The 57,265-nt window shown below is 54.0% G+C and carries 56 protein-coding genes and 1 pseudogene (1 of these 57 cut by a window edge); 41 read left to right on the top strand and 16 right to left on the bottom strand.

Features of this window, described 5'->3' with window-relative positions:
* From dam to FHD02_RS00230, 12 genes are all read left to right on the top strand, one after another.
* On the top strand, positions 1-716 hold the 3' portion of the coding sequence (gene dam, locus FHD02_RS00285) for an adenine-specific DNA-methyltransferase (protein ID WP_137361508.1). It extends 121 nt beyond the left edge of the window; 716 of the gene's 837 nt are visible here — the last part of the coding sequence; its start codon lies off the left edge, out of view; its stop codon occupies positions 714-716.
* A 17-nt stretch (positions 717-733) separates the two neighbouring features.
* The gene (gene rpe / locus FHD02_RS00280) at positions 734-1,411 is read left to right on the top strand and encodes a ribulose-phosphate 3-epimerase (RefSeq protein ID WP_003023561.1); all 678 of its coding nucleotides are present in this window, start codon (positions 734-736) and stop codon (positions 1,409-1,411) included.
* Positions 1,404-2,162 (top strand): phosphoglycolate phosphatase, encoded by a 759-nt coding sequence (gene gph / locus FHD02_RS00275; RefSeq protein ID WP_079225883.1) that lies wholly within the window; start codon positions 1,404-1,406, stop codon positions 2,160-2,162. Before rpe ends, gph begins: the two co-directional genes overlap by 8 nt.
* On the top strand, positions 2,155-3,159 hold the full coding sequence (trpS, locus tag FHD02_RS00270; protein WP_042311949.1) for a tryptophan--tRNA ligase: 1,005 nt from the start codon (positions 2,155-2,157) through the stop codon (positions 3,157-3,159). The genes gph and trpS overlap by 8 nt, the downstream gene beginning before the upstream one ends.
* A gap of 165 nt (positions 3,160-3,324) precedes the next feature.
* Complete coding sequence (gene yhfZ, locus FHD02_RS00265) at positions 3,325-4,230, top strand: GntR family transcriptional regulator YhfZ (RefSeq protein WP_042311951.1); 906 nt, start codon at positions 3,325-3,327, stop codon at positions 4,228-4,230.
* A 15-nt stretch (positions 4,231-4,245) separates the two neighbouring features.
* Positions 4,246-4,608, top strand: a complete 363-nt coding sequence (locus FHD02_RS00260) for a PRD domain-containing protein (protein WP_220393431.1) — start codon at positions 4,246-4,248, stop codon at positions 4,606-4,608.
* 83 nt (positions 4,609-4,691) lie between these two features.
* A complete protein-coding gene (locus tag FHD02_RS00255; RefSeq protein ID WP_220393430.1) occupies positions 4,692-5,855 on the top strand; it encodes a YhfX family PLP-dependent enzyme in 1,164 nt (387 codons plus the stop codon).
* Entirely contained in the window at positions 5,855-7,081 is a 1,227-nt protein-coding gene (locus FHD02_RS00250) for a phosphopentomutase (protein WP_220393429.1), read from the top strand. The genes FHD02_RS00255 and FHD02_RS00250 overlap by 1 nt, the downstream gene beginning before the upstream one ends.
* A complete protein-coding gene (locus FHD02_RS00245; protein WP_042311962.1) occupies positions 7,078-7,956 on the top strand; it encodes a phosphotriesterase-related protein in 879 nt (292 codons plus the stop codon). The genes FHD02_RS00250 and FHD02_RS00245 overlap by 4 nt, the downstream gene beginning before the upstream one ends.
* Positions 7,957-7,966: 10 nt before the next feature.
* A complete protein-coding gene (locus FHD02_RS00240) occupies positions 7,967-8,320 on the top strand; it encodes a DUF2620 domain-containing protein (RefSeq protein WP_047408212.1) in 354 nt (117 codons plus the stop codon).
* A gap of 11 nt (positions 8,321-8,331) precedes the next feature.
* Positions 8,332-9,636 (top strand): YhfT family protein, encoded by a 1,305-nt coding sequence (locus tag FHD02_RS00235; protein WP_137370391.1) that lies wholly within the window; start codon positions 8,332-8,334, stop codon positions 9,634-9,636.
* Between the two features lie 13 nt (positions 9,637-9,649).
* Positions 9,650-10,744, top strand: coding sequence for an aminotransferase class I/II-fold pyridoxal phosphate-dependent enzyme (locus tag FHD02_RS00230; RefSeq protein ID WP_137361502.1), 1,095 nt, complete (start codon positions 9,650-9,652; stop codon positions 10,742-10,744).
* A 67-nt stretch (positions 10,745-10,811) separates the two neighbouring features.
* Here FHD02_RS00230 and FHD02_RS00225 read toward each other — a convergent pair whose 3' ends face one another.
* The 7 genes from FHD02_RS00225 to tsgA all read right to left on the bottom strand — a co-directional run bounded on the left by FHD02_RS00225 (position 10,812) and on the right by tsgA (position 23,929).
* Positions 10,812-10,982 carry a YhfL family protein gene (locus tag FHD02_RS00225; RefSeq protein ID WP_003827690.1) on the bottom strand — a complete coding sequence of 57 codons (171 nt, stop codon included), beginning with the start codon at positions 10,980-10,982 and terminating at the stop codon, positions 10,812-10,814.
* A 197-nt stretch (positions 10,983-11,179) separates the two neighbouring features.
* Entirely contained in the window at positions 11,180-16,948 is a 5,769-nt protein-coding gene (locus FHD02_RS00220) for an autotransporter outer membrane beta-barrel domain-containing protein (RefSeq protein WP_137361501.1), read from the bottom strand.
* 301 nt (positions 16,949-17,249) lie between these two features.
* A complete protein-coding gene (gene cysG, locus FHD02_RS00215) occupies positions 17,250-18,623 on the bottom strand; it encodes a siroheme synthase CysG (protein WP_137361500.1) in 1,374 nt (457 codons plus the stop codon).
* 11 nt (positions 18,624-18,634) lie between these two features.
* Positions 18,635-19,444 (bottom strand): nitrite transporter NirC, encoded by an 810-nt coding sequence (nirC, locus tag FHD02_RS00210; protein ID WP_069323809.1) that lies wholly within the window; start codon positions 19,442-19,444, stop codon positions 18,635-18,637.
* Between the two features lie 166 nt (positions 19,445-19,610).
* Complete coding sequence (gene nirD / locus FHD02_RS00205) at positions 19,611-19,937, bottom strand: nitrite reductase small subunit NirD (protein WP_042312029.1); 327 nt, start codon at positions 19,935-19,937, stop codon at positions 19,611-19,613.
* Complete coding sequence (gene nirB, locus FHD02_RS00200; RefSeq protein WP_220393428.1) at positions 19,934-22,477, bottom strand: NADPH-nitrite reductase large subunit; 2,544 nt, start codon at positions 22,475-22,477, stop codon at positions 19,934-19,936. The genes nirD and nirB overlap by 4 nt, the downstream gene beginning before the upstream one ends.
* A 270-nt stretch (positions 22,478-22,747) precedes the next feature.
* Positions 22,748-23,929, bottom strand: a complete 1,182-nt coding sequence (gene tsgA, locus FHD02_RS00195) for an MFS transporter TsgA (RefSeq protein ID WP_038634817.1) — start codon at positions 23,927-23,929, stop codon at positions 22,748-22,750.
* Positions 23,930-24,193: 264 nt separating this feature from the next.
* Here tsgA and ppiA point away from each other — a divergent pair, with 264 nt between their 5' ends.
* The 5 genes from ppiA (at position 24,194) to FHD02_RS00170 (ending at position 27,531) form a co-directional block, all read left to right on the top strand.
* Positions 24,194-24,766 (top strand): peptidylprolyl isomerase A, encoded by a 573-nt coding sequence (gene ppiA, locus FHD02_RS00190; RefSeq protein WP_220393427.1) that lies wholly within the window; start codon positions 24,194-24,196, stop codon positions 24,764-24,766.
* Between the two features lie 107 nt (positions 24,767-24,873).
* A complete protein-coding gene (locus FHD02_RS00185) occupies positions 24,874-25,041 on the top strand; it encodes a YhfG family protein (protein WP_064507016.1) in 168 nt (55 codons plus the stop codon).
* Positions 25,031-25,633, top strand: a complete 603-nt coding sequence (locus FHD02_RS00180; protein ID WP_079225890.1) for a putative adenosine monophosphate-protein transferase Fic — start codon at positions 25,031-25,033, stop codon at positions 25,631-25,633. The genes FHD02_RS00185 and FHD02_RS00180 overlap by 11 nt, the downstream gene beginning before the upstream one ends.
* Positions 25,634-25,664: 31 nt before the next feature.
* Positions 25,665-26,228 (top strand): aminodeoxychorismate synthase component 2, encoded by a 564-nt coding sequence (gene pabA, locus FHD02_RS00175; RefSeq protein ID WP_042312037.1) that lies wholly within the window; start codon positions 25,665-25,667, stop codon positions 26,226-26,228.
* Between the two features lie 85 nt (positions 26,229-26,313).
* On the top strand, positions 26,314-27,531 hold the full coding sequence (locus tag FHD02_RS00170; protein ID WP_137361497.1) for an aspartate aminotransferase family protein: 1,218 nt from the start codon (positions 26,314-26,316) through the stop codon (positions 27,529-27,531).
* A 91-nt stretch (positions 27,532-27,622) separates the two neighbouring features.
* Here the strand turns inward: FHD02_RS00170 and FHD02_RS00165 are convergent, their stop codons facing one another.
* Together FHD02_RS00165 and crp are read right to left on the bottom strand one after the other, a co-directional pair.
* Positions 27,623-29,710 (bottom strand): YccS/YhfK family putative transporter, encoded by a 2,088-nt coding sequence (locus tag FHD02_RS00165; RefSeq protein WP_137361496.1) that lies wholly within the window; start codon positions 29,708-29,710, stop codon positions 27,623-27,625.
* Positions 29,711-29,761: 51 nt separating this feature from the next.
* Positions 29,762-30,394, bottom strand: a complete 633-nt coding sequence (gene crp, locus FHD02_RS00160) for a cAMP-activated global transcriptional regulator CRP (protein WP_000242758.1) — start codon at positions 30,392-30,394, stop codon at positions 29,762-29,764.
* Positions 30,395-30,702: 308 nt separating this feature from the next.
* Between crp and FHD02_RS00155 the strand changes: the two genes are divergently transcribed.
* Positions 30,703-31,110, top strand: a complete 408-nt coding sequence (locus FHD02_RS00155) for an OsmC family protein (RefSeq protein ID WP_003827750.1) — start codon at positions 30,703-30,705, stop codon at positions 31,108-31,110.
* A gap of 93 nt (positions 31,111-31,203) precedes the next feature.
* Here the strand turns inward: FHD02_RS00155 and FHD02_RS00150 are convergent, their stop codons facing one another.
* The 4 genes and pseudogenes from FHD02_RS00150 to FHD02_RS00135 form a co-directional block, all read right to left on the bottom strand.
* Entirely contained in the window at positions 31,204-32,073 is an 870-nt protein-coding gene (locus FHD02_RS00150) for a phosphoribulokinase (RefSeq protein ID WP_042312044.1), read from the bottom strand.
* Between the two features lie 53 nt (positions 32,074-32,126).
* Positions 32,127-32,345, bottom strand: a complete 219-nt coding sequence (locus tag FHD02_RS00145; protein WP_003023615.1) for a YheU family protein — start codon at positions 32,343-32,345, stop codon at positions 32,127-32,129.
* Positions 32,342-33,401: pseudogene (locus FHD02_RS00140) on the bottom strand (hydrolase). The gene FHD02_RS00145 and the pseudogene FHD02_RS00140 overlap by 4 nt, the downstream one beginning before the upstream one ends.
* Positions 33,402-33,445: 44 nt before the next feature.
* Positions 33,446-34,165: an NUDIX domain-containing protein gene (locus tag FHD02_RS00135; RefSeq protein ID WP_220393501.1), complete on the bottom strand. Its 720-nt coding sequence runs from the start codon at positions 34,163-34,165 to the stop codon at positions 33,446-33,448.
* Positions 34,166-34,354: 189 nt separating this feature from the next.
* Here FHD02_RS00135 and prs point away from each other — a divergent pair, with 189 nt between their 5' ends.
* From prs to mdcH, 10 genes are all read left to right on the top strand, one after another.
* Positions 34,355-35,215, top strand: a complete 861-nt coding sequence (prs, locus tag FHD02_RS00130) for a ribose-phosphate diphosphokinase (protein ID WP_137361494.1) — start codon at positions 34,355-34,357, stop codon at positions 35,213-35,215.
* Positions 35,216-35,229: 14 nt separating this feature from the next.
* Positions 35,230-36,720, top strand: coding sequence for a nicotinate phosphoribosyltransferase (locus tag FHD02_RS00125; protein WP_220393425.1), 1,491 nt, complete (start codon positions 35,230-35,232; stop codon positions 36,718-36,720).
* Between the two features lie 197 nt (positions 36,721-36,917).
* Complete coding sequence (mdcA, locus tag FHD02_RS00120) at positions 36,918-38,573, top strand: malonate decarboxylase subunit alpha (protein ID WP_038634792.1); 1,656 nt, start codon at positions 36,918-36,920, stop codon at positions 38,571-38,573.
* On the top strand, positions 38,573-39,433 hold the full coding sequence (locus tag FHD02_RS00115) for a triphosphoribosyl-dephospho-CoA synthase (RefSeq protein WP_220393424.1): 861 nt from the start codon (positions 38,573-38,575) through the stop codon (positions 39,431-39,433). Before mdcA ends, FHD02_RS00115 begins: the two co-directional genes overlap by 1 nt.
* Positions 39,434-39,450: 17 nt before the next feature.
* The gene (gene mdcC / locus FHD02_RS00110) at positions 39,451-39,750 is read left to right on the top strand and encodes a malonate decarboxylase acyl carrier protein (RefSeq protein WP_137361491.1); all 300 of its coding nucleotides are present in this window, start codon (positions 39,451-39,453) and stop codon (positions 39,748-39,750) included.
* Positions 39,743-40,576: a biotin-independent malonate decarboxylase subunit beta gene (locus FHD02_RS00105; protein ID WP_137361490.1), complete on the top strand. Its 834-nt coding sequence runs from the start codon at positions 39,743-39,745 to the stop codon at positions 40,574-40,576. Before mdcC ends, FHD02_RS00105 begins: the two co-directional genes overlap by 8 nt.
* Positions 40,576-41,376 (top strand): biotin-independent malonate decarboxylase subunit gamma, encoded by an 801-nt coding sequence (mdcE, locus tag FHD02_RS00100; protein ID WP_220393500.1) that lies wholly within the window; start codon positions 40,576-40,578, stop codon positions 41,374-41,376. Before FHD02_RS00105 ends, mdcE begins: the two co-directional genes overlap by 1 nt.
* 123 nt (positions 41,377-41,499) lie before the next feature.
* A complete protein-coding gene (locus FHD02_RS00095) occupies positions 41,500-42,459 on the top strand; it encodes an AEC family transporter (RefSeq protein WP_079225899.1) in 960 nt (319 codons plus the stop codon).
* A gap of 3 nt (positions 42,460-42,462) precedes the next feature.
* A complete protein-coding gene (locus FHD02_RS00090; protein WP_137361489.1) occupies positions 42,463-43,083 on the top strand; it encodes a malonate decarboxylase holo-ACP synthase in 621 nt (206 codons plus the stop codon).
* Positions 43,080-43,976, top strand: a complete 897-nt coding sequence (gene mdcH / locus FHD02_RS00085) for a malonate decarboxylase subunit epsilon (protein ID WP_137361488.1) — start codon at positions 43,080-43,082, stop codon at positions 43,974-43,976. The genes FHD02_RS00090 and mdcH overlap by 4 nt, the downstream gene beginning before the upstream one ends.
* 89 nt (positions 43,977-44,065) lie before the next feature.
* On the opposite strand, the gene FHD02_RS00080 is transcribed toward mdcH, so the two are convergent.
* Both FHD02_RS00080 and FHD02_RS00075 read right to left on the bottom strand, forming a co-directional pair.
* Positions 44,066-44,998: a LysR family transcriptional regulator gene (locus FHD02_RS00080; protein ID WP_137361487.1), complete on the bottom strand. Its 933-nt coding sequence runs from the start codon at positions 44,996-44,998 to the stop codon at positions 44,066-44,068.
* A 16-nt stretch (positions 44,999-45,014) separates the two neighbouring features.
* Positions 45,015-46,919, bottom strand: a complete 1,905-nt coding sequence (locus tag FHD02_RS00075) for an ABC transporter ATP-binding protein (protein WP_220393423.1) — start codon at positions 46,917-46,919, stop codon at positions 45,015-45,017.
* A 132-nt stretch (positions 46,920-47,051) separates the two neighbouring features.
* Between FHD02_RS00075 and kefG the strand changes: the two genes are divergently transcribed.
* The 4 genes from kefG to slyD all read left to right on the top strand — a co-directional run bounded on the left by kefG (position 47,052) and on the right by slyD (position 50,317).
* Positions 47,052-47,603 carry a glutathione-regulated potassium-efflux system ancillary protein KefG gene (gene kefG / locus FHD02_RS00070; RefSeq protein WP_024136663.1) on the top strand — a complete coding sequence of 184 codons (552 nt, stop codon included), beginning with the start codon at positions 47,052-47,054 and terminating at the stop codon, positions 47,601-47,603.
* Positions 47,603-49,408, top strand: a complete 1,806-nt coding sequence (kefB, locus tag FHD02_RS00065) for a glutathione-regulated potassium-efflux system protein KefB (protein ID WP_038634774.1) — start codon at positions 47,603-47,605, stop codon at positions 49,406-49,408. Before kefG ends, kefB begins: the two co-directional genes overlap by 1 nt.
* Before the next feature lie 8 nt (positions 49,409-49,416).
* Complete coding sequence (locus FHD02_RS00060) at positions 49,417-49,617, top strand: YheV family putative zinc ribbon protein (RefSeq protein WP_005121675.1); 201 nt, start codon at positions 49,417-49,419, stop codon at positions 49,615-49,617.
* A 94-nt stretch (positions 49,618-49,711) separates the two neighbouring features.
* The gene (gene slyD / locus FHD02_RS00055) at positions 49,712-50,317 is read left to right on the top strand and encodes a peptidylprolyl isomerase (protein ID WP_003023634.1); all 606 of its coding nucleotides are present in this window, start codon (positions 49,712-49,714) and stop codon (positions 50,315-50,317) included.
* Between the two features lie 113 nt (positions 50,318-50,430).
* Here slyD and FHD02_RS00050 read toward each other — a convergent pair whose 3' ends face one another.
* Positions 50,431-50,649 carry a protein SlyX gene (locus FHD02_RS00050; protein WP_038634770.1) on the bottom strand — a complete coding sequence of 73 codons (219 nt, stop codon included), beginning with the start codon at positions 50,647-50,649 and terminating at the stop codon, positions 50,431-50,433.
* A 232-nt stretch (positions 50,650-50,881) separates the two neighbouring features.
* Between FHD02_RS00050 and fkpA the strand changes: the two genes are divergently transcribed.
* The 9 genes from fkpA to FHD02_RS00005 all read left to right on the top strand — a co-directional run.
* The gene (fkpA, locus tag FHD02_RS00045) at positions 50,882-51,700 is read left to right on the top strand and encodes an FKBP-type peptidyl-prolyl cis-trans isomerase (protein ID WP_042312080.1); all 819 of its coding nucleotides are present in this window, start codon (positions 50,882-50,884) and stop codon (positions 51,698-51,700) included.
* A gap of 167 nt (positions 51,701-51,867) precedes the next feature.
* Complete coding sequence (locus tag FHD02_RS00040; RefSeq protein WP_003023643.1) at positions 51,868-52,590, top strand: transcriptional regulator; 723 nt, start codon at positions 51,868-51,870, stop codon at positions 52,588-52,590.
* Positions 52,590-52,976 (top strand): sulfurtransferase complex subunit TusD, encoded by a 387-nt coding sequence (gene tusD, locus FHD02_RS00035; RefSeq protein WP_042312083.1) that lies wholly within the window; start codon positions 52,590-52,592, stop codon positions 52,974-52,976. Before FHD02_RS00040 ends, tusD begins: the two co-directional genes overlap by 1 nt.
* Positions 52,976-53,335, top strand: coding sequence for a sulfurtransferase complex subunit TusC (gene tusC, locus FHD02_RS00030; RefSeq protein ID WP_042312086.1), 360 nt, complete (start codon positions 52,976-52,978; stop codon positions 53,333-53,335). Before tusD ends, tusC begins: the two co-directional genes overlap by 1 nt.
* A gap of 7 nt (positions 53,336-53,342) precedes the next feature.
* The gene (gene tusB, locus FHD02_RS00025; protein WP_038634759.1) at positions 53,343-53,630 is read left to right on the top strand and encodes a sulfurtransferase complex subunit TusB; all 288 of its coding nucleotides are present in this window, start codon (positions 53,343-53,345) and stop codon (positions 53,628-53,630) included.
* Positions 53,631-53,755: 125 nt separating this feature from the next.
* Positions 53,756-54,130: a 30S ribosomal protein S12 gene (gene rpsL / locus FHD02_RS00020; protein WP_003023654.1), complete on the top strand. Its 375-nt coding sequence runs from the start codon at positions 53,756-53,758 to the stop codon at positions 54,128-54,130.
* A gap of 95 nt (positions 54,131-54,225) precedes the next feature.
* Positions 54,226-54,696 carry a 30S ribosomal protein S7 gene (gene rpsG, locus FHD02_RS00015; protein WP_003023657.1) on the top strand — a complete coding sequence of 157 codons (471 nt, stop codon included), beginning with the start codon at positions 54,226-54,228 and terminating at the stop codon, positions 54,694-54,696.
* Between the two features lie 96 nt (positions 54,697-54,792).
* Positions 54,793-56,907: an elongation factor G gene (gene fusA, locus FHD02_RS00010; RefSeq protein WP_038634754.1), complete on the top strand. Its 2,115-nt coding sequence runs from the start codon at positions 54,793-54,795 to the stop codon at positions 56,905-56,907.
* Positions 56,908-56,976: 69 nt separating this feature from the next.
* Positions 56,977-57,265 (top strand): GTP-binding protein (locus tag FHD02_RS00005; RefSeq protein ID WP_000031683.1); only part of this gene is annotated, 289 nt, incomplete at its 3' end.

Below are 57,265 nucleotides of genomic sequence, written 5' to 3'. Positions count from 1 at the left end.
TGTTTCTCAACACCGACTTTTCTCGTTATATTCTTGCCGATATCAACAGCGACCTCATCAGTCTCTATAACATCGTGAAGACCCGCACCGATGAGTACGTGCAGGCTTCGCGCGAGCTGTTTATGCCAGAAACTAATCAGGCTGAGGTGTACTACCAGTTTCGGGAAGAATTTAATGCCTGCCAGGATCCATTCCGCCGCGCAGTGCTATTCCTGTATCTGAACCGCTTTGGTTACAACGGGTTGTGCCGTTATAACCTGCGCGGTGAGTTTAACGTACCGTTTGGTCGTTATAAAAAACCTTACTTCCCGGAAGCCGAGTTGTACCATTTTGCTGAAAAAGCGCAGAATGCGGAGTTCCATTGCCTCTCCTATGAAGAGTGCATGGACCGTGCGGATACCAACTCCGTAGTCTATTGTGACCCGCCTTATGCACCGCTTTCGGCGACGGCAAATTTCACCGCGTATCATACCAACAGCTTTAGTCCGAAAGAGCAGGCGCATTTGGCCGAGATGGCAGAAAAGCTGGTCAGTAAGCAGATCCCGGTGTTAATTTCGAACCATGACACGCCCGATACCCGTGAGTGGTACCGGGCAGCGAAACATTTTCAGGTCAAAGTGCGGCGCAGCATCAGCAGCAATGGCGGCACGCGTAAAAAGGTGAACGAACTGCTGGCGCTGTATAAACCAGGAGTCGCAACGCCTGCGAAAAAATAATTCTCAAGGAGAAGCGGATGAAACAGTATTTGATCGCCCCCTCAATTCTGTCGGCTGATTTTGCCCGCCTGGGTGAAGACACCGCGAGAGCGCTGACTGCCGGTGCCGATGTAGTACACTTCGACGTTATGGACAATCACTACGTACCGAACCTGACCATCGGACCGATGGTGCTGAAATCGCTGCGTAAATATGGCATCACCGCCCCGATTGATGTTCACCTGATGGTGAAACCGGTCGATCGTATTGTCCCGGACTTCGCCGCCGCTGGCGCCAGCATCATTACTTTTCATCCGGAAGCCTCCGAGCACGTTGATCGTACCTTGCAACTGATCAAAGAGCATGGCTGTAAAGCGGGCCTGGTGTTTAACCCGGCAACACCTTTGAGTTACCTGGACTACGTCATGGATAAGCTGGATGTGATCCTGCTGATGTCCGTTAACCCAGGCTTTGGTGGACAGTCTTTCATCCCGCAAACGCTGGATAAGCTGCGTGAAGTGCGTCGTCGTATTGATGAATCTGGCTATGACATCCGCCTGGAAGTTGATGGTGGCGTCAAGGTGAACAATATTGGTGAAATCGCAGCGGCGGGTGCAGATATGTTTGTTGCAGGTTCCGCTATTTTCGACCAACCAGACTACAAAAAAGTCATTGATGAAATGCGCAATGAACTGGCGAAGGTAAGCCATGGATAAGTTTCAGGATATTCGGGGCGTAGCCTTTGACCTCGACGGTACGCTGGTCGACAGCGCGCCGGGATTAGCCGCAGCGGTGGATATGGCGCTGTATGCGCTGGAATTGCCGGTTGCTGGTGAAGAACGTGTTATCACCTGGATTGGTAATGGTGCAGATGTACTGATGGAGCGCGCGCTGGCGTGGTCTCGTCAGGAGCGCGCGACATTACGTAAAACGATGGGTAAGCCCCCCGTTGATGATGATATTCCCGCCGAGGAACAGGTACGTATTTTGCGTAAGCTGTTCGACAGGTACTACGGCGATGTCGCAGAAGAGGGGACATTCCTGTTCCCTGATGTTGCCGACACGCTGGGCGCGTTGCATGCTAAAGGTTTGCCGCTGGGTCTGGTGACCAACAAACCAACCCCGTTTGTCGCGCCATTGCTCGAGGCGTTAGATATCGCCAAATACTTCAGCGTGGTCATCGGTGGTGACGACGTGCAGAATAAAAAACCACACCCGGATCCACTACTGCTGGTGGCAAGCAAGCTTGGCATTAAGCCCGAGCAAATGCTCTTCGTTGGGGATTCTCGTAATGATATTCAGGCGGCTAAGGCTGCTGGTTGTCCGTCCGTTGGTCTGACGTATGGTTACAACTATGGTGAGTCTATCGCCTTGAGCGAGCCCGATGTCATGTCCGACCGCATTAATGAACTACTGCCCGCTCTCGGGCTTCCGCATAGCGAAAATCAGGAATCGAAAAATGACTAAGCCCATCGTTTTTAGTGGCGCACAGCCCTCAGGTGAATTGACCATTGGCAACTATATGGGTGCGCTGCGTCAGTGGGTGAACATGCAGGATGACTACCATTGCATCTACTGCATCGTTGACCAACATGCCATTACCGTTCGTCAGGATGCTCAGCAACTGCGTAAAGCAACGCTGGATACGCTGGCGCTGTACCTGGCATGCGGGATCGATCCTGAAAAAAGCACCATTTTTGTTCAGTCTCACGTACCGGAACACGCACAGTTAGGCTGGGCGCTGAACTGCTACACCTATTTCGGCGAGCTGAGCCGTATGACTCAGTTCAAAGATAAATCCGCGCGTTATGCAGAGAACATCAACGCCGGTCTGTTTGATTATCCGGTACTGATGGCGGCGGACATTCTGCTGTATCAGACCAACCAGGTACCGGTTGGCGAAGATCAGAAACAGCATCTGGAACTGAGCCGCGATATCGCCCAGCGCTTCAACGCGCTGTATGGCGACATCTTCAAAGTACCGGAACCGTTCATTCCTAAATCCGGCGCACGCGTGATGTCGCTGCTGGAGCCGACGAAGAAAATGTCCAAGTCGGATGACAACCGCAACAACGTGATCGGCCTGCTGGAAGATCCGAAATCTGTGGTTAAGAAAATCAAACGCGCGATGACCGACTCGGAAGAGCCGCCTGTTGTGCGTTACGACGTGAAAGAAAAAGCGGGCGTTTCTAACCTGCTGGATATCCTCTCTGCTGTCACTGGCCAGAGTATTCCGGAGCTGGAACAGCACTTCGAAGGCAAAATGTATGGTCATCTGAAAGGCGAAGTCGCAGAGGCCGTTTCCGGTATGCTGACCGAGCTTCAGGAACGTTATCACCGTTTCCGTAACGATGAAGCATTCCTGCAGAAAGTGATGAAAGAAGGTGCGGAAAAAGCCAGCGCACGCGCGTCTGTTACGCTGAAAGCCGTTTACGAAGCGATTGGTTTTGTCGCCAGGCCGTAATGTTCTCTGCGTTGTTGAAGAAACCGGGTTTCGCCCGGTTTTTTTTCGCCTGCTCGTTGGTAAATCTCAAAAAATGTGAACCGTCTCGCCGTTTGCATATTTCCCCATTGCGCTATATCTTCATTTTAATGAAGATATAAATATTCAATTTACTGAAAATATAAAATGCGTCGGACATTTATTAAGAAAGAGGGGGTTGTGCTGACAACCCTGGCCCGTTACCTGCTCGGTGAGAAGTGCGGTAACCGACTGAAAACGATAGATGAACTGGCCGCTGAGTGTCACTCATCGGTAGGATTAACCCAAGCTGCGTTGAAAACCCTGGAATCCTCGGGGGCGATCCGTATCGAGCGTCGTGGGCGGAACGGTAGCTATCTGGTGGAGATGGATAATCGTGCGCTGCTCAAGCATGTGGATATTAATAACGTCGTCTGCGCAATGCCGCTGCCCTATACCCGTTTATATGAAGGGCTGGCGAGTGGGCTAAAGGCGCAGTTCGAGGGGATCCCGTTTTATTACGCGCATATGCGCGGGGCTGATATTCGTGTGGAATGCCTGTTGAACGGCGTCTACGACATGGCGGTGGTTTCCCGGCTGGCTGCGGAAAGTTATCTCGCTCAGGATGGATTGCGCATCACGTTGGCGCTGGGACCGCATACCTACGTTGGCGAGCACCAACTGATTTGCCGCAAGGGTGAATCCGCAGCGGTAAAACGAGTCGGACTCGATAACCGCTCGGCGGATCAGAAAATCATGACCGAGGCCTGTTTTGGCGACCGCAACGTTGAATTGATCGATATGCCTTATCACGAGAGCTTGCAGCGCATTGCGAAAGGCGATGTCGATGCGGTTATCTGGAACGTGGTTGCGGAGGCTGAGCTGGCTGTACTGGGGTTAGAAGCCACGCCGCTCACCAACGATGCGCGGTTTCTTCGGGCCACAGAGGCCGTGATACTAACCCGGGCGGAGGATTATCCGATGCAGCAGCTTCTGCGAGCCGTTGTGAATAAAGAGGCACTGCTTGCCCACCAACAACGTGTGGCGAACGGTGAACAGGAACCCAGCTATTAAGTAAAGGCGAACGACATGGAAAACAGGCTTAACCTGCTGTGTGAAGCGGGCGTTATCGACAAGGATATTTGTAGCGGCATGCTGCAGGTGATCAGACGGCTGGATGAAGAGTGGCGTTTGCCGGTTCATAGCGAGCAAGGGATTATGGCGATGACCCATATGGCGAGCGCGTTGATGCGCAGCCGCCAGGGCGAAGTGATTGAAGCGCTGGACGGTGAGATTTTGGCGGAGATGGCGCAATCGCCTCTCTGGCCAACTATTTTGCTGGTTCATCAGGCGCTGCTGAAAGAGTTTACGGTGACGCCGCATGTTAATGAAGAAGGTTACATGCTGGCAAACCTGTATGGATTGTGGATGGCGGTGAACGAAGGCGTCTGAAATCAATGAAGAATTAGCTTAGCGCATCCTAAATATTCAAAAAAATGAATATTTAACTGAAGGATTAGAAACGAGGCAGAGAAATGTTTATAGAGGCATTGAAACGCCAGAACCCCGCGCTGATCTCGGCCGCTATCGCTTTGTGGCAGCAGGGAAAAATCGCACCTGACAGTTGGGTCATTGATGTCGATCAGGTCATTGAGAATGGCAAACGTCTGCTGGATGTCGCCAGGCAGCATGGTATCTCGCTGTATCTGATGACCAAACAGGTTGGACGCAACCCCTGGCTGGCGGACAAGCTGTTGCAGCTTGGCTATGAAGGCATTGTGGTTGTGGATTACAAAGAGAGTCGCGTCATGCGCCGTGCCGGGTTACCGGTTGCGCATCAGGGACATCTGGTGCAGATCCCGTCGCGACTGGTCAATGAGGCTGTGGCGCAGGGGACCGAGGTTATCACGCTGTTCTCGTTAGAAAAAGCGCGCGAAGTCTCGGCTGCCGCGGTGAAAGCAGGCTGTGAACAGAACGTGATGTTGAAGGTGTATGACAAGGATGATTTTCTCTATCCGGGGCAGGAAAGTGGTTTTCCGTTGGCGTATCTGACGGATGTGGTCAATGAAATCCGCAGACTGCCGGGTCTGCGCCTGAGCGGGTTAACCCATTTTCCCTGCCTGCTATGGGATGAAAAAACAGCGCAGACGGTGCCGACACCTAACCTGCATACCCTGGTGAGTGCCCGACACCAGCTGGCGGAAGCCGGAATTGCCATTGAGCAACTTAATGCGCCGTCAGCCAGTAGTTGCACGTCGTTACCCCTGTTGGCGGAATATGGCGTCACCCACGCCGAGCCGGGCCATGCGTTGACCGGCACTATCCCTTCCAACCAAAAAGGCGACCAGCCTGAACGCATCGCGATGCTGTGGTTGAGCGAGGTTTCGCACAATTTTCGTGGAGACAGTTATTGCTACGGCGGGGGGTATTACCGTCGCGGCCATGCGCAAAACGCGCTGGTCTTTACGCCAGAAAGCGGTGCGCCGATCGCCGCAACGCTGAAACCCGTGGATGACAGCAGCATTGACTACTACCTGCCTGTGGCCGGTGAGTTTCCGGTGAGCAGCGCGGTGATCTTCTGTTTTCGCACACAGATCTTCGTGACGCGTAGCGACGTCGTGCTGGTGTCCGGTATTCAGCGTAACGCGGCTGAAATCGTCGCCCGCTACGACAGTCTCGGCAATATTCTGGAGGACTAATGGCCCGATTCGTGGTGTTGGTTATTGATAGCTTTGGCGTTGGCGCAATGAAAGACGTCACGCTGGTCAGGCCGCAGGATGCCGGAGCGAATACCTGTGGTCATATCCTGAGCGAGTTCCCGCAGCTACAGCTGCCAACGCTGGAAAAGTTGGGACTGATTAACGCCCTGGGCTTTGCGCCGGGGGTGATGAAACCTTCAGCATCGGCAGTCTGGGGCGTTGCAGAGCTACAGCATGAAGGGGGAGATACCTTTATGGGCCATCAGGAGATTTTAGGCACGCAACCTCAAGCTCCGCTGCGGATGCCATTTAACGAGGTTATTAATAGCGTTGAGAAGGCGCTGAAAGCCGCAAGCTGGCAGGTGGAACGCCGCGGCGGCGACCTGGCGTTTCTTTGGGTCAACGATGCGGTTGCGGTGGGCGATAACCTCGAAGCGGATTTAGGTCAGGTCTACAACATTACCGCCAATCTTGCCGTTATGCCGTTTGATGAGGTGCTAAAGATAGGCCGCGTGGTGCGTGAGCAGGTTCAGGTTGGGCGCGTGATCGCGTTTGGCGGTCAGCTTGCAGACAGCCAGCGCATTCTGGATGCCGTCGAAACCAAAGAAGGACGCTTTATCGGCATTAACGCCCCACGCTCTGGTGCCTATGAAAACGGTTTTCAGGTCAGACATATGGGCTTTGGCGTCGATGAGCAGGTGCAGGTTCCGCAAAAACTTCATGAAGCCGGAATCCCTACCGTGCTGGTCGGTAAGGTGGCGGATATCGTTGGCAATCCGCACGGGCGCAGCTGGCAAAACCTGGTGGATAGTCAGCAGATCATGGATATCACCCTTAACGAATTTAACGCGGAGCCGACGGTATTTATCTGTACCAACATTCAGGAAACCGATCTTGCTGGACACGCTGAAGACACGGCGCGTTATGCCGAACGGTTGCAGGTTGTTGACCTTAATCTTTCGCGCCTTCTGGCCGCTATGGATCCAAATGATTGTCTGGTGGTCATGGCCGATCATGGCAACGATCCGACCATTGGGCACAGTCATCATACCCGGGAGGTTGTACCGGTTCTGGTGTATCGGCAGGGGCTGGAGCCAGCACAATTAGGTATTAGGGCGACGTTATCCGATGTTGGCGCTACGGTGTGCGAATTTTTCGGCGCGTCGTTACCACAAAACGGCAGCTCTTTTCTTTCGGCATTACGGCTTAAAGAGGACATCTTATGAGTTTTGATCCGACGGGTTACACCTGGGTTCACGAACATCTGCATATCGATCTCTCCGGGTTCAAGAATAACCTTGATTGCCGGTTAGATCAGTACGACCTCATTTGCCAGGAGATGAAGGATCTCCGGGCGTTAGGTGTCAGCAACATTATTGAGATGACCAACCGCTATATGGGGCGTAATCCGCAATTCATGCTCGACCTGATGCGCGATACCGGCATCAACGTGATGGCCTGCACAGGCTATTATCAGGATGCTTTTTTCCCCGAGCATGTTGCGACCCGTAGCGTGGAACAGCTCGCGCAAGAGATGATCGATGAGATTATCATCGGTATCGATGGCACCGAGTTGCAGGCTGGAATTATCGCGGAAATCGGCTCCAGTGAAGGAGTGATTACGCCGCTTGAAGAGAAGGTGTTTATCGCCGCAGCGCGCGCGCATAACGAAACCGGACGCCCCATTTCGACCCATACCTCTTTTAGCACCATGGGACTGGAACAACTGACCCTGCTGAGGACGTACGGCGTTGACCTTTCTCGCGTAACCGTTGGTCACTGCGATTTGAAAGATAACCTCGACAATATTTTACGCATGATCGATCTCGGCGCGTATGTGCAGTTCGATACCATCGGTAAAAACAACTATTACCCGGACGAGAAACGCATTGGCATGCTGCACGCGCTACGCAATCGTGGGCTGCTAAATCGCGTGATGCTCTCTATGGACATTACTCGCCGCTCGCATTTAAAAGCCAATGGCGGCAATGGCTATGACTATCTGTTAACCACTTTTATCCCACAGTTGCGCCAGTCAGGATTCAGCCAGGCCGATGTGGACACGATGTTACGTGATAACCCCTCACAATTTTTCCAATAAGGACAGAATCATGAAAAAGATTGGCGTTGCTGGCTTACAACGTGAGCAGATTAAAAAGACCATCGAAACCGCCGCTCCTGGCTGCTTTGAGGTGTCCATTCATAACGATATGGAAGCGGCGATGAAGGTGAAATCCGGGCAACTGGATTACTACATTGGCGCTTGTAACACCGGTGCGGGCGCAGCGCTTTCGATTGCCATTGCGGTGATTGGCTACAACAAAAGCTGCACTATCGCCAGGCCGGGTATTAAGGCGAAAGACGAACATATCGCAAAAATGGTTGCGGAAGGGAAAGTGGCTTTTGGCCTCTCCGTCGAACATGTTGAACATGCGATACCGATGCTGGTTAACCATCTGAAATAAAAGGCATGACTATGGATCTGTACATTCAGATTGTGCTGGTGGCCTGCCTGACCGGCATGACGTCACTTCTGGCGCATCGCTCGGCGGCTGTCTTTCATGACGGTATCCGTCCGATTCTGCCGCAGCTGATCGAGGGATACATGAACCGCCGTGAGGCGGGAAGTATCGCGTTTGGTCTGAGTATTGGCTTTGTGGCGTCGGTTGGGATCTCCTTTACCCTGAAAACCGGCTTGCTCAACGCCTGGCTGCTGTTCCTGCCAACGGACATTCTCGGTGTGCTGGCGATGAACAGCCTGCTGGCGTTCGGTCTGGGCGCTATCTGGGGCGTATTGATTCTGACCTGCCTGCTGCCGGTAAACCATCTGCTCACGGCGTTGCCGGTTGATGTGCTGGGTAGCCTCGGCGAGCTGAGTTCTCCGGTGGTTTCCGCATTCGCACTTTTCCCGCTGGTGGCGATTTTCTACCAGTTCGGCTGGAAGCACAGCATTATCGCGGCGGTGGTGGTACTGATGACCCGTGTGGTGGTCGTGCGTTACTTCCCGCATCTGAATCCGGAATCCATTGAGATCTTCGTCGGGATGATGATGCTGTTGGCTATCGCCATTACGCATGATATTCGCCACCGTGGCGATGAAGAGATGGATGCCAGCGGGTTATCGGTCTTTGAGGAACGAACCTCGCGGATTATTAAAAACCTGCCGTACATCGCCATTGTCGGCGCACTGATCGCGGCCGTCGCCAGTATGAAGATTTTCGCTGGCAGCGAAGTCTCAATTTTTACGCTGGAAAAAGCTTATTCGGCAGGGATTACACCGGAGCAGTCGCAGACGCTGGTGAACCAGGCTGCCCTGGCGGAGTTTATGCGCGGGCTGGGTTTTGTGCCAATGATTGCGACAACCGCGCTGGCGACGGGTGTTTATGCGGTAGCGGGCTTCACGTTCGTCTATTCCGTTGGCTACCTGGCGCCGAACCCGTGGATTGCGGCAATCCTTGGCGCTATCGTGATTTCAGCGGAAGTGCTGCTGCTGCGTTCGATTGGCAAATGGCTGGGACGGTATCCGTCAGTGCGTAATGCGTCGGACAATATTCGTAATGCCATGAATATGCTGATGGAAATGGCGCTGTTGGTCGGCTCGATTTTTGCCGCAATCAAGATGGCGGGCTACACCGGCTTCTCGATTGCGGTGGCGATTTACTTCCTCAACGAATCGATAGGGCGTCCGGTTCAGAAGATGGCGGCCCCGGTCGTGGCGGTGATGATCACCGGTATTGTGCTGAATATTCTCTACTGGTTTGGTCTGTTTGTTCCGGCTTGAGGAGGCGTAAAAAATGAAAACATTCCCTCTGCAAAGCCTGACGCTCGCAGAAGCGCAGCAGAAGCAGTTTGCGCTGGTGGATACGCTCTGCCGTCACTTTCCCGGCGCTGATTTTCTGACCGGAGGTGACTTGGGACTGGTGCCGGGGCTGAATCAGCCTCGGGTCACGCAGCGTGTGGAAAAGGTGTTGGCCGAGGCGTTTCATGCTGAGGCCGCAGCGCTGGTTCAGGGGGCAGGCACCGGGGCTATTCGCGTCGGGCTGGCTGCGCTGCTCAAACCCGGCCAGCGTCTGCTGGTTCATGATGCGCCTGTGTATCCCACAACGCAGGTACTCGTTGAGCAGATGGGTATTACCCTGGTCAGGGCGGATTTCAACTGCCTCCCGACAATCACGCAGGCGATTACGCAGCATCGCCCTGATGCCGCGCTGGTGCAGCACACGCGCCAGCAACCGCAGGATCGTTACGTGTTAGCCGAGGTGTTGGCGGAAATTGCGCAGTGCGGCGTACCGACGTTAACCGACGATAACTACGCGGTGATGAAAGTTGACGGTATTGGCTGTGAATGTGGGGCTACACTGTCTACCTTTTCGTGCTTTAAACTCTTCGGCCCGGAAGGCGTAGGGGCGGTTGTCGGCAAGGCGGAGGTTATCGCTAAAATTCGTGCGACACTTTATTCCGGCGGCAGCCAGATTCAGGGAGGGCAGGCGCTGGAGGTACTTCGTGGACTGGTTTTCGCCCCGGTGATGCATGCGGTACAGGCTGGCGTTTCCGAACGGTTGCTGGCGATGCTCAATAGCGGAGCGCTGCCCGAGGTGAAAAAAGCCGTCATCGCCAATGCCCAGTCGAAGGTGCTAATCGTGGAGTTTCACCAGCCGATTGCAGCCCGCGTGCTGAAGGCGGCGCAAGAGAGTGGTGCGCTGCCATACCCGGTGGGAGCAGAGTCAAAGTATGAGATCCCTCCATTGTTCTATCGTCTTTCGGGGACGTTTCGCGAAGCAAATCCGTCGCTGGGAGATTATGCGATCCGTATTAACCCAAACAGAAGTGGAGAACAGACCGTGCTGCGTATTTTGCGCGAGAGTGTGAGTGCGATAACATGTGAATGAGCATCGAATCTATAAATGCAAAAACCGGGTGATTCCCGGTTTTTTTGTATCTGCGCAATCGCTTTTATTACTGATTTGCAGCCGGACCACAGCCACCAATAATTTTAGAAATCGAAATTGCTGGATGCAGGAAGTAATCGTAGCTGCAGTTATTTTTTGTGTTTTCGATATGACCAGTACACGCGGTCAGCGTAGCCAGAACACCAGCAACTAAGGTGATTTTTGCAAATTTCAGCATGTTAAAATCCTTGTAAGATATCTATTTTAAAATGGATGAAGTCCATTTCTCGGCGGTTAAGATATCAACTAAAATATAATTAAAATAGTCCAGAAAAGGACTTAACGGCTTTTATATAAAATATACAGCCAATGAATTATTTTTAAATAAAAAAGCCTGGTATTAATAAAGAATGCCAGGCTGCCGAGTATAATTAATTAGCGAAATGTTTTTCTGAAATTCAACATGAAGCCTTTATCGCTGATACCATCCTCTTTCCACTGGTAAGCATCCAGATTCAGGCTGGCGTCTTTGGCGCTGTACTTCACGCCAACAGTCGCCAGACCGTTGACGCCGCCGCCTTTTTGGTCGTCGTCTACGCTAAAGGACTGGCCTGCGGCACCTTGTAGCGACGCGGTACGCTGGCTTTTGCTGTAGCTTAGATTCGGGCCGCCTTCCAGCGTGGCGCTGGCGCTCCAGCCATTTTCACCGGTGTAGTCGAGCTTCATTCCGACTATGGAATCTACGGCGGTTTCGCTGCCAGCGTTCATCGACAGGTTGAAATCCCCTGCGCTGCGCTCTTTGTAGCTGCCTTCCAGCGTGTGACGGAATTTCACCCCGACGTAAGGTGTGACTTTCAGCGCATCGCCCATCATGGTGAAGGTTTTCGCTCCTTCGCTGCGAAACTCAAGATACTGCTGACGTGCGTCGGAATCCGCCACCTTGTTGGTGTCGCCATAAGAGACAGAACGGCTACTGTCGAGGTTGTGCACGTCATAACGCAGGCTGTTGTTCCACGCCAGACCTTCATCAAATGCCATGCTGTGCTTCAGACCAAAGAACTGACTGTAGCCGCCGGTCAGGCCGTTATCGCCCGCAGTTTTCGAACCGTCGCCATCCAGACGCGCAATACCGTACTCCAGCGTCAGATTCTGGCTGGCGGTGAGATCCAACGTCTGGCGTAATGCCAGCATGTCGTACTGGGTGTCGTTGCCCAGCTCCGCACGCGGGTCGCCTTTCGCCACCACGTTGAACGCCAGGCCATCTTTAATTTGCGGCGCGGCGTCGGCCAACATGGTAAAGCGGTTGCTGAGTACACGCGCTTCACGGAATACCGTGGTGGCTTGAGCACCGCTCACCTGCTTGAGTGCGCTGTTCAGCTCGGCGGTAGTACCCACGTTAAGGCTGGTGTACAGCTCGTTGTTGGTGTAACCAGCGTCCAGCGCACTCGCCACGCCAGAAACGCTGGCGTCGGTGGCCACGTCGGCATAGGCGTTTTTGGTCATGGTGACGTCAACGTTGCCGTTGCTGTCCTGGCTACCCTGGGCGTTCCACACCACGCTGGTGGACTGGATGGCGCTTGCGTCGTACAGGTTACTACCCTCAACCACGTTGTCAAAGCTGACGCTGGTGTCGGCGGTGCCTGCGGTGAACCCGGTGTTAATTTCCACACCGTTCATGCTGGCGTTGCTGACCATCAATTTACCGGCGCTGCCATCAGCGCTGGTGCCGACTACGTAGCCCGACAGGTTGTTGGTGGCAGATGAATCTGCACTGTCGCTGGTGGTAACGGTTGTCGTGCCATCGGTAATGGTGGGTTCCGTGGGTGCCGTGAAGTCAACATAATGCACTTCCGTACCGTCGCCGTTTTCGCCGCTGCCTTCAATGGTTTTACCATCCTGCTTGATAAAGCCGGAGCCGGTCACGTTGTCATCAATGTAGACTGTGCCGTTATTGACGATATGACCGTTACTGCCCAACTGGCTGAAGGCGTAGGAGTTGCTGGCGTAAATATTGATGGTGCCGTTATTTTCGATCACTGCATCGGATTTGGCATCTGATTCCAGCTGCATCCCGACCATGCCGGTTTGCGTGGTGCCTACTGTCCCCACATTGATAGTGCCGTTATTGACCATCTTCGCGCTGCCGTGCGCGGACATCGCCACATTGTTAGTTTTATCAATGTTAATGGTGCCGTCGTTAATGGCTTTACTGCCGCCATTATTTTTCGAGGTAGTGACCTGTCCGTTAATGACGCCAGTGCTGCCGTTGTACAGCGTGTGTCCGCTCCCGCCGGTGGCGATATCGGCATCGCTGTTTACCGTCCCCCAGTTATTGAAGGTACCGGACCACAGGCCGTTATCCGCCAGCGTCATCACGCCACCTTCGAGGTTATTAAGCGTCCCGCTTTTATCGACAGAGCCGTTTTTAATTACCCCCGCGTTGTTGACGGTTGCGGCGGCGGTAAAGTTCAGCTTATCAACTTCGCCGCCTGCGTTGTTGTTCAGTACCGCACCGCCCGATGCGCCAGTCCAGGCTGTCACCGTACCGGTATTGTTCATGGTGCTGGACCATTGCTCAACCGTGTTCATGGAACCGCTGTTGTTAATAACGGAACCAGCTACCGTGGTTCCGGTTTTCCCGGTTACGGTACCAGTATTGTTGAAGACGCCGCCGTCTACGGATACCGCCGCCGTTGTCCCATCGTTGGTATAAACCCCGCCAGTGTCGATACTCACGCTGCTGATGCTACCGGTGGATTCGTTGGTCACGTCGCCATAATTTTTAACGATAACCTTGCCGCCGCTGACGGTGCCAGCGTTGGTGACATGCACGGTTCCCGTTGCGGCCGGATCGGTGATGATGGTTTTATCCGTCAGCGTTTCGCCTTCAGCGGTAATAACGCCACCATCGAGGAGAGAAAGGGAAACATTGCTGTCGGTCGGGTTGTATTCGTCGCTGTCCTGGCAATCGTCGCCAAAGCAGACCGTGCCGTAGTTAACGATGTTACTGCTGCTGTCGGTCAGGAAGGGTTTACCGTAGGCAGCTTCAATATTGATCGTGCCGCTGGTGTCGTTAATTACCAAACCGCCGTTTAACGCGGCCATACCGACCAGTTGATTTTCGTCGGTTTGTGTAACGCCTTCATCGGCAGTCAGGTTAATGGTGCCCTGGTTAATGGCTGTGCCGCCATTGAGCGCCATCATACCGAAGCCCGCATTATTGACGGTAATGGTGCCCGTATTGGTGGCGGTTGCATCGCCCTGACCGCTGTCGGTTGAGCCAGCGACCATACCCGTGCTGGTGAGATAGAGCGATGACGGATGCCAGTAACTTGTGCCGGTGATGTTGCCTTCATCATCCAGCGTCGGGACTAAGCCGTCCAGGTAGATATCACCTTCGTTCCGCGCTGTCCCTTTGCTGGCGGAAACACCATACACGCCTGCTCCCTGCAAATGGATGGTGGCACCTTCATCATTAATGACGCTACTATCTTTTCTTGTAGCTGCCATCGCGTAGAAGGTATGGTTATACCACATCAGCGGAAATTCAGCGATACCATTGTTTTCTGATGGCTTTTGGTCGGAAATAAGGGAGATATCGCCGCCGGACTGATTGTGAACCATGGAGCCTTCGCCCTCAGCGCGGACAATGGCGGTACGATCGTCATCATTGCTGCTGTTGTCGGTGGCATAGACCAGAATATCACCGCTGTTGCTGGCTTCAGCTCCGTTGCTGGCTTTTATTATGGAATAGACGCCGTGGCTGGTAATACTACCGTTGTTCTCAATTGAGGAACCTTCGCCACTGGCGAGTAATAGGGCGTTGTCGGTGAAATAGTAATTACTCACATAATGGGCACTGATATCAATGCTGGAGGCGTCAGTCAGAATTAACGAGCCGCCGTTATTGACTTGCGCCAGCGTAACCATTCCGCCCACTATGGTTGTCGTATCTATGGAAGATTGGCCGCTTAATACGACCTGGCTGTCGCCGTCAATATTAATGGCCGTGATGGATACATTGGAATCCTCAGATGAATTGTGGCTGACGTTGATACCACCGTCTATCTTGACGCTGTTGTTGTCACCGTTAACGTTCAGCCCCACAATCTGCTCGGTAGCCGAGGTCTGGGCGTTAACGTCAAAATTCAGCGCGCCGTCCAGGGTAATATCGTTGTTGTTACCGCTGACGGAAACGCCGGTTAGCGGGGAGCCACTGTCAATTTTATCTTCTTTTGCGTAATCTGCGCTCAAATTAACGTCGCCGGTGATATCAACGGCGTTGCTGTCGCCGCTCACGTTCACGCCCGTTGCGCCGCGAAATATGCCGCTGCTGTCCTGTGCTGAGTTCACGTTAATATCGCCGTCCAGCGTAATCTGCGACGTATTGCCGTTTACCAGCGCGCCTGTACCATTTAGGCTAACGTTAATATCCCCTTTATTGCTAAAGGTGTTTTGTTCGCCTGCAACCACAAACCCCACAGAGTCCCGATCGCGGACGGTGGCGTTGCCGGTATTTTTCACCTCATCGCCGGTACCGTTGGCGACGATACCCGTCGCGCCGTTGGTGACCAGCATGTCACCTGCCTGGGTCAGATTATTATCATTACCATCAATGACTGCGGCAGTAGAGCCCGCGCCATCCACGGTGATATCACCCGTATTCGCGATTCGCGCGTTATCGCCTTTGATGTACTGGCCGGTGGAGCCCGCGCCGGTGACTGTTGTGTCGCCGGTGTTATCAATCACGGCGCCGTCACCGTTAATTTGGGTTCCGGTCGCTCCGTCGGTAACGTTTAACTCGCCATCGTTAGTAATGCGCGTCTTGTCGCCAGTAATAATGATACCGGTTGAATCAGCGCCGCTTACCTCAGTGGTACCGGTATTATTGAAGGTAGTGCTGTTGCCGTTAACAAAGATGCCCGTTGCGCCGTCGGAAATATCCTGTTTCCCTTCGTTGTTAATGGTTGCGTTGTCGCCGTCAATATTCAGCCCGAAAGATCCGGCGCCGCTGGCGGTAGTATCGCCTTTGTTGTCGATGAAGACATCATCACCGGTAATTTTTGCCCCGGTAGCGCCGTCGGCCACATTGAGTTCACCATCGTTGATAACGTGCGAGTTGTCGCCATTGACGATGGAGCCGGTAGAACCCTGACCGCTGATGTTAGATATACCGGTATTATCCACCGTGGTTCTGTCGCCATCGATCACCATGCCTGTGCCGCCGCCCGTGACGTCAATGCCACCGGAAATGCGGGTGGTGGTGTCGTCACCTGAAATCAGTGCGCCGGTTGCGCCATCGACGGTGCTTTGTCCTGAAATCGTATTGGTAGTGTTGTCACCAGTAATGACGATGCCAACCGCGCCATCGCTGACAGAGGAATCACCGCTTAACGCGTTGTTTGTCCGATCGCCGGAGATGATGACGCCGGTTTTACCTGCACCGTGGGTATCAACACCGCGATCGGCGGCGTGTGACTCGTCGTCGCCCGTTGCGACTGTGGTTTGATCATCGGCAACAATCAGGTATCCCTGGCTGTCATATTTCCAGTACAGGCCGCTTCCCTGCACTGTACCTTCGATTACGGCAGCGTTGCTGTCAGTGACTTTCCAGTCTGAAACCAGCAGAGTTTTACCGTCTTCTAACGCGATCTGCCACTGATCGTCCTGTTCGGAATAATTCCACATCGCGCCGCCGAGGTCTGTGCCACTATCCAGCCTGATGTCGTCAAATGTCAGTGTATTCAATCCCTTATCGATGGTGATGCCATTACTGAAGGTAATGACTGAGGTATCATCGGGAGGTGTGGGCGTGACATCGCCGCCATCGTCGTCGGGAGGTGTGGGCGTGACATCGCCGCCATCGTCATCGGGAGGTGTGGGTGTTACATCGCTGCCGTTATCTGATGGGGTTGTAGGTGTATCATTATAGTGGGAATGACCGCCGCCATTGTTATCGATACCTATCGCTACACCGGCTGTTAGCGCAGCGATACCACCTGCGACCCATCCCCAGTGATTGTCTTGCTCTGTATAACCCGCCACGCAGCGTGCGGAGAGTTTGTTACGCTCGTCTTTTGATAATACGGATACATCAGTGGGGCAATCGTTGTCATCGTCGCTGCTATCTGCGGCTATCGCCGGGAGATAGTAAGTTTGCAACGCAAGAGCAATACCCACCGCAATGAGTTTTTTCCTTTGCATAATCGATATCCTTAAATAAATACGCACAAAATATGCCATAGAAGGCATAAATTTATTTCGATTATTATTTTGCCACTGAACAGCCGTACTTAGTCAAACTACTAAATGACTATATTATTTAGGATGTGAATTTATTTATGGATTATACGAATATAAATGGGATGTTTTGCAATGAATTCATAAATTAGAGCGAAAAATCATCTCCTTGGTGAATGAATTTAGTTTTTCTTAATTTAAATTTGAGAATAAAGAATGAATGACAGGAATGATAAATGCCCTGAATAACAGGGCATAATTTGAATTAATGGTTCGAAAACCAGTTCAGCTTATCGCGAAGGCCTACCACACGACCAACAATAATTAGCGCTGGGCTTTCAACCTGTTGCGCTAATTCCCCGAGCTGCGTCAGCACACCGTTGACGACGCGTTGTTTCACGGAGGTGCCGTTTTCTACAAGTGCAACCGGCATATCGGGCTGCATGCCAAATTCGATCAGTTTTTCCTGAATCGTGGCCGCCTGGTTCAGCCCCATGTAGAACACCAGCGTCTGTTTCTCTGCCGCCAGATTTTCCCAGTCCAGCTCGCCGCCGGTTTTCAGGTGCCCGGTAACCAGACGAACGCTCTGGGCGTAATCACGATGGGTCAGTGGAATGCCGGAATAGGCGGAACAACCGGAGGCTGCGGTAATACCCGGTACGACAGAGAATGGAATACCGGCGTGGCAAAGCGTTTCCAGCTCTTCGCCACCGCGACCAAAGATGAACGGGTCGCCACCTTTCAGTCTCACGACGCGTTTACCCTGTTGCGCTTCACGCAGCAGGATCTGGTTAATCTCTTCCTGCGGTACGCAGTGGTAACCCGCGCGTTTACCGACGAATACCCGGTCCGCATCGCGGCGCACGAGGTTCATAATATCGTCGGAAACCAGACGGTCATAAACCACTACGTCGGCTTGCTGGATCTGCTGCAGCCCTTTCAACGTTAGTAACCCGGCATCGCCAGGACCGGCGCCAACCAGCACCACTTCACCACGGTGATCCAGTGGTTCGCTGAGCAACTGCTCGGTGGTTTCCTCGACAGCTTTACGATCGTTGTTTGCCAGCGACTGCGCCAGGCGGTCATTAATGAACAATTTTTCCCAGAAGCGGCGACGTTCACCCATACTGGCAAACTGGTTTTTAACCCGGGAACGCAGCTTGCCCGCATACTGTGCGACCTGGCCAAGATGCTGAGGCAGCATGGATTCGAGTCTTTCACGCAGCAGACGGGCCAGCACCGGTGAAGTGCCGCCAGAGGAGACCGCCACCATCAGCGGCGAGCGGTCGATAATGGAGGGCATGATAAAACTGGCTGCTTTTGGCGCATCGACCACGTTGCAGAAGATACGGCGTGATTCTGCTGCGGTGCTGACGCTTTGGTTAACGGCATCGTCATCGGTGGCGGCGATAACCAGCCAGCAAGGATCGAGCAGGGACTCATCAAACGGCCCCTCAACCAGCGTCAGCATGCCTTCATTTGCCCATACGGTGAACTGCGGAATAAACGCCAGCGCATTAACCGTTATACGGGCGCCCGCTTCCAGCAGTAACCGCGCTTTGCGTTCTGCGACATCACCACCGCCGACGATCAAGCAGTCGCGGTCACGTAGTTGACAAAATATAGGCAAATGGTCCACGACATTACCCCTTAATTATTGGCAGCAGCCTCTGGCTGATTGATTTTTGCCGGAGCCGGACGCTCCGATTTTGGCGTAGCATACCAATAACCCAATCCCATGAATACGACACCGGACAAAGTATTACCGAGTGTCACCCACAACAGGTTATGACCAATTCCGGCCAGGGTATAGGCTTCGCTATGATGACCGAACCAGGAGAGGGCAAACAGCGTCATGTTGGCAACCGAGTGTTCGTAGCCGGAAGCAATAAATGCCAGTAAACACCACCAGATAGCGAGGAATTTCGCTGCGCCTTCGGTACGAATTGCCATCCAGATTGCCAGACAAACCAACCAGTTACACAGCGCGCCTTTGAAGAACAGCACCGTTGCAGGCGCTGTGGTTTTCGCCAGTGCAACCGAATGCACGATGCTGGTATCGACCGGCAACAGGCTGCCGCCGCCCCAGCTATAAAGCAGGGCGACAAACACGGATCCGACCAGATTACCCAGCCAGGTTTGCGGCAAAATTGCCCACATTTGACCGTGGCTGATGGTGCCCGCTTTAACGCCGAGCGTCAGGAACATGGTGTGACCGGTAAACAGTTCAGAACCCGCGATGATGACCAGCGTTAAGGCGATACCAAAGGTTGCACCCATCACCAGAGGACGTACGGATGGGTCGAGCAGATTGCCGAGGGTGAAAATAAGAATGATGCCAAGACCGACATAAGCCCCTGCCATTGCTGAACTGACCCAGAATCCGAGCGGGTTATTAGCCGACAGGCGTGCGATGCGCGCAGCATTAGCCGCACACTTATTGATAGTGTCTGTAAACATTTGATTATCCTTGAAGTACAAAAAATAAAAAAAAGTAACCGTAGGCCGGATAAGGCATTTATGCCGCCATCCGGCAATGTGCTTGTGCAATTGCCTGATGGCGCTACGCTTATCAGGCCTACAAATACGTCAAAAAAGGGGAGGCGTTGCGCCTCCCAAAAATTTATTAACCGCGCAACTGCACCGTGCCGTCTTTTACTCGCGCTTCGTAATGTTTTACCGAGAACTGTTCGTCTTCCATGCACAGCCCATCGCTTAAACGAAAGCGCTGTTTTTTCAGCGGGCTGGCGACCCACAGTTCTCCCTGATGTTCAGCGATCAAACCACGAGAAAGCACGCTGGACTCAAAGAACGGATCGATGTTGCTGATCGCAAACACCTGGTCGCTGTGATACGGGCGGAAAATCGCAACTTGTTCAGTACCTAACAGGGCACAGACGCCTGTTGCAGGCAGAATGTCATCGATTTTGCAGATGTTTTGCCACTGGCTCATGCGTTTTCCTCCACCAGAGTCACCGGGATACGCTCATAAGGCGTTGCCGGACGATGTTGTTCACGTTCAGGCACAACCTGGACGTTCGGGTCGCGTTTGTCGCTGTTGATGAAGTGCTTGAAGCGAACCTGCGCAGATGGGGTGTTAACGGTTTCTGTCCACTCGCAGACCACCGCTTCACGCAGACGGGCCATCTCTTCTTCCAGATGTTCGTTCAGGCCCAGCTTGTCGTCGATGATGACCGATTTCAGATACTCGATGCCGCCTTCCAGGTTGTCTAACCATGGTGCGGTACGGGTCAGTTTGTCGGCAGTGCGGATGTAGAACATCATGAAGCGGTCGAGATACTTGAGCAGCGTTTCGCGATCGATATCCGCAGCCAGCAGATCCGCATGACGAGGTTTCATCCCGCCGTTACCGCAAACGTACAGGTTCCAGCCTTTTTCCGTGGCGATGATACCCACGTCTTTGCCCTGGGCTTCCGCGCATTCACGGGTACATCCGGAGACACCGAACTTCATCTTGTGCGGCGTGCGGATGCCTTTGTAGCGGTTTTCCAGCTCGACGCCGAAACCGACGCTATCGCCCACGCCGTAGCGGCACCAGGTGCTGCCCACGCAGGTTTTCGCCATACGCAATGCTTTAGCATAGGCGTGACCGGTTTCAAAACCGGCTTCAATCAACTGGCGCCAGATTTCCGGCAGGTCATCTTTCTGCGCGCCGAACAGGCCAATACGCTGAGAGCCGGTGATTTTGGTATACAGGTTAAATTCACGTGCGATACGCCCCACGGCCACCAGACCTTCAGGGGTGATTTCACCGCCAGCGGAGCGCGGGATTACAGAGTAGGTGCCGTCTTTCTGGATATTCGCCAGGAAGTTGTCGTTGGTGTCTTGCAGCGGCGTGTGCTGAGGTTTGAGAATGTACTCATTCCAGCACGAGGCCAGCAGGGAACCGACGGTCGGTTTACACACTTCACAGCCGTAGCCTTTCCCATGTTTTGCCAGCAACTCTTCGAAGGTTTTAATGCCTTCTACGCGAATGAGATGGAACAGTTCCTGACGCGAGTACGGGAAGTGTTCACACAGGTTGTCGTTAACTTCAATACCCTGTTTCGCCAGTTCAGCGTTCAGGACCTGCGTTACCAGTGGGATACACCCACCGCAACCGGTACCGGCTTTGGTTTCAGCTTTCAGCGCCGCAACGGTGTGGCAACCTTTATTGATAGCAGCAACCAGCATGCCTTTGGTGACGTCGAAGCAGGAACAAATCTGCGCGCTGTCCGGCAGTTTATCGACGCCGATAGACGGTTTGCCGCTGCCCGCGTGCGCAGGCAGGATCAATGAGTCCGGGTTTTCCGGCAGTTCGATAGCGTTCAGCACCAGTTGCAGCAGATTGCCGTAATCGCTGGTGTCGCCCACCAGAACCGCGCCGAGCAGCGTTTTGTTATCTTTGCTGACAATGAGGCGTTTGTAGACTTCTTTGCTCTCGTCGAGGTAAACGTAGCTGCGCGCACCTGGTGTGCGGCCATGCGCGTCGCCAATCCCGCCAACGTCAACGCCGAGTAGCTTCAGCTTGGCGCTTAAATCTGCGCCTTCGAAGGCGTTTTCGGTTTCGAGGATATGGTCAACGGCGACCTGCGCCATTTTGTAGCCGGGAGCCACCAGACCATATACACGGTTGTTCCAGCTGGCGCATTCGCCGATGGCATAGATGTCCGGGTCAGAAGTCTGGCAGGTGTCGTTAATCACGATCCCACCGCGCGGAGCGACGTCCAGACCGCACTGGGTAGCCAGTTTGTCGCGTGGACGAATACCGGTAGAGAAAACGATAAAGTCGACCTCCAGTTCGCTACCATCGGCAAAACGCATGGTTTTGCGCGCTTCGACGCCTTCCTGGACAATCTCTTTCGTGTTTTTGCTGGTGTGCACTCGCACGCCCATGCTTTCAATTTTGCGACGTAACTGCTCGCCACCCATATGATCCAGCTGTTCAGCCATCAGCATCGGAGCGAATTCAATCACGTGGGTTTCAACGCCGAGGTTTTTCAGCGCACCGGCGGCTTCCAGGCCCAGCAGGCCACCGCCGACGACAGCACCGCGTTTGCTACGGCGCGCGCAAGACTCAATGGCGTTGAGGTCTTCAATGGTGCGGTAAACGAAGCAGTCCTGGGTTTCCGAACCTTTAATCGGCGGGATCCACGGATAAGAGCCAGTCGCCATGATCAGCTTATCGTAATAAACCGTACGACCCGCGCTGGAGTGGATCACCTTCTCCTGGCGGTTGATGGTAATTGCGCGCTCGCCGACTAATACCTTAACGCCGTGCTTCTCGTAGAATCCTTCGCGCACCAGAGAAAGCTCTTCGGCGGTGTGGTGGGAGAAGTAGGAAGACAGGTGTACGCGGTCGTACGCTTTGCGGGGTTCTTCACAGAAGACGGTAATATCAAAATTGGCAGCGTCGGATTTATCAAGAAGATCCTCAATAAAGCGATGGCCGACCATACCATTACCGATAATAGCGAGTCTGACTTTGCTCATTTTTGCCTCGATTTCTTTTCTATTACCGCCTACCTTAACGATTCAGCTACCCCGCTTATTGATACAAATCAAATTCGCCCTCATATACTCCTTAAGAGGTATATAACTGATTTACCTACATTTTTATAAGTTACGGAATTGACTGGCTTTTAGTGTTTGTATAAAAAGCGCACAAATTAAGGGGTTTTTGTATGAATTGGCCTACATCACCAATGGAGGAAGGGATGCCAGGGATATGCCGGATGGCGAGAACACCATCCGGCCGTGAGATTAATGCGTGGCCGGCGCGTTATGCTGGCGATGGCGCGTAACAAACCCAAGAATAAAGCACATTACGAACACAACGGCATACAAGCCGTTAGCTGTTTGCAGTGCCGCCATTGGACCGCTATGAGCGACGATCGGGCCAGTGACGACGAAAGTAAGCATGGTACCGATGGTGCCGCAGGTCAGAATGAAGTTAACCAGTTTAGGTGAGGCGACCTTCGTCTGCTGGGAACCGAGGGTAATAATGGTGGTATAAATCGCGCTGGAGAAGAAGCCCAGCGTCAGAATGAACCACGGCATATGCTCCGGCGTACCGGTGATAAACAGATACATCAGGACGGTGGCCAAACCCGCCAGTACCGTCAGGATGCGCTGCAAATCGAAGAAACGCAGAATAAAGCTAAACGCCCACATGCCAACCATGTAAGACATCCAGAAGTCGCTGACCAGTTTACCCGCATCACCCAGGCTCATACCCAGACTTTTGGCATATTCCGGTACCCATGAGATAAAACCAAGCTGGCCGAGGATGTAACATAAAGCCGCAATGGACAGAAACAGTACGCCAATGCCCCATTTTTCTTTTACTACCGGTGCGTCTGACTGCTGCGCGTGTTTGCCCAGCGCAGGGAATTCGCAACCGAAGGTCAGCAGGAAAATAGCGACATAGACCAGGCCGATGCAGGCATAAACCCAGTACCATTCAATGCTGCGCGCTAGCAGAAATGCTGCCACCATCGGGAAAATCATGCCAGCCATGCTGAAGAAAGAGTCCGTAAACAGCAGGCGAGAACCGCGCTGGCGACCTTCATACATCTGCGTGACCAGGAATGTACCAATCGACATGGTGATACCGCTCACCAGCCCAAGGACAAACATTGCTGCTGAGAACAAGGCCAGGCTATGGCTGAGCATCAGTCCGGCGACCGCCAGAACCATCAGGATAAAGCCAAAGCGCAACTGGGTTTTCAGGGGCACAATCTCCATCAGCCATGCATTCAGAAAGATAGAGATCAGGATGCCGGCATTCAGGAAAGTGAAGGTGTTACTCATACTGGAAACGGGCAAATGAAAGTAATCTGCGATATTTCCCATCACCATCCCGGTGACAATTACCAACGCGCCTGTCAGGGCGTAGGAGAGAAAGCTAATCCATGTGAGCTTAATGCGGTTGCTGTTAGTCATGACTGGCCTGTATAGAAGTGTAAGGCGCATTGACTGCGCCGTGAGCGGGCAGATTTTAGGCGCTTTAGTGACGCATTTAAATATTTAATGGCAATAACTTGCTCCGTTACATTTTTGTATGTGATCTCGATCACAATGAGTATTGCGACTGTGAGGTTACATTTGTTTCAAGTACGTAAAATTAAGTAAAGGGATGGCCTTGTCCTTGAAGGCTCTTTAGAATCAATTCACTTGCTTCATTTCTGCTCTTGTTAAGGAATTCTCATGCTCAAATCGACTCTGGCGGCTGTTGCAGCTGTTCTCGCTCTTTCCGCTCTCTCCCCTGCAGCACTGGCAGCAAAAGGTGACCCACATGTCCTGCTGACCACCTCTGCGGGTAACATTGAGCTGGAGCTGAACAGCCAGAAAGCCCCGGTTTCAGTGCAAAACTTTGTCGATTATGTGAACAGTGGTTTCTATAACAACACCACGTTCCACCGTGTGATCCCGGGCTTTATGGTACAGGGCGGCGGCTTCACCGAGCAGATGCAGCAGAAGAAACCTAACCCGCCAATCAAGAATGAAGCCGATAACGGGCTGCGTAACACCCGTGGCACGATTGCGATGGCGCGTACAGCAGATAAAGACAGCGCGACCAGCCAGTTCTTTATCAACATCGCAGACAACGCTTTCCTCGATCACGGCCAACGCGACTTTGGCTATACTGTATTCGGTAAAGTTGTGAAAGGTATGGATGTCGCGGATAAGATCTCTCAGGTACAGACCCATGATGTTGGTCCTTACCAGAATGTCCCGTCAAAACCGATTGTTATCCTTTCAGCTAAAGTCCTGCCGTAATCGTATTTTGCGCGGGTAGTTCCTGCCCGCGTTCTCTCCCTTCTCTGCGTAACCCGAAATTGCTGCTTATACTTGTGGCAAGTGCCGCTTACATTCAGGGAGGTCACGTGAAAAAACTCACCGATAAACAAAAGTCCAGACTCTGGGAGCAACGGCGTAATGTCAATTTCCAGGGAAGCCGACGACTGGAAGGCGTGGATATTCCACAGGTTACTCTGAACGCGGAAGACGCCCTGGCGCGTCTGGAAGAGTTGAGGAGGCACTATGAGCGATAAATTCGGTGATGGACGTGACCCTTATCTGTACCCCGGTCTGAATGTGATGCGTAACCGCCTGGGGATTCATCAGGCCCAGCGTCTGGCACAAGCGGCATACGAATTAACAGCACTGCGCGCCGCGACGATTGAGTTGGGGCCTTTAAAGCGTGGCTTGCCACACCTGTGCGCCATTCATCGCCAGTTATACCAGGATATTTTCGACTGGGCGGGGCAGTTGCGGGAAGTTGATATCTACCAGGGCGATACACGCTTTTGCCATTTCGCCTATATCGAGAAAGAGGGCAATGCGCTGATGCAGGACCTGGAAGAGGAGTCCTGGCTGGTGGGATTGCCGGAAGACAAATTTGTCGATCGCCTCGCGCACTATTATTGCGAAATTAATGTGCTGCATCCGTTTCGTATTGGTAGCGGTCTCGCGCAGCGTATTTTCTTCGAACAGTTAGCGATTCATGCCGGGTATATGCTGAGCTGGGATGACATTCAGGTTGAGGAGTGGAACCAGGCGAACCAGAGCGGGGCAATGGGCGACCTGACCGCCCTGCGGGCGATATTTCGTAAAGTGGTAAGCGAAGCCCCGGAAACTGAGTAGAATAGCGCGGGTCTTATGTACCGGAGCCGCCATGATCCTGCTTATCGATAACTATGATTCTTTTACCTGGAACCTGTACCAATACTTTTGCGAACTGGGCGCTGATGTTCTCGTCAGGCGTAACGACGAGCTGACGCTGTCGCAAATCGACGCGCTGAATCCGCAAAAAATCGTGATTTCCCCAGGCCCCTGCACGCCGGATGATGCCGGTATCTCGCTGGATGTAATTCGCCATTTCGCGGGCAACATCCCGCTGCTGGGCGTGTGTCTCGGCCACCAGGCGATGGCGCAGGCGTTTGGCGCGACCGTGGTTCGGGCAGCAAAAGTGATGCACGGTAAAACCTCGCCGATTACGCATAACGGGCAGGGCGTTTTTCAGGGACTCGCCAACCCATTAACCGTGACACGCTACCATTCTCTGGTGGTTGCCCCCGAAACGCTTCCTGACTGCTTTGAAGTGACCGCCTGGAGTGAGACACAGGAGATCATGGGTATTCGCCACCGTGAGTGGGATCTGGAAGGTGTGCAGTTTCACCCGGAGAGTATTCTCAGCGAACAGGGACATCAGCTGCTGGATAATTTCCTCCAACGGTGATTTATGGTTGCTATTTAGTGATTTTTTATTCATATTTTGTGATTATAATTTCACTAGCATTTCTGCTTAACAGGGTGGTAATGACATGGCAACTGAACAAACTGCGATTACGCGCGCGACATTCGATGAAGTAATTCTGCCGATTTATGCACCGGCTGAGTTTATCCCGGTAAAAGGAAAAGGGAGTCGAGTCTGGGATCAACAGGGCAAAGAGTATGTTGATTTTGCGGGCGGCATTGCAGTTACCGCGTTAGGGCATTGCCATCCGGCGCTGGTTGAGGCGTTAAAAACCCAGGGCGAAACCCTGTGGCACACCAGTAACGTTTTCACCAACGAACCAGCGTTGCGCTTAGGTCGTAAAATCATTGATGCGACCTTTGCTGAACGCGTGCTGTTCATGAACTCCGGTACCGAAGCCAACGAAACCGCCTTTAAGCTGGCGCGTCATTATGCCTGCGTACGCCACAGCCCGTTCAAAACCAAAATCATTGCCTTTCATAATGCGTTTCACGGTCGTTCGCTGTTTACCGTATCTGTTGGTGGGCAACCGAAATATTCCGACGGCTTTGGACCAAAACCGGCGGATATCATCCATGTGCCGTTTAACGATCTGCATGCGGTAAAAGCGGTGATGGACGATCACACCTGTGCGGTGGTGGTTGAGCCAATTCAGGGGGAAGGCGGCGTTACTGCGGCAACCCCGGAATTCCTGCAAGGTTTACGTGAACTCTGCGACCAGCATCAGGCGCTGCTGGTATTTGATGAAGTGCAGTGTGGGATGGGGCGTACCGGCGATTTATTTGCCTATATGCACTACGGCGTGACGCCGGATATCCTCACCAGTGCTAAGGCGCTCGGCGGCGGCTTCCCGGTGAGCGCCATGTTGACCACCCAGGAAATTGCCTCCGCGTTCCACGTGGGTTCGCACGGTTCCACTTACGGCGGTAATCCACTGGCCTGTGCAGTTGCAGATGCCGCGTTTGATATCATCAACACCCCGGAAGTGCTGGAAGGTATTCAGGGCAAACGTCAGAAGTTTGTCCAGCATTTGCAGCAGATTAATCAGCAGTTCGATATTTTCAGCGATATTCGCGGCATGGGGCTGCTGATTGGCGCCGAGCTGAAGCCGCAGTTTAAAGGCCGGGCGCGCGATTTCCTCTACGCCGCCGCGCACGAAGGGGTGATGGTGTTGAATGCCGGGCCGGACGTGATGCGTTTCGCGCCGTCGCTGGTGGTGGAAGACGCGGATATCGAGGAAGGGATGCAGCGTTTCGCGCAGGCTGTCGCGAAGGTGGTGGGCTGATTGCCTGATGGCGGCGCGAGCGCCTTATCCGGCCTACAGGGTAAGGTTTGATTCGTAGGCCGGATAAGCGTAGCGCATCCGGCAGTCGATCTTAACCTTTCATATCCCGCAGTCGGCGGCTCAACCAGATGCCGTGGTGTGGGCGCTGACGCCATGCGACCGACGAAATGGTGTGCATGGTGTTCAGATGCCCCAGAACCCGCTGCAGATGCTGCTCCAGGGTGCTTAACGGACCGTGGGACAGCATCTCTGGTGCCTCGAGAATATTCACATCGCCCGAGCTTCCCGGTCCGTCATATTCCAGCCGCTGCTGACAGCGCTGGAGCGCGATTTCGCAGGACTCCAGATACCGCTGTGCCAAATCCGGCGTCAGCATCGTATGTTCCCTCGCCAGCGTGGTCATCGCGTTGATGTGTTCGACAATAAACTGGCTGTGCGTGACCCACAGTTTCATATCTGCCAGATAGTGCGAGTTAAATCCCGGCTCCTGCATTGCCTGATTCAGTGAGTTAAACAGCGTGTTATGCGCCTGGTTGACCCGCATGCGTTGATACGCCAGCGGCGTGGCCTGCGGATCGTTGCTGAGGATCAGGCGAATGGCTTCCTGATCGGCTTCTAACGCATCGTGGGCGTTCTTACGCAACAGACCACTCTGCCACTGTGGCCACAGCCAGAGCGTGCCGCCAAAGGCGATTAAGCAGCCAATCACCGTGTCGACAAACCGCGGTACGATAAATTGTTCCCCGTTAAGCGTCAGCAGTTGCAGGGTGTATACCGCCGTAACCGTAAAGCCAACGGTGGCCCAGCCGTAGTTTTTGCGAATGATCAGATAGCTGCCTAACGTGATCAGCAACATGCCTGCCAGCGTGAAACCTTCCTGAATATGAAAGTGCAATGTGACGCCCGCAATCACCAGTCCGACGAGCGTCCCCACCGAACGATGCAAAATACGCACCCGGGTCGCCCCATAGCCATTTTGCGTGACGAACAGGATCGTCATCAAAATCCAGTAAGGTTTAGGCAGATGTAAGGCGCTACCCATCAGGCTGGCGATACTCAGCATGACGCTTATGCGCCCGGCGTTACGCAGCGCCGGGGATTTCAACGACAGATAGTTTTTCAGCGCCGGGATCAACGGCAACCGCCGCTGTTTGTCTGCCATTAAATCACGGGCATACAGCGGGCGCTGGGTCCGCAGCACACGAGCAATACGGCTGAAGTGCCAGTAGCAAAATTGCCCCACCGGATTGTCCGGATGCTGGTTGGCGATTTTCTCCAGCGAGCCAATCTGCTTTTCCATTGAGAAACGAGTCGGTAAGCGGTGATACAAGATATCATCGGCCAGTACGCGCAGGCGGGCGGCGACGGTACGCGCGTTCCAGCGAATCACCTGTTCCGCGTGGCTTCGCTCGACCAGCTTTTGCACCTCTTCCGGCTGATGCAAGCTAACTGAAATATGTTCCTGTAAATCGAGCGCTTCCTGAAAGGCACGCAACAGTCGCTTGTATTCATTATTGTGATGCGCCGACAGCATATGCATTTGCTGGTAGCACTGGGTAATCAGATCCACCGCCTTTTGTTGACGAACCAGCAACGGAGGCAGCGCTTTTTCTGGATCGGCATGCTGGGTCAGCAGACTGTACTTGGCCTCACAGTAATCGGCTAATTCGCGGTACAACAGGCTGAGCGATTCACGCAGTGGCTGCTCACGCCACATCCAGAACCAGAACCAGTTGAACAGACCGTACCACAACGTACCCAGTGCATAGATCAGCAATGGCTCCCAGACGGGCATGTTCCCGGCAAGGCTTAGCGTGAAAATTGCCGCGATGAGTGAGGCTGGCAGCAGTCGCGCATGCAACGGGCTTAGCTCGGCGGTTACGCCAAGAATCAGCGTCAGGCCGGTGAGGATGAGCGGCAGTGGTATATCTTTTGCCAGCAGTAACTGCATGATCAGGCTGCAACCGGCAAACAGCGATGCGCCAATAACTAAACGTTTAAAAAAGCGTTTATGCGGGGTATCAAGACCGGCAATGTTGCAACAGGCAGGGACGAGGGAAAACAGAAGCCCCAGATGAAGCTGACCAATGATAAGACCGACGGCCACAGGTAAACACAGCACCAGGGTCTGTCGTAGTGCGTAGTTGATCTCGGGGTGATAAATCAGTCTTCGCCACATCGGAGCAAACAAAAATGGCGCGCTACCGGGTAACGCGCCATTTCGATGGGATTAACGTGTGCCGTAAACGACGATGGTCTTACCGTGAGCGGAGATCAGGTTCTGATCTTCCAGCATCTTCAGAATACGACCAACGGTCTCACGGGAGCAGCCAACGATCTGGCCGATTTCCTGGCGGGTGATTTTAATCTGCATACCGTCCGGGTGAGTCATCGCGTCAGGCTGTTTTGCCAGATTCAGCAGAGTCTGAGCAATACGACCGGTGACGTCGAGGAAGGCAAGGTTGCCTACTTTTTCAGACGTGACCTGCAGGCGACGAGCCATCTGAGAAGACAGGCGCATCAGAATATCCGGGTTGACCTGGATTAATTGGCGAAATTTTTTGTATGAAATTTCAGCGACTTCACATGCGGTTTTGGCCCGTACCCAAGCGCTACGTTCCTGGCCTTCTTCGAAGAGGCCTAATTCACCAATAAAATCGCCCTGATTCAGATAAGAAAGGATCATTTCTTTCCCTTCTTCATCTTTGATCAGCACTGCCACTGAGCCTTTAACGATGTAATACAACGTTTCCGCTTTTTCACCCTGGTGAATCAGCGTGCTCTTCGATGGGTACTTATGAATATGGCAATGAGACAAGAACCATTCGAGAGTCGGGTCTGTTTGCGGTTTGCCAAGCACCATGCGCGGTTATCCTCTGTTATAAGCTGTCTCCAGAGCCAGAAAACGACGCTGCCTCTGGGTTTGCAAAAATGTGCTTCCCGCTACCTGGGAAGGGGGCTACTAAAAATAGACTGCAGCCTGTAATGTGATGTCCTCTGCATACATGCAGTACGTCAATGTATTACTGTAGCATCCCGACTGTTTTAGCATAGCTTTCGCCGTGTGTCTCCTGGTGTCTCGCTTCAGCATGACGCAGGTCGCCTTCCGTTGCGAGAATTGTTATGTACGCGTAATCTGTCAGGAAAATTGAAACATTGGAGTTACGAATTATGCAAGCGCGTGTAAAGTGGGTTGAGGGGTTAACCTTCCTCGGTGAGTCCGCCTCTGGCCACCAAATTTTGATGGACGGTAACTCCGGTGATAAAGCGCCGAGCCCGATGGAAATGGTATTAATGGCTGCCGGCGGTTGTAGCGCAATTGATGTGGTATCGATCCTGCAAAAGGGTCGTCAGGATGTGACCAACTGCGAAGTGAAACTGACTTCAGAGCGTCGTGATGAAGCGCCGCGCCTGTTTACCCACATCAACCTGCATTTCATCGTAACGGGTAACGATCTGAAAGATGCGTCAGTCTCCCGCGCCGTCGATCTTTCAGCGGAAAAATACTGCTCCGTGGCGTTGATGCTGGAAAAGGCAGTGAATATTACCCATTCCTATGAAGTGGTTGCTGCGGCGTGATGCCATGCCTGATGGCGTTTCACTTATCAGGCCTACAGGATATAAACACGTAGGCCGGATAAGGCATCAGCCGCCATCCGGCAAAAGACCACATCACTCTATCTTCTTACCTTCCATCAGTCGCTGTACCAGCGGCAGCATAATCAATTCCATCGCCAGACCCATCTTGCCGCCAGGTACGACTAACGTATTGATATGGGAAATGAATGATCCCTGCAACATGGCCAGTAACCACGGGAAGTCGATCCCTTCCAGGTTACGAAAATGAATCACGACAAAGCTTTCATCCAGTGATGGAATGCTCTTAGCGGCAAAGGGGTTGGAGGTATCGACGGTCGGTACGCGCTGAAAGTTAATGTGCGTACGGGAAAACTGCGGCGTGATGTAATTGATGTAATCGTCCATTGAGCGCACAACCGAGTCCATCACCGCTTCACGCGAGTGTCCACGCTCGCTGGTATCGCGGGTCAGCTTTTGGATCCATTCCAGGTTAACGATCGGCACCACGCCGACCAGAAGATCGACATGCCGGGCCACATTTTGCTGTGGAGTGACGACGCCGCCGTGTAGCCCTTCATAGAACAGGACATCCGTCGGTTCAGGCAATGGCTGCCAGGGGGTAAACGTTCCCGGGACCTGGTTCCACGGTACGGCTTCATCGTAGGTGTGCAGATATTTACGCGACTGACCTGTTCCCGTCTGGCCGTATTCAATGAAGGTTTGTTCCAGCAGACCAAAGTCATTGGCTTCGGGACCGAAATAGCTGATATGCCGCCCGGCATCGCGCGCTTTGCGAATCGCCATGTCCATTTCTGGACGGGTATAGCGATGAAAACTGTCACCTTCCACCTCGGCGGCGCGCAGATTTAGCTGCGCGAAAATTTTACGAAACGCGAGGCTGGTGGTGGTGGTCCCCGCGCCGCTGGATCCTGTTACCGCAATCACCGGATGTTTGGCAGACATAACAACTCCATGAATAGGTTGATTTTTTATTATAGTCAGCCGTCGGCTACGGATTACTCGTGAATCTGCTTCCTCGGCATGATGTTGACCGTTTCATGCAGTTCGGACCACACCAGGACGGCTTCACCTGATTGTAGTTGGCGTTTGACGTCGGCGACTTTTTGTTCGAGCGAGCGTTCATGTTCACCATAATCGGTGCCTTCGCGCAAGACAAAGCTTTCAATCAGATTGTCCAGTGCGTCCGGGGAGATGTCTTGCCAGGGGATAATCATGATGACGCCTCCAGATACGTTGTCAGCCAGTCGGGAATTCTTGATTCCAGCCACATCTCAGGGCGGCGCACCGTGCCGCCAATAAATCCGACGTGTCCACCGTGTTCAGTTAACTGGTACTCCACCTGTGAGGGCAGGTTTTCCGGTTCAGGGATCACGTGATGATCCATAAACGGATCGTCCTTGGCATGGATAATCAGCGTCGGTTTGGCGATCTGATTAAGCAATGGCATGGCGCTACACTGGCGGTAATAGTCTATAGCATCGGCAAAACCGTGGATTTTGGCGGTGATCAGATCGTCAAAATCACGAATGCGACGCAGGGATTTCAACTGGGTCAGACTCACCGGCAGCGAACCCGGATAGGCCTGTAGCTTACGCGAGGCGTTAGCTTTCAACAGATTGAGCAGATAGCGTTGGTAGACGCGTGAGAACCCCTTCTCCATATGGTAGCTACAGGCTTCCAGCACGAAAGGCGCAGAGACAATAACCGCTGCATCAATGGGAATGTCGTTGCCTTCTTTGGCCAGCAGGCAGGCCAGCATGTTCCCGCCGAGTGAATAGCCTACCGCCGCGGTCGGCACACGACCAAACTCGCGCGCCAGCCAATGTAAAAACCAGGTGCCATCTTCTGTTTCACCAGAATGATAAATACGGTTGAGACGATTTGGCTCGCCGCTGCAGCCGCGAAAATGCATAACCACGCCCAGCCAGCCACGCTTTTGCGCTGCTTCAATCAGGCCATGTGCGTACGGGCTGTTCAGACTGCCTTCCAGACCGTGAAAAACCACCAGGCGCGGTTTGTGCTTCGCCTGTTGCGGATCTTCACTCCATGCCAGATCGACAAAGTCACCGTCGGGTAATTCCAGACGCTGCCAATGGGCGTCGAACTTCACCTTGCGGCGAATTAAACGCGGCAGCATTGTCTGCAAATGGCGGTTACTGATACCGCGCATCGGGCGGAATTCTCGCGAATCATCAGTAGGCGGGATCATTTCTGTGGACGTGATTTCAACCATAACACCAGAGCAATTAATAATCGGAAAGAATAACTATACCGCGCGCAGCGCTTGCGGGTTAGCCAATATGTGATTTTGTCGCTAGTCAGTCAGCAGGTTACGCGAGAAAAGATGAAAATCGACGTCGGGCTTTCGTCGCCACAGGCGAGCTTTACGCGTCCCTGTCGCTACGCTTTCTCCGGTATCTTCAAACATTCCTGACGCTTCAAAGCGGCGAATCAGACTTTTACGCTGGATCGACTGACCGAGGATCACCTCGGTGGCTTCGAGCAGTTGCCCATGGGTAAATGTCTCCGGCAAGCAGTATACAGGCAGGAGTGAGTACATCGTTTTTTGCCGTAAGCGATGCAGGGCCGCCGTAATGATATCTCCGTGGTCGAACGCGAGTGAATAATTTTTCAGCTCATCAACCGGGACCCAACGGGCATTGCTGACGCTGGCGATGTGCGGCGCACAGTCTACCCAGGCGATTAGCGCAAACCAGATAACCGTCAGACTCCAGCCGCGCGGGTCGCGATCCGGGCCGGAAAAGGTATCCAGTTGTTCCAGCCACGAAGGCAAAACACCTGTTTTTTCAGTGAGCTTGCGTAGCGCTGTGGCGCGAGTGGAGTCATCGTGCTCGATATCAATGAAGCCACCTGGTAATCCCCAACACCCTTTTTGCGGCTGGTTTGCACGTTCAACCAGTAATACGCACAGCGCCTGTTGATGCAGGGTAAACAGCACGCTATCGACCGTCACCAGAGGTGAGGGAAAGCGGCGGGCATCGTATTGATTCAGGTAGTCGGCTTCGGTGGTCATAAAGTACTCACGATGATTTGCAACGCCCACAAGTGTACCAGTCCAATACCGGGGGGCAAGGTTCGTTTTTTCTTATTATTTATCAGTTGATTATGGCGCAGTCTAAAAAAATGCATTTTGTGCTTGCTTAATATGTGTCTTAGGGACATTATTGATTGTGTCGAAGGGACACAATTAAAGGTGAGCGTGATGAGCATAAAACTGACACTAACGTTGGACGACCAGAGCTACGGAGTGACACACGGTGTTTTTCCTGATGGCGCCGTCTGGTTGAAGGTTACTGAAGTATTACCTCCCTTTGCTCGTCTGATGCGCATTCGTGCGACGGCGATGCGCGACATGAACGACTTTATGCTGTTGGCGCAACTGGTGGAGGCGGTTCGCCATCAAACGGATGTACTGGTCAGTCATCTCGAGCTTCCCTGGTTGCCGTGGGCACGTCAGGATCGCCATATGGTGGCGGGTGATAGCTTTGCGCTGAAAGTCTTTGCCAGCCAGCTCAATACGCTGCAATTCGATAAGGTGAAGGTGCTCGATCCGCACAGCGACGCGGCGGCGGCAGCTATCAATAATTTTGTGGCGATTTCACAAGAGACTTGCCTGCTGCACAGCGCGACTTTGCAGCGCCAGTTCCAGCAAAAAACGCTAATGCTGGTCGCCCCCGATGCCGGAGCGCTGAAGAAAATTGATGCCGTTGCCAGAGCGGTCGGTGTAGCGGAGTACGCCGTCCTGAGCAAAAAACGCGATGTAGCAAGTGGCAAGCTGACGGGATTTGCTTTAGTGGCTGGAGACGTGAGGGGCAGGGATATGCTGATTGTTGATGACCTGTGTGATGCCGGCGGTACGTTCATCGGCTCTGCGCAGGTACTCCGTGATGCTGGCGCCCGTAGCGTCAGCCTGTATGTTACCCACGGTCTTTTCACTAAGGGCGTCGAACACCTGTTTGCGAACGGTATTGATGCTATCTACACCACCACCTCTTTCGCTGCCCCGACGCTGGAACATCCGCAGCTTGAGCTTATCGATATTGACGCGATTTACCGCGCCTGAGGGAGATACTGATTATGAAAATGAACCCGATTCTGGCTATCGACGGCTACAAAGTTTCTCACCGCGTACAGTATCCGCAAGGAACCAGCCGCGTGTATTCCAACTTTACCCCGCGCAGCGATCGCTTTTTCTCCTCGCCGTTGGTGGATGGAAAACTGGTGTTTTTTGGTCTGCAAGGTTTTCTGCAGTGGTTTCTGGTTGATCTGTTTAACGAGGCGTTCTTTGCCCGTCCGGAAGACGAGGTGGTCAGGGAATACAAACAGGTCATGGACAGCTATCTCGGCAAAGATGCGGTAGCAGTTGATCATATCCGCGCCCTGCATCAGTTGGGCTATTTGCCGCTGCACATCAAAGCGCTGGATGAAGGCAGCAAAGTGCCGATGGCGGTGCCCGTTTTAACTATCATCAATACCCAACCTGAGTTTTTCTGGTTGGTGAATTACCTGGAGACCGTGCTGTCGGCAGAACTGTGGAAGGCGTCAACAAATGCCACCATTGCTCATCACTATCGTAAAATCTGCGCGCGCTGGGCACAGAAAACCTGTAGCGAGCTGACGCACCTGGACTTCCAGTGCCATGACTTTTCCTTTCGCGGTATGGCCGGATTGCAGGACACCATGCAGGCGGGCAGCGGCCACTTGTTGAGCTTTAAAGGGACCGACAGTATTCCATCTCTGCTGTACGCCCGCGATTATTACACCGACGGCGAGCCCTATTTTATCGGCGCCAGCATTCCGGCGACCGAGCACAGCGTGATGTGTATGGGGGAGCGTGAGCATGAGATTGAAACCTTCCGCCGCCTGATTGCCGATCTCTACCCGCAGGGATTTGTGTCGATTGTCTCTGATACGTGGGATTACTGGCAGGTACTGACGGAGTACACCCGCGAGCTGAAGAACATCATTCTGGCGCGGGAGGGACGGGTGGTTTTCCGTCCGGACAGCGGTAACCCGGTTGAGATCCTGTGCGGTACTGGCGCGGATGAGGATACCCGAGCCGATCGTACGGCACAGGAGAAAGGCTCTGTGGAGGTGCTGTGGGAGATATTTGGCGGCACGGTTAACGCCAAAGGCTACAAGGTGCTCGACCCACATGTGGGGCTGATTTATGGCGATTCCATCACCCTTGAGCGGGCGAATGAGATCCTGCGTCGTCTGGAAGCGAAAGGTTTTGCCAGTTCAAATGTGGTGTTTGGCGTCGGTTCTTTTACCTATCAGTACAACACGCGTGACACCTTCGGTTTTGCGATGAAGGCTACGTGGGGAGAAGTCGACGGTAAAGGGCGGACGATCTTTAAAGAGCCGAAAACCGATAATGGCTTAAAACGCTCTGCCCGTGGTTTGCTGCGTGTGACGAGGAATGAAGCAGGCGATTTATGCCTGCATGACGAACAGACCTGGGAGCAAGAGCAGGAAGGGGAACTGAAAACTCGTTTTCTCAACGGCAAGCTGTTTAACCGTCAGCATTTCGACGAAATCCGCCAGCGTCTGGCGGCGCAAAGGTAATTTCCCGCAAGCGGGTAGCATTACCCGCTTCCTCCTCCCTCCCGGCGTAAATTGATCATCGTCACAAATGGTTACTTCAATTATTACTCTCAAGCTAATGATTCTTTCCTACGCTTAATTGATGACTTTCTCACCAGGGTGCACACTCTTTCCAGTGTTAAGCAATCAAAATGATTAGCTGAATCAGGAGGTTAATAATGTTATCTGGGCAAACGCCAGCACGAGTCTGGAACACCCGCCGCACGGAAAAACAGCGCCGTCTGGCCTCCGTTCCGGTGCAGGGTAAGGTGCTGCCGACCGCAGACCTGACCGCGATGCTGGAAAAACTGATCGCGCCGGGTGACCGCGTGGTATTAGAAGGGAATAACCAAAAGCAGGCAGATTTCTTGTCCCGTATGCTGGCTGAGGTGAACCCGCAGATTGTGCATGACCTGCACATGATCATGCCAAGCGTCGGGCGCAGCGAGCATCTGGATATCTTTGAAAAAGGCATCGCCCGCAAGCTGGATTTCTCCTTCTCCGGCACCCAGAGCCTGCGTATCTCGCAGCTGTTGGAAGATGGTCAGCTGGAAATCGGCGCCATCCATACTTACATCGAACTTTACTCCCGTCTTTACGTCGACCTGGCCCCGAACGTGGCGCTGATTGCCGGTTATAAGGCTGACCGTAAAGGCAACCTCTACACCGGGCCGAGCACCGAAGATACGCCAGCGCTGGTGGAAGCCGCCGCGTTCCACGATGGCATTGTCATCGCGCAGGTGAACGAACTGGTGGATGACGAATGCGACCTGCCGCGCGTGGATATTCCGGGTTCCTGGATTGACTACGTGGTTGTCGCCGACAAGCCGTTCTTTATCGAACCGCTGTTTACCCGTGACCCGCGCCTGATTAAACAGGAACATATCCTGATGGCGATGATGGCGATTAAAGGCATCTACGCGGAGCACCAGGTGCAGTCGCTGAACCACGGTATCGGCTTCAACACTGCCGCTATCGAACTGCTGCTGCCGACCTACGGCGAACAGCTGGGGCTGAAGGGCAAAATCTGTAAACACTGGACTTTGAACCCGCATCCGACGCTGATCCCGGCGATTGAAAGCGGCTGGGTAGAAAGCGTGCACTGCTTCGGCGGCGAACTGGGGATGGAAGAGTACATCCGCGCCCGTCCGGATATCTTCTTCACCGGTTCCGACGGCTCGATGCGTTCCAACCGTGCTTTCTGCCAGCTGGCAGGTCAGTACGCGGTGGATATGTTTATCGGTTCGACCCTGCAGGTTGACGGCTACGCCAATTCCTCAACGGTGACCCGCGGCCGCCTCTCCGGCTTCGGCGGCGCGCCGAATATGGGTCACGATCCGCACGGTCGTCGCCACGCGACCCCAGCCTGGCTGAACATGATCACCGAACCGGATCCGATGCAGCGCGGTAAAAAACTGGTCGTACAGATGGTGGAAACCTTCCAGGCCGGCGTGAAGCCAACCTTCGTTGAGAAACTGGATGCGGTAGACGTGGCGAAAGCCTCCGGTATGCCGCTGGCTCCAGTAATGATCTACGGCGACGACGTGACCCACGTGCTGACTGAAGAAGGTATCGCCTACCTCTACCGCGCCAAAGATCTGGAAGAACGCCGCGCGATGGTTGCTGCGGTTGCCGGTATCACCGATATCGGTCTGGGCGTTGACGCGAAACGCGTTGCTGAACTGCGCCAGAGCGGCAAAGTAGTCTATCCGGAAGATATGGGCATTCGTCGTACCGACGCCACCCGTTCGCTGCTGGCAGCCGGTAGCGTCGCTGACCTGGTGGAATGGTCCGGCGGTCTTTACAACCCACCTGCGAAATTCCGGAGCTGGTAATGAAACTTCTGCCCCAGATTCAGGTTGAAGGCGGTGCCGAATGGCTGGCGCGAACCGCCACGCAGTGTCTGATTGACGAAGCACGATTAAGCCCGAAACCCGGTCTGGTGGACAGTCGGGGTAACGGCGCGCACCACGATTTATCGCTTGCGCTAATGGAGCGCTCCGCGCACAGCCTGACCCCCACGTTTCAAGCGCTTGCGCAACAGAGCTGGCAGCGGCCAGCCGATATTGCGCTGAGACAAACCGTAGGGCGACTAGGCCGAGAAGGTGAGAAACAGATGATGGCCGCCACCGACGGCGTGAATACCCACCGCGGCGCGATTTGGGCGCTGGGGCTGCTGGTCAGCGCGGTGGCGATGCACGGCGGCGTGGGCAGCGCGCAGCAGGTAGCGATGACCGCCGCCGAGCTGGCAAAACTGCCGGATGCCGCCGCGCCGAAGGTCTTCAGTAAAGGGCTACGCGCCACCCACCGTTATCAGGTGCCGGGTGCCAGAGAAGAGGCGAAGCAGGCGTTTCCGCACGTGATGCAGCGTGCGCTACCGCAGCTGCGTTTAAGCCGCCTGCGCGGTAGTAGCGAGACGCACGCGAGGCTGGATGCGCTGATGGCCATCATGACCTCGCTGACCGATACCTGCGTACTTTCTCGTGCCGGGCTGGAAGGGCTTGATGCCATGCAGGACGGCGCGCGCGCCGTGTTGAATGCAGGCGGCAGCGCGCACCCGGCGGGTCAGGCGGCATTAGCGGAACTGGATAGCCAGATGCTGGCGCTGAACGCCTCGCCGGGCGGCGCGGCTGACCTGCTCGCCGCCACGCTATTTCTCGATCGCGTCGAAATCACGTCGAATCGCCGTATTTAAAGCATTAAGAGGATGTTATGGAACACATTACGTTAACCGTACCGGCCAGCCGCACCTTAAGCGGCAAAGCGCTGGCAGGCGTTGTGGGCTCCGGGGATATGGAGGTGTTATTCACCGCCGACCAGGGCCAGACGTTAACCATTGATATCACCACTTCTGTCGATAACAGCATCAGCCGTTGGGAAGCGCTGTTCAACCGTCTGCAAACGGTCAGCAGCCTGCCGGCGGGCAAACTGACGATCCATGACTTCGGCGCGACGCCGGGTGTGGCGCGCATTCGTATCGAACAGGTATTTGAAGAGGTGAGCTATGCGTGATGATCGCAGTTTTATCGAATTAAAAGCACGCCAGCGTGCGCACGCGCTGCTGGACGAAGGCAGCTACCGTGAACTGCTCGACCCGTTTGAAGGCGTGATGTCGCCGTGGCTCGGCGCGCAGGGCATCGTCCCGCAGGCCGATGACGGCATGGTGGTGGCGAAAGGCACCATTAACGGCAAACCGGCAGTGGTGGTGGCGATTGAAGGAGCGTTCCAGGGCGGCAGTATGGGCGAAGTGTCCGGCGCCAAAATGGCGGCGGCGCTGGAGCTGGCGGCGGAAGATAACCGCAACGGCATCCCGACTCAGGCGGTACTGAGCCTGGAAACCGGCGGCGTGCGCTTGCAGGAAGCCAACCTTGGCCTCGCGGCGATTGCCGATATTCACGCGGCGATTGTGGACCTGCGCCGTTATACCCCGGTGGTCGGCATTGTCGCCGGTACCGTGGGCTGCTTCGGTGGGATGTCCATCGCGGCGGCGCTATGCAGCTATCTGATTGTCACCCGCGAAGCGCGTCTCGGCCTCAACGGCCCGCAGGTTATCGAACAGGAAGCCGGGATTGAAGAGTACGACTCCCGCGACCGTCCGTTTATCTGGAGCATGACCGGTGGCGAAATTCGCTACCAAAGCGGGCTGGTGGAAGCGCTGGTCGACGACGGCGTCAACGCGGTCAAAGCCGCCATGAACGAGGCGCTGGCCAAAGGCGTACCGGCAAAACATCGAACCGATAACTACGACTGGTATCTCGATCGTCTGACCAACTTCGACACGCGCAAACAGGCCGATACCGAACAGATTCATGCGCTCTTTGCCCGGGAGGTGAAATGATGAGTAACGCAATGAGCCGTGGCCAATTATGGCTGGAAACCCTGGTGCCAAACGCTAAACGTATCGAGGGCCTGTGTCCGTCCGTCCAGGCTGCCGACGGCGAGCTGAACGGTGAAACCGCGCGTTTTATCGCGGTCGTTCCCGATGCCAATAACCATTATCCACGCGCAGCCAAAGGCGAAGTAGGTCTGCTGGAAGGCTGGACGCTGGCGAAAGTGGTGAGTGAAACCATCGCCGCTGATGCCGATAAAGCCGTCAAGCGGCCGATTGTGGCGGTGATCGACGTGCCGAGTCAGGCCTACGGTCGCCGTGAAGAAGGTTTCGGCATTCACCAGGCGCTGGCCGGTGCCGCGGCGGCGTATGCCAACGCGCGTCTGGCGGGCCACCCGGTGATTGGCCTGATTGTCGGTAAAGCGATGTCCGGCGCGTTTCTGGCGCACGGCTACCAGGCAAACCGCCTGATCGCCTTTAACGATAAAGGAGTGCTGATCCATGCGATGGGTAAAGAGTCGGCGGCGCGCATCACCCTGCGTACCGTTGACGCGCTGGAAAAACTGGCGGCGACCATTCCGCCAATGGCGTATGACATCAGCAACTACGCCACCCTGGGGCTGCTGGAAAATCTGCTGGATATCAGCAATCCGGACGCGCCTTCTGCTTCCGATCTGGCGCTGGTGAAAACCACGCTGCAACAGGCCATCAATGACGCTCGTCAGGACCCGACGCTGAAAAGCCGTCTGGGTGCCGACAATCGCCGCAGCTCTGCCCTCGTACGCGAACGCATGCGAGCAAGCTGGTAAGTAAAAAAGAGACCTGCCGGATGTACGGCTTCATGGGCGCTTTCCGCGCCCATGCGGGCAGCTGCATCTGAAAAAATAATAATCATCGCGCCAGTGCTAACTTTTTTTCATTACAGGTGAAATATGACTTACGTAATTGTTCATGCTCTTGCTCCGATTTTCGTCATTATGTTACTGGGATTCTGGGCCGGGAAGGCCAAAATGGTGGATAACAAGAATGTCTCCCTGCTCAATATCTTCGTGATGGACTTTGCATTGCCTGCAGCGCTGTTTAGCGCAACCGTACAGACGCCGTGGGCTGGCATCGTTGCGCAGTCGCCGCTGATTGTGGTGCTGACGCTGGCAATGTGGATTACCTATGCCGCCATCTACTTTATGGCGACCAAAGTTTTCAAGAAATCTCCACAGGATGCCGCCGTGCTGACCCTGACCGTTGCGCTGCCAAACTACGCCGCGCTGGGTCTGCCGATTCTGGGTAGCGTGCTGGGTGAAACCTCTTCCACCTCGCTTTCCGTTGCCGTTTCCATCGCCTGCGGCTCTGTGCTGATGACGCCGTTCTGCCTGCTGATCCTCGAACGTGAGAAAGCGCGCGCGGAAGGCGGTAACTCCGGTTCTACGCTCTCCATGCTGCCGGTGCTGATGTGGCGTTCGATTAAAAAACCGATCGTGATGGGCCCGCTGTTGGGGGTTATCCTCTCTGCCATTGGTATTAAAATGCCGGAACTGGTGCTGGCGGCTATTAAACCGCTGGGTCTGTCTGCTACTGCGGCGGCGCTGTTCCTGACTGGTGTGATCCTCTCTGCGCGTAAACTGCAGATTAACACCGTGGTGATCACCTCAACTATCGCTAAACTGCTGATTCAACCAGCGATTGCCTGGGGTATCGTGCTGATTTTCGGCCTGCATGGCTCCGTAGCGATTACCGCTATCCTGATGATTGCGCTGTCCGCGGGCTTCTTCGGTGTGGTATTCGGTAACCGCTTTGGCGTGCAGTCGCCGGATGCAGAAGCCGTGCTGCTGTTGAGCTCGGTACTGTGTATCCTGTCGCTGCCGCTGTTTATCTCGCTGACTTCAGGAATCTAAATCATGAGCACAACATTACGTCCACACGACTTAATCTGGCTGAACGCGCGCGACGCGCTCGAAGATGTCACGGAATCCTGGGTGGATACCGTCTGGCATAGCGGTCTGCCGGTAGTGGTGCGGCGTGATGTTGATGCGCAGGGGCGCATTCCCGTGGGTGTCCGCGGGATGAAACGTGAGCAGCGCGCCGCCGGTTGGGTAAAAGCGGAGGCGGTCGTTCGCGTCTGCTCGCCGGAATCGCTGGTGGATCCGCTGTCGCTGCTGCGTTCGCCCTTTATCTCTCAGCCACCGGTTCAGGTGGCTTTGTTATTGGCGCAGCAGGCGTGGCCGTGGACGTGGGGTATTACCGGGAGTACCGGCTATGCGCTGGCGACCGGGATCCCGGTTATCCACGCGGCAAGCGATCTGGATCTGCTGATCCGCGCGCCGCAGCCGCTGGCACGCGAGCCGCTGGCGATGTGGCAGCAGCAACTGACGGGCGGGCTGTGCCGGGCGGATACCCAGGTGGAAACGCCCTGTGGCGCGTTTGCCCTCAACGAATGGCTGCGTGACGGTAAAGCGCTGTTAAAAACCTCACAGGGGCCGCAGTTGGTCCGCGACCCGTGGGGCAGGGAGGAGTCATGAAAATTCTGTTTACCTTTCCGGGGCAGGGAACGCAGCACGCAGGTATGCTGCAAAACCTTCCGGGGACCGAACTGACCCAGGCGCGTGACGTGTTGGGGGCCGAGGTGGATATGCTGGATAGCCCTGAAGCGTTGAAACATACCCGAGCCGTTCAGCTGTCTCTGCTGATTGCCGGCGTTGCCTGGGCGCGTGAGCTGGAACGTCGTGGCGTAGCGCCCGATATCGTGAGCGGGCTGTCGATCGGTGCTTATCCGGCAGCGGTTATCGCGGGTGCGTTGGAATTCAGCGATGCGCTGCGGCTGGTGGCGCTGCGCGGTGACTTAATGGAGCAAGCATACCCACATGGTTACGGTCTGACGGCCATTATGGGGCTAACCCTGTCGCAGGTTGAGTCACTGGTCGACGGCAGCGGCACCTATATCGCCAACCTGAACGCGGAAACGCAGATTGTGATTGCGGGTAGCGATGAAGCGATGGCCTGCGTGGCGAAGCGGGCGCTGGAAAAAGGCGCCAGCAAAGTGCATCGGCTGGCGGTGAGCGTGCCGTCCCACTGTGAACTGCTGGCCGAGCCTGCACAAAAGCTGGTTGAGGCGTTCAGCCATGTGACGCTTTCTCGTCCACGCTACGCCTATCTGAGCGGCAGTACCGGGCGCGTGCTGTGGCAGCCGGAACGCATTGCCGACGATCTGGCGATGAATATGGCGCGCACGGTGCGTTGGCAGGAGGCGGTTATCTCCGCTAACGAACGTGAAGCGCGGCTGGCGATTGAAATGCCACCCGGTGGCGTGCTGACCTGCCTGACGCGTCAGGCAGCGTGGGAAGGGGAGTCTATCGCCCTGGAACGCAGCGGCGTGGATGTTGCTGTGCACCTGGCAAAACGCCTTCGCGCATGATGTGATGGCCCGATGGCGCTGCGCTTATCGGGCCTACGGCTTGCACCTGATGTAGGCCGGATAAGACGCGTAGCGTCGCCATCCGGCAATCAGGCGTTCTGGTTCAGCGCTCTGGCGTACATGCGCCCTTCGGCGGCCAGCGCCAGCAGGCTTGGGTCGCGCTCGCGGTTGCGGGCAAAGACGATGGCGATAAGCTGCTGCATCTGATACGGCTCGGCGAGCTTTTGCAGCTTCACGGTATTTTCATACATCTTCTTCATTCGCCCCGGCATCAAACAGAAACCCACCCCTGCCTGTACCAGACTGAGCATGGAGAAGATGTCGTTCACCCGCGTGACGATCTCCGGCTCAAATCCGGCGATATGAAACGCTTCCTGGAAACCGGCGTAGGTGGCAAACCCTTCCGCCAGCGAGACAAACTTTTCATGGCGATAGTGGCGCAGGTCCGCCTTCGCGGTGGTATCCAGCCCAGCGGTCATCGGCGCGGCAAGGTAGATATCGTCGTGGAACAGGGGCAGCACTTCGAGGCTTTTGCGGTCGATTTCGCTTTCTGAAATGGAGATGAGGATGGCGTCCAGCACGCCATCTTCCAGCATTTTCAGCAGCGCCTCGTTAGAGCCCATGGTGAGGTCCAGCTCCAGATCCGGGCGGCGCAGCTTCATGCCCATAATCAGGTGCGGTACCGTCTCCAGCGTCAGCGAGTAGAGCGTGCCCACACGTAAACGGCCCTGACCGACGCCCGCCGTTTTGCGGGCCTCTTCCAGCCCGCGTTCCATCAGTTGGGTGACTTCCTGACAGTACTCCAGCAGCGTCCACGCTGCGGGCTGGGCTATCAGGTTGCGGCCTTTATGGACGAACAGCGGGCAACGAACGTTCTCTTCCAGCGTGTGCAACGCCCGGTGAACGCTAACGCCGCTGATATTCAGCACCTCGGCGGTACGGGCGATGTTGCCCTTCTCCATAAAGGTCATGAAGATGGTCAGCTTGCGGAAGGTAATGTCATCGGTGATTGACAGGTTCATCGGCCGCCCTCGGAGGTTAGTCGTTCTGCATCATCTGTTCGAGCTGCTCATGCGCCTCCAGCCACGCCATTTCGCACTCCTCCAGCCCGGATTTGGCGCTGGCCTGCAGCTGCAGACACTCGGTCATTTCCGCTTTACGGCTAGGGTCGTACAGGCTGCTGTCGCCGAGCTTCTCTTCCGCCTGCGCCAGCTGGGCGTTGAGTTTTTCCATCTCTTTTTCCAGACGGGTAATCTCTTTACGCAGCGGCTGCGTTAGGGTGCGGAGTTCAGCTTCGCGACGCTTCTGATCCTTACGCGCCTGGGCGCTGTTCACGCTCTCCTTCGCCGGTTCGTCGCTCTGGTTTTCCTGTTTCTGCACATCGCTCAGCCACTGTTGATAATCTTCCAGATCGCCGTCAAACGGCTCGACTTTCTTGTCGTGCACCAGATAGAGGTCGTCGGTGGTGGAGCGAATCAGATGACGGTCGTGCGAGACCACGACCAGCGCGCCTTCGAAATCGATCAGCGCTTCGGTCAGCGCCTGACGCATATCCAAATCCAGGTGGTTAGTCGGTTCATCAAGCAGCAGCAGGTTCGGGCGCTGCCAGACGATCAGTGCCAGTACCAGACGCGCCTTTTCACCGCCGGAGAAGCGGCGAGTCTCTTCGCTGACTTTATCGCCCTGGAAGCCGAATCCGCCGAGGTAGTCGCGCAGTTTCTGCTCCAGCTCCTGCGGCGCCATGCGCGCCAGATGCTGGATGGGCGATTCATCGGCACGTAAAAACTCCAGCTGATGCTGTGCGAAGTAACCCAGTTTAATGCCCTTGGCGAGCCCGATTTCACCGCTGATGGGGGCCAGTTCGCCCGCCAGCAGCTTAATCAGGGTTGATTTACCCGCGCCGTTACGACCGAGCAGGCCGATGCGTGAACCCGGCACCAGATTCAGTTTGATCGAATCGAGAATGACGCGATCGCCATAGCCGGCGCTGACCTTCTCCATCTTCAAGAGCGGGTTTGGCAGGCTTTCCGGTTGACGGAAGCTGAAGTGGAACGGGTTGTCGACATGCGCAGGGGCAATTAGCTCCATGCGTTCCAGCATTTTGATACGGCTCTGCGCCTGTTTTGCTTTCGTTGCTTTAGCGCGGAAACGATCGATATAGCTTTGCAGATGCGCCACGCGCTCCTGCTGGCTTTCGTACATTGCCTGTTGCTGTGCGAGGCGGGTCGCACGCTGGATTTCAAACGCGCTGTAGTTGCCGGTGTACTCGAACATGGTTTGCTGTTCGATATGAATAATTTTATCCACCACCGGATCGAGAAAGTCGCGATCGTGGGAGATCAAAATCAGCGTGCCCTGATAGCTTTTCAGCCATCTTTCCAGCCAGATCACCGCGTCGAGATCGAGGTGGTTGGTGGGTTCATCGAGCAGCAGTAGGTCTGAACGGCAAATCAGCGCCTGGGCCAGGTTGAGACGCATACGCCAGCCACCGGAGAAGTCGCTGACCGGGCGCTCAAGCTGTTCGTTGGAGAAGCCGAGGCCATGCAGCAGGCTGGCGGCGCGTGAGCGCACGGTCCAGGCGTCGATGGCATCCAGCTTGCCATGGACGGTGGCAATGGCATGTCCATCGTTACGTTCGTTGGCGTCGTTCAACTGCGCTTCCAGTTGACGATACTCGCGGTCGCCGTCAATGACGTACTCCAGCGCGGGCTGTGGCAACGCAGGCGTTTCCTGATTCACCCACGCGAGCTGCCAGTTTCCCGGATAGGTAAATCCTCCAGCGTCGGCGCTGAGTTCATTTTTCAGCAATGCCAGCAGGGTAGATTTACCGCAGCCATTTTTACCCACCAGGCCAACCTTCTGCCCTGGATTAATGGTGGCCGTGGCATTGTCCAGCAAGACGCGCACGCCGCGACGAATTTGTAACGATGAGAAAACAATCATAAGGCGCCGTATGTTCAGACTATGTTAATTTATCATTATGATAATGTAATGTGCGGGCCGTTTGCCGCACCGAGGCGCAATGGTAGCCCAAAACGTCGAAAATAGACAAAAGACAAAACCGGGAGGGGGATGATGTTCCAGCCAGCGAAAGTCTTGCTGCTGTATGCCCATCCGGAATCTCAGGACTCGGTCGCGAACCGTGTTCTGCTTAAACCGGCCATGCAGCTCAGCAATGTTACCGTGCACGACCTTTACGCGCACTATCCTGATTTTTTTATCGATATTCCGCATGAACAGGCGCTGCTGCGTGAGCATGATGTGATTGTTTTTCAACATCCTCTCTACACCTATAGCTGCCCGGCGCTGTTAAAGGAGTGGTTTGACCGCGTACTGAGCCGCGGATTTGCCAGCGGTCCCGGAGGGAATCAACTGGCGGGAAAGTACTGGCGAAGCGTCATTACCACCGGTGAACCCGAAAGCGCATACCGTTATGACGCGCTGAACCGTTATCCGATGAGCGATGTACTGCGCCCTTTTGAACTAACGGCCGGTATGTGCCGCATGCACTGGATGAGCCCAATCATTGTTTACTGGGCAAGGCGGCAAACGAAGCAGGAACTGGACAGTCATGCTAAAGCGTACGGTGACTGGCTGGTGAATCCGATTCCTGTGGGAGGCCGCTGATGGAAGGCTCTGATTTATTGACAGCGGGAGTGTTGTTCCTCTTTGCGGCGGTAGCTGCGGTGCCGCTGGCATCGCGGCTGGGTATTGGCCCGGTATTAGGGTACTTGCTGGCGGGGATCGCTATCGGCCCGTGGGGATTAGGATTCATTAGCGATGTGGATGAAATCCTGCACTTTTCCGAACTGGGCGTCGTCTTTTTGATGTTCATCATTGGGCTGGAACTTAACCCGGCCAAGTTATGGCAATTGCGGCGTTCAATTTTTGGTGTCGGTGCCGCGCAGGTGATGCTGAGCGCAGTGGTGCTGGCTGGCTTGCTGATGCTCACTGCGTTCTCCTGGCAAGCGGCAGTGGTCGGCGGCATTGGTCTGGCGATGTCATCGACCGCTATGGCGCTACAGTTGATGCGCGAAAAAGGCATGAACCGTAGCGAATCCGGGCAACTGGGTTTTTCTGTGCTGCTGTTCCAGGATTTGGCAGTGATCCCTGCACTGGCGCTGGTTCCACTGCTGGCGGGGTCTGCCGATGAACATTTTGACTGGATCAAAGTGGGCATGAAGGTGTTGGCTTTCGCCGGCATGTTGATTGGCGGACGCTATTTGCTGCGCCCTGTTTTCCGCTTCATTGCGGGTTCTGGCGTGCGGGAAGTGTTCACCGCTGCTACGCTGCTGCTGGTACTGGGTTCTGCGCTATTTATGGATGCGCTGGGATTGTCGATGGCGCTGGGAACGTTTATCGCGGGCGTGCTGCTGGCGGAAAGCGAATACCGCCATGAGTTGGAAACGGCAATCGATCCTTTTAAAGGTCTGTTGCTCGGACTGTTTTTTATCTCCGTTGGCATGTCGCTCAATCTCGGCGTGCTCTATACCCATATTCTGTGGGTAGCGGCGAGCGTAATCGTGCTGGTGGTCGTAAAAATGCTGGTGCTGTATGTGCTGGCACGACTGAACGGCATGAGAAGCTCTGAACGAATGCAGTTTGCCGGCGTGTTAAGCCAGGGCGGTGAATTCGCTTTCGTGCTGTTTTCAACGGCATCCTCGCAACGACTGTTTCAGGGCGATCAAATGGCGCTACTGCTGGTGACCGTCACGTTGTCGATGATGACCACGCCGCTGGTGATGAAGCTGATTGATAAATGGCTCTCCCGCCAGTTTAACGGCCCGGATGAAGAAGATGAAAAACCCTGGGTGGAGGATGATAAACCGCAGGTCATTGTCGTGGGGTTTGGGCGTTTTGGTCAGGTTATCGGTCGCTTACTGATGGCCAATAAAATGCGTATTACCGTCCTGGAGCGAGATATCAGCGCGGTGAATTTGATGCGCAAATATGGCTATAAGGTCTATTACGGTGATGCCACCCAAGTGGATCTGCTGCGTTCCGCGGGGGCTGAAGCGGCACAATCCATCGTCATTACTTGTAATGAACCCGAAGACACCATGAAACTGGTGGAACTTTGCCAACAGTACTTTCCGCATTTACATATTCTTGCGCGAGCGCGCGGACGTGTAGAGGCACATGAGTTATTACAGGCTGGTGTGACGCAGTTTTCCCGCGAAACCTTCTCCAGTGCGCTGGAGCTGGGGCGTAAAACGCTGGTTACGTTGGGGATGCATCCGCACCAGGCTCAGCGTGCTCAGCTGCATTTTCGGCGGCTCGATATGCGCATGTTGCGGGAACTGATCCCCATGCATACCGACACGGTACAAATCTCGCGAGCCAGGGAAGCCCGGCGTGAACTGGAGGAGATCTTCCAGCGTGAGATGCAGCAAGAACGACGTCAGCTGGATGGCTGGGATGAATTTGAGTAGAGGTAATCATGGCAATTCGTAAACGTTTTATTGCAGGCGCAAAATGTCCGTCCTGCCAGGCACAGGATTCGCTGGCGATGTGGCGCGAAAATAATATCGATATTGTTGAGTGTGTTAAGTGTGGTCATCAGATGCGGGAAGCCGATAAAGAGGCGCGCGAACATGTTCGCAAAGAAGAGCAAGTGATCGGGATTTTTCATCCGGACTAGCGATATGGCGCAGCTTTTTTTAAGCTAGAGGGTACACAGGTGCAGAATTCCGCTACAATCTGCGCCACTATTCTTTCCATGCTCAGGAGATATCATGAAAGTAGCAAAGGACCTGGTGGTCAGCCTGGCCTATCAGGTACGTACAGAAGACGGTGTGTTGGTTGATGAGTCTCCGGTGAGTGCACCGCTGGACTACCTGCATGGTCACGGTTCTCTGATTTCTGGCCTGGAAACAGCGCTGGACGGTCATGAAGTTGGCGACAAATTCGACGTTGCTGTTGGCGCAAACGACGCGTACGGTCAGTACGACGAAAACCTGGTGCAGCGCGTTCCTAAAGACGTCTTCATGGGCGTTGACGAACTGCAGGTTGGCATGCGTTTCCTGGCTGAAACTGACCAGGGTCCAGTACCGGTAGAAATTACCGAAGTGGAAGACGACCACGTTGTGGTTGACGGTAACCACATGCTGGCTGGTCAGAACCTGAAATTCAACGTAGAAGTTGTTGCTATCCGCGAAGCGACCGAAGAAGAACTGGCTCATGGCCACGTTCACGGCGCGCACGGTCACGACCACGATCATGACCACGGTCACGATGGTTGCTGCGGTGGTCACGGCCACGATCATGGTCACGAGCACGGTGGCGAAGGCTGCTGCGGCGGTGGCGGTAAAGGTAACGGCGGCGGCTGCGGTTGCCACTGATCGGTATGATTGCCTGATGGCGCTACGCTTATCAGGCCTACTGTAGGCCGGATAAGACGTTTACGTCGTCATCCGGCACAAAAAAGCGGGGATATCCCCGCTTTTTTTACGTCTCAATAATGTGGCGGCGGGGTCTCTTCGGACTGAGACGCGATGTGGGACGGCTGCGTGGCTTTCAGCTTCTCAGTCAGCAGACGCAGATGATCGCGTAGTTTGGCCATTTCCAGTTCATGCGCAGTTACCGTCACGTTGAGCTCTTCAATGGTGATTTCCTGAAATGCCAGGCGGCTTTCCAGCTCGGCCAGGCGAGTTTCCAATGTTGTATCCTGCATGATTCACCTCTTTCTTTTTTCTCCGGCAGATCGCGGACTGCGGCGAATTCTACTTAACTTTGCCTGTTTGCACAGCACTCAATCTTCAGCAACGAAACTAATTTAAACAAAAAGAGTCTGAAAAGTGGTGATAATAGGGCGTGCCTGTATGTTGATTTGTTCTGCAACGCTTTATAGTACATTTTTATGTTAGATAACCCTGGGGTGAGATGCCCCGGCCCTGGAGAGATGGATGAAATCACTGTTTAAAGTAACGCTGCTGGCGACCACAATGGCTGTTGCTCTGCATGCCCCGATCACCTTCGCTGCTGATGCTGCGAAACCAGCCGCTACTGCTGACAGCAAAGCAGCATTCAAGAATGACGACCAAAAAGCCGCTTACGCGCTGGGCGCGTCCCTGGGTCGTTATATGGAAAACTCCCTGAAAGAGCAGGAAAAGCTGGGCATCAAACTGGATAAAGATCAGCTGATCGCTGGCGTTCAGGATGCGTTTGCTGACAAGAGCAAACTGTCCGACCAGGAAATCGAACAAACTTTGCAGGCGTTTGAAGCGCGTGTGAAGAGTTCCGCTCAGGCGAAAATGGAAAAAGACGCGGCTGACAATGAAGCCAAAGGTAAAGTTTACCGTGAGAAATTTGCTAAAGAGAAAGGCGTTAAAACCTCTTCCACTGGCTTGATCTACAAAGTAGAGAAAGAAGGTACTGGCGCAGCGCCGAAAGACAGCGATACCGTGGTTGTAAACTACAAAGGTACGCTGATTGATGGTAAAGAGTTTGACAACTCCTACACCCGTGGCGAGCCGCTCTCTTTCCGTCTTGATGGTGTTATCCCTGGCTGGACCGAAGGCCTGAAAAATATCAAGAAAGGCGGTAAAATTCAGCTGGTTATCCCACCAGATCTGGCTTACGGCAAAACCGGCGTTCCGGGTATTCCGGCCAACTCTACGCTGGTGTTTGATGTTGAACTGTTAGATATCAAACCGGCACCGAAAGCCGAGGCGCAGCCAGATGCTGCACCGGCCGATAAAGCTGCAGACAGCAGCAAAAAGTAAGCGAACAGTAACCGCCGCCCACAGGGCGGCGGTTTTTTATTATCGACAGAATATAATTAATACTGGAAAGCGCCTTGTGCGCTGTATTACTTTAGATGCCCCTATAATAGTGATGAGCCTGCCCTGACAACATAACGACAGGCTCCTGAAAAGGAGTGCTTTTTTTCATGTCCAGGTCGCTTTTAACCAACGAAACCAGTGAGCTAGATTTACTGGATCAACGTCCTTTCGATCAAACTGACTTCGATATCCTTAAATCCTATGAAGCGGTAGTGGACGGGTTGGCGATGCTCATTGGTTCCCATTGTGAAATCGTATTGCACTCTTTGCAGGATTTGAAATGCTCGGCTATCCGCATTGCGAACGGTGAACACACGGGCCGTAAAATTGGCTCACCGATAACCGACCTTGCATTGCGTATGCTGCATGATATGACGGGTGCGGATAGCAGCGTGTCGAAGTGTTACTTCACGCGCGCGAAAAGCGGTGTCTTGATGAAGTCGGTGACGATTGCCATTCGTAACCGAGAGCATCGCGTGATTGGTCTGCTGTGCATCAACATGAACCTCGATGTGCCATTCTCGCAGATAATGAATACCTTTATCCCACCGGAAACCCCAGAAGTGGGTTCTGCCGTGAACTTTGCTTCTTCTGTAGAAGATTTGGTCACCCAGACGCTGGAATTCACGATCGAAGAAGTGAATGCCGATCGCAATGTTTCCAATAATGCGAAAAACCGCCAGATTGTCCTGAATCTGTATGAGAAAGGTATCTTCGATATTAAAGATGCGATTAACCAGGTCGCCGATCGGTTGAATATCTCCAAGCACACGGTCTACCTCTATATTCGCCAGTTCAAAAGCGGCGATTTCCAGGGGCAAGACAAGTAATGCGCTTTACCATCATGGTGACGGGACCTGCTTATGGTACACAGCAGGCGAGTAGCGCGTTGCAATTTGCCCACGCGCTACTTAAAGAAGGGCATGAGTTATGCAGCGTCTTTTTCTATCGTGAAGGTGTGTATAACGCTAACTTCCTGACTTCGCCCGCCAGCGATGAGTATGATCTGGTACGGGCCTGGCAACAGCTGAATCAACAATATGGCGTGACGCTGAATATCTGTGTTGCTGCGGCGTTGCGTCGTGGTGTTGTTGATGAGGCTGAAGCAAAGCGGCTTGGACTGGCAGGTGCTAATTTACAATCAGGTTTTAATCTCAGCGGGCTGGGTTCGTTGGCTGAGGCGTCCTTGACCTGCGATCGCGTGGTGCAGTTTTAATGAAACGTGTTGCTTTTGTTTTTTCTACCGTGCCGCACGGCAGCGCATCCGGCCGTGAAGGGTTAGATGCATTACTGGCGACATCTGCGCTCACGGAAGATCTCGGCGTGTTTTTTATCGGCGATGGCGTCTTCCAGATCCTCCAGGGTCAACAACCGGACGTCGTCCTGGCACGAGACTATATCGCAACGTTCAAGTTGTTGGGGTTGTACGATATCGATCAATGTTGGCTTTGCGCCGCCTCATTACGTGAGCGGGGGCTTCAGCAGGGTGTTAATTTTGTGGTTGATGCCACGGCGCTGGAACCTGAAGATTTACGCCGTGAGCTAGGCAACTATGACGTCATTTTAAGGTTTTGAGACTCTCATGCTGCACACACTACACCGCTCCGCGTGGCTTACCGATTTCTCCTCTCTTCTTCGCCTGATTGAAAAAGACGATGAACTTTTATTGCTCCAGGATGGCGTGACGGCGGCAATAGAAGGAAGCCGTTTCCTTGAAAGTCTGCAAAACGCCTCCATTAAGGTCTCTGTGCTGGAAGAAGACATTAAAGCTCGCGGGTTAGATGGTCAAATTTCAGACAGTGTCGTCAGGGTTAGCTATACTGACTTCGTCAGACTTACGGTGAAGCATCCCAACCAGATGTCCTGGTAATTGCGGGATCGTTGTATATTTCTTGACACCTTTTCGACACCGACCTAAAATTCTGCGTCCTCATATTGTATGAGGTCGTTTTATTACGTGTTTACGAAGCAAAAGCTAAAACCAGGAGCTATTTAATGGCAACAGTTAACCAGCTGGTACGCAAACCACGTGCACGCAAAGTTGCAAAAAGCAACGTGCCTGCGCTGGAAGCATGCCCGCAGAAACGTGGCGTATGTACTCGTGTATATACTACCACCCCTAAAAAACCGAACTCCGCACTGCGTAAAGTTTGCCGTGTTCGTTTGACTAACGGTTTTGAAGTGACTTCCTACATCGGTGGTGAAGGTCACAACCTGCAGGAGCACTCCGTGATCCTGATCCGTGGCGGTCGTGTAAAAGACCTCCCGGGTGTTCGTTACCACACCGTTCGTGGTGCGCTTGACTGCTCCGGCGTTAAAGACCGTAAGCAATCACGTTCCAAGTATGGCGTGAAACGTCCTAAGGCTTAATGGTTCTCCGTTAAGTAAGGCCAAACGTTTTATATTAATGTCAAACTAAACTCTTAGAGTTTTGGACAATCCTGAATTAACAACGGAGTATTTCCATGCCACGTCGTCGCGTCATTGGTCAGCGTAAAATTCTGCCGGATCCGAAGTTCGGATCAGAACTGCTGGCTAAATTTGTAAATATCCTGATGGTAGATGGTAAAAAATCTACTGCCGAAACTATCGTATACAGCGCGCTGGAGACCCTGGCTCAGCGTTCTGGTAAAAACGAACTGGAAGCTTTCGAAGTAGCTCTCGAAAACGTGCGCCCGACTGTCGAAGTTAAGTCTCGCCGCGTTGGTGGTTCTACTTATCAGGTACCAGTTGAAGTCCGTCCGGTCCGTCGTAATGCCCTGGCAATGCGTTGGATCGTTGAAGCTGCTCGTAAACGCGGTGATAAATCCATGGCTCTGCGCCTGGCGAACGAACTTTCTGATGCTGCAGAAAACAAAGGTACTGCAGTTAAGAAACGTGAAGACGTTCACCGTATGGCAGAAGCCAACAAGGCGTTCGCACACTACCGTTGGTAATCCCTTCGGAGTTTTAGTCACCAGGCGGGCGCTTCTAGTAAGCAGCCCGCTTTGGGCTACTTAAATTGAACGCCTAAAAGATAAACGAGGAATCAAATGGCTCGTACAACACCCATCGCGCGCTACCGTAACATCGGTATCAGTGCGCACATCGACGCCGGTAAAACCACTACTACCGAACGTATTCTGTTCTACACCGGTGTAAACCATAAAATCGGTGAAGTTCATGACGGCGCTGCCACCATGGACTGGATGGAGCAGGAGCAGGAGCGTGGTATTACTATCACCTCCGCAGCGACTACTGCATTCTGGTCTGGTATGGCTAAGCAGTATGAACCGCATCGCGTAAACATCATCGACACCCCGGGGCACGTTGACTTCACTATCGAAGTAGAACGTTCCATGCGTGTGCTTGATGGTGCAGTAATGGTTTACTGCGCAGTTGGTGGTGTTCAGCCTCAGTCTGAAACCGTATGGCGTCAGGCAAACAAATATAAAGTTCCGCGCATTGCGTTCGTTAACAAAATGGACCGTATGGGTGCGAACTTCCTGAAAGTTGTTGGTCAGATCAAAACCCGTCTGGGCGCGAACCCTGTTCCGCTGCAGCTGGCGATTGGCGCTGAAGAAGCGTTCACCGGTGTTGTTGACCTGGTGAAAATGAAAGCCATCAACTGGAACGAAGAAGATGCAGGCGTAACCTTCACTTATGAAGATATCCCGGCTGACATGCAGGAACTGGCTGACGAATGGCACCAGAACCTGATCGAGTCCGCTGCAGAAGCTTCAGAAGAGCTGATGGAGAAATACCTGGGTGGTGAAGAACTGACTGAAGAAGAGATCAAAAAAGCTCTGCGTCAGCGTGTTCTGAACAACGAAATCATCCTGGTAACCTGTGGTTCTGCGTTTAAGAACAAAGGTGTTCAGGCGATGCTGGATGCGGTAATTGATTACCTGCCATCCCCAGTCGACGTACCTGCGATCAACGGTATTCTGGACGACGGTAAAGATACTCCGGCTGAGCGTCACGCTAGCGATGATGAGCCGTTTGCTGCTCTGGCATTCAAAATCGCTACTGACCCGTTCGTGGGTAACCTGACCTTCTTCCGTGTGTACTCTGGTGTGGTTAACTCCGGTGACACCATCCTGAACTCCGTGAAAACTGCACGTGAGCGTTTTGGCCGTATCGTTCAGATGCACGCCAACAAACGTGAAGAGATCAAAGAAGTTCGCGCGGGCGATATCGCTGCTGCAATCGGTCTGAAAGACGTGACCACTGGTGACACTCTGTGTGACCCGGATCACCCGATCATTCTGGAACGTATGGAATTCCCTGAGCCGGTAATCTCCATCGCGGTAGAACCGAAAACCAAAGCTGACCAGGAAAAAATGGGTCTGGCTCTGGGCCGTCTGGCTAAAGAAGACCCGTCTTTCCGCGTATGGACTGACGAAGAATCTAACCAGACTATTATCGCTGGTATGGGTGAACTGCACCTCGACATCATCGTTGACCGTATGAAGCGTGAATTCAACGTTGAAGCGAACGTCGGTAAACCTCAGGTTGCTTACCGCGAAGCGATTCGCGCGAAAGTTACCGATATCGAAGGTAAACACGCCAAGCAGTCTGGTGGTCGCGGTCAGTACGGTCATGTTGTTATCGACATGTACCCGCTGGAGCCGGGTTCAAACCCGAAAGGCTACGAGTTCATCAACGACATCAAAGGTGGTGTAATTCCTGGCGAATACATCCCGGCCGTTGATAAAGGCATCCAGGAACAGCTGAAATCCGGCCCGCTGGCTGGTTACCCGGTTGTTGATCTGGGCGTGCGTCTGCACTTCGGTTCTTACCATGACGTTGACTCCTCTGAGCTGGCGTTTAAACTGGCCGCTTCTATCGCCTTCAAAGATGGCTTTAAGAAAGCGAAACCAGTTCTGCTTGAGCCTATCATGAAGGTTGAAGTAGAGACTCCGGAAGAGAACACCGGTGACGTTATCGGTGACTTGAGCCGCCGTCGTGGTATGCTTCGTGGACAGGAATCCAACGTCACTGGCGTTGTTATCCATGCTGAAGTTCCGCTGTCTGAAATGTTCGGATATGCAACCCAGCTGCGTTCTCTGACCAAAGGCCGTGCTTCTTACTCCATGGAGTTCCTGAAGTACGACGATGCGCCGAACAACGTTGCTCAGGCCGTTATTGAAGCCCGTGGTAAATAAGCCACAGGATTAAAACCTAAGTCCCGTGCTCTCTCCATAGGGGAGAGCACTATAGTAAGGAATATAGCCGTGTCTAAAGAAAAATTTGAACGTACAAAACCGCACGTTAACGTCGGCACCATCGGCCACGTTGACCACGGTAAAACTACCCTGACCGCTGCAATCACCACCGTACTGGCTAAAACCTACGGCGGTGCTGCTCGTGCATTCGACCAGATCGATAACGCGCCGGAAGAAAAAGCGCGTGGTATCACCATCAACACTTCTCACGTTGAATATGACACCCCGACTCGCCACTACGCACACGTAGACTGCCCGGGCCACGCCGACTATGTTAAAAACATGATCACCGGTGCTG

It is taken from the genome of Citrobacter sp. EC_71 (assembly GCF_019584005.1).
GTDB classification, from domain to species: domain Bacteria; phylum Pseudomonadota; class Gammaproteobacteria; order Enterobacterales; family Enterobacteriaceae; genus Citrobacter; species Citrobacter werkmanii.
The sequence above is the reverse complement of the archived record's forward strand: the minus strand, read 5'-3'. Positions and strand labels throughout refer to the sequence as shown.

Coding starts and splice junctions, on each gene's coding strand:
- rpe (WP_003023561.1), top strand. CDS start 734: ATGAAACAGTATTTGATCGCCCCCTCAATTCTGTCGGCTGATTTTGCC.
- gph (WP_079225883.1), top strand. CDS start 1,404: ATGGATAAGTTTCAGGATATTCGGGGCGTAGCCTTTGACCTCGACGGT.
- trpS (WP_042311949.1), top strand. CDS start 2,155: ATGACTAAGCCCATCGTTTTTAGTGGCGCACAGCCCTCAGGTGAATTG.
- yhfZ (WP_042311951.1), top strand. CDS start 3,325: ATGCGTCGGACATTTATTAAGAAAGAGGGGGTTGTGCTGACAACCCTG.
- FHD02_RS00260 (WP_220393431.1), top strand. CDS start 4,246: ATGGAAAACAGGCTTAACCTGCTGTGTGAAGCGGGCGTTATCGACAAG.
- FHD02_RS00255 (WP_220393430.1), top strand. CDS start 4,692: ATGTTTATAGAGGCATTGAAACGCCAGAACCCCGCGCTGATCTCGGCC.
- FHD02_RS00250 (WP_220393429.1), top strand. CDS start 5,855: ATGGCCCGATTCGTGGTGTTGGTTATTGATAGCTTTGGCGTTGGCGCA.
- FHD02_RS00245 (WP_042311962.1), top strand. CDS start 7,078: ATGAGTTTTGATCCGACGGGTTACACCTGGGTTCACGAACATCTGCAT.
- FHD02_RS00240 (WP_047408212.1), top strand. CDS start 7,967: ATGAAAAAGATTGGCGTTGCTGGCTTACAACGTGAGCAGATTAAAAAG.
- FHD02_RS00235 (WP_137370391.1), top strand. CDS start 8,332: ATGGATCTGTACATTCAGATTGTGCTGGTGGCCTGCCTGACCGGCATG.
- FHD02_RS00230 (WP_137361502.1), top strand. CDS start 9,650: ATGAAAACATTCCCTCTGCAAAGCCTGACGCTCGCAGAAGCGCAGCAG.
- FHD02_RS00225 (WP_003827690.1), bottom strand. CDS start 10,982: ATGCTGAAATTTGCAAAAATCACCTTAGTTGCTGGTGTTCTGGCTACG.
- FHD02_RS00220 (WP_137361501.1), bottom strand. CDS start 16,948: ATGCAAAGGAAAAAACTCATTGCGGTGGGTATTGCTCTTGCGTTGCAA.
- nirC (WP_069323809.1), bottom strand. CDS start 19,444: ATGTTTACAGACACTATCAATAAGTGTGCGGCTAATGCTGCGCGCATC.
- nirD (WP_042312029.1), bottom strand. CDS start 19,937: ATGAGCCAGTGGCAAAACATCTGCAAAATCGATGACATTCTGCCTGCA.
- nirB (WP_220393428.1), bottom strand. CDS start 22,477: ATGAGCAAAGTCAGACTCGCTATTATCGGTAATGGTATGGTCGGCCAT.
- tsgA (WP_038634817.1), bottom strand. CDS start 23,929: ATGACTAACAGCAACCGCATTAAGCTCACATGGATTAGCTTTCTCTCC.
- ppiA (WP_220393427.1), top strand. CDS start 24,194: ATGCTCAAATCGACTCTGGCGGCTGTTGCAGCTGTTCTCGCTCTTTCC.
- FHD02_RS00180 (WP_079225890.1), top strand. CDS start 25,031: ATGAGCGATAAATTCGGTGATGGACGTGACCCTTATCTGTACCCCGGT.
- pabA (WP_042312037.1), top strand. CDS start 25,665: ATGATCCTGCTTATCGATAACTATGATTCTTTTACCTGGAACCTGTAC.
- FHD02_RS00170 (WP_137361497.1), top strand. CDS start 26,314: ATGGCAACTGAACAAACTGCGATTACGCGCGCGACATTCGATGAAGTA.
- FHD02_RS00165 (WP_137361496.1), bottom strand. CDS start 29,710: ATGTGGCGAAGACTGATTTATCACCCCGAGATCAACTACGCACTACGA.
- crp (WP_000242758.1), bottom strand. CDS start 30,394: ATGGTGCTTGGCAAACCGCAAACAGACCCGACTCTCGAATGGTTCTTG.
- FHD02_RS00155 (WP_003827750.1), top strand. CDS start 30,703: ATGCAAGCGCGTGTAAAGTGGGTTGAGGGGTTAACCTTCCTCGGTGAG.
- FHD02_RS00150 (WP_042312044.1), bottom strand. CDS start 32,073: ATGTCTGCCAAACATCCGGTGATTGCGGTAACAGGATCCAGCGGCGCG.
- FHD02_RS00145 (WP_003023615.1), bottom strand. CDS start 32,345: ATGATTATCCCCTGGCAAGACATCTCCCCGGACGCACTGGACAATCTG.
- FHD02_RS00135 (WP_220393501.1), bottom strand. CDS start 34,165: ATGACCACCGAAGCCGACTACCTGAATCAATACGATGCCCGCCGCTTT.
- prs (WP_137361494.1), top strand. CDS start 34,355: ATGAGCATAAAACTGACACTAACGTTGGACGACCAGAGCTACGGAGTG.
- FHD02_RS00125 (WP_220393425.1), top strand. CDS start 35,230: ATGAAAATGAACCCGATTCTGGCTATCGACGGCTACAAAGTTTCTCAC.
- mdcA (WP_038634792.1), top strand. CDS start 36,918: ATGTTATCTGGGCAAACGCCAGCACGAGTCTGGAACACCCGCCGCACG.
- FHD02_RS00115 (WP_220393424.1), top strand. CDS start 38,573: ATGAAACTTCTGCCCCAGATTCAGGTTGAAGGCGGTGCCGAATGGCTG.
- mdcC (WP_137361491.1), top strand. CDS start 39,451: ATGGAACACATTACGTTAACCGTACCGGCCAGCCGCACCTTAAGCGGC.
- FHD02_RS00105 (WP_137361490.1), top strand. CDS start 39,743: ATGCGTGATGATCGCAGTTTTATCGAATTAAAAGCACGCCAGCGTGCG.
- mdcE (WP_220393500.1), top strand. CDS start 40,576: ATGAGTAACGCAATGAGCCGTGGCCAATTATGGCTGGAAACCCTGGTG.
- FHD02_RS00095 (WP_079225899.1), top strand. CDS start 41,500: ATGACTTACGTAATTGTTCATGCTCTTGCTCCGATTTTCGTCATTATG.
- FHD02_RS00090 (WP_137361489.1), top strand. CDS start 42,463: ATGAGCACAACATTACGTCCACACGACTTAATCTGGCTGAACGCGCGC.
- mdcH (WP_137361488.1), top strand. CDS start 43,080: ATGAAAATTCTGTTTACCTTTCCGGGGCAGGGAACGCAGCACGCAGGT.
- FHD02_RS00080 (WP_137361487.1), bottom strand. CDS start 44,998: ATGAACCTGTCAATCACCGATGACATTACCTTCCGCAAGCTGACCATC.
- FHD02_RS00075 (WP_220393423.1), bottom strand. CDS start 46,919: ATGATTGTTTTCTCATCGTTACAAATTCGTCGCGGCGTGCGCGTCTTG.
- kefG (WP_024136663.1), top strand. CDS start 47,052: ATGTTCCAGCCAGCGAAAGTCTTGCTGCTGTATGCCCATCCGGAATCT.
- kefB (WP_038634774.1), top strand. CDS start 47,603: ATGGAAGGCTCTGATTTATTGACAGCGGGAGTGTTGTTCCTCTTTGCG.
- FHD02_RS00060 (WP_005121675.1), top strand. CDS start 49,417: ATGGCAATTCGTAAACGTTTTATTGCAGGCGCAAAATGTCCGTCCTGC.
- slyD (WP_003023634.1), top strand. CDS start 49,712: ATGAAAGTAGCAAAGGACCTGGTGGTCAGCCTGGCCTATCAGGTACGT.
- FHD02_RS00050 (WP_038634770.1), bottom strand. CDS start 50,649: ATGCAGGATACAACATTGGAAACTCGCCTGGCCGAGCTGGAAAGCCGC.
- fkpA (WP_042312080.1), top strand. CDS start 50,882: ATGAAATCACTGTTTAAAGTAACGCTGCTGGCGACCACAATGGCTGTT.
- FHD02_RS00040 (WP_003023643.1), top strand. CDS start 51,868: ATGTCCAGGTCGCTTTTAACCAACGAAACCAGTGAGCTAGATTTACTG.
- tusD (WP_042312083.1), top strand. CDS start 52,590: ATGCGCTTTACCATCATGGTGACGGGACCTGCTTATGGTACACAGCAG.
- tusC (WP_042312086.1), top strand. CDS start 52,976: ATGAAACGTGTTGCTTTTGTTTTTTCTACCGTGCCGCACGGCAGCGCA.
- tusB (WP_038634759.1), top strand. CDS start 53,343: ATGCTGCACACACTACACCGCTCCGCGTGGCTTACCGATTTCTCCTCT.
- rpsL (WP_003023654.1), top strand. CDS start 53,756: ATGGCAACAGTTAACCAGCTGGTACGCAAACCACGTGCACGCAAAGTT.
- rpsG (WP_003023657.1), top strand. CDS start 54,226: ATGCCACGTCGTCGCGTCATTGGTCAGCGTAAAATTCTGCCGGATCCG.
- fusA (WP_038634754.1), top strand. CDS start 54,793: ATGGCTCGTACAACACCCATCGCGCGCTACCGTAACATCGGTATCAGT.